This is a genomic window from Acinetobacter sp. MF4642, from assembly GCF_002018925.1.
GTDB classification, from domain to species: Bacteria; Pseudomonadota; Gammaproteobacteria; order Pseudomonadales; family Moraxellaceae; genus Acinetobacter; species Acinetobacter johnsonii.
The window spans coordinates 115344-173014 of sequence record NZ_MVON01000003.1 but is presented as its reverse complement, the minus strand read 5'-3'; the positions used below and the strand labels follow the sequence as shown (position 1 = coordinate 173014).

The window sequence follows — 57671 nt, the reverse complement described above, 5'->3', positions numbered from 1 at the left end:
AGACTGAATATTGTCTTGTTTGCGTGTTTTTGCAAATTCATCCGTGAGCGTGCCTGCCTCACGCATTTTCATGAGTTCATCTTCCATTTCATCACTCATGCTGCTAAAGCGCTGGTCATAGTCGACCAAGAGCGCAATATCGTGTGGATCATTGGCTGTTTTTGCAAAACTTTTGATAGGTTCAGAGCTGAGTTCTTGCAGAATTTTATCATCGCTTGAAAGCGTGTCTTGCTCAGCACGTTCATTGGCTTTGTTACAGCCTGTGAGGATTAAGCTGCCACCTAAAAGAAGCGGCAGTAGAACCTGTTTCAATGAAAGAGTATGTGGGTTCATATCGGTGTCCTATTATTCTGCTATTTTTTGAAAGTGATAGGCATAGGTGATGTAAGGAAAACTGATTTCGTCTTGTGGCTGTTTACCCGTGTACTGCTGCACAATTTGTTCAAACTGATGTTTTAAATCCTGTTGTTGTTCGAGTGGCATTGCGGCAATAAAGCTGGTCGAAAGGAGACGTTTTGAGACCACTTGTTCTACTGTACCTGTTTGCTGCTGTGCAAACTGATGCAGGCTTTTGAGTTGAAATAGGTTTTGATGTTCAAAGGCTTTTTGCCACAGCCCACTATGATAACGCGGGGTATCTCCTTCTAATGGAGTGAGCCGTTCTGCCAGAGCATTGACCCAGTCGACTTGAGTGTCGCGTTGGTTCCAGACCAAGCCCAAATGCCCTTGCGGTTTCAGGACACGGTGAATTTCCTTTAAACTGTCCATGTTGGCAAACCAGTGGAAAGCCTGCGCAGATAAAACTGCATCGATACTTTGCGATGGCAGGGGAATATGGTCACTAAAGGCTTGTAATGTTTCCACCTGTGGGTAAGCCAGTTTGAGCTGAGCTAACATTTCGGTAACAGGTTCGACGGCAGTGAGCTGTCCACTATGTGGAATCAGATAAGGCAGAAACTTTCCTGTACCCGAGGCAAGATCAATCACATGTGAATCTGCGTTTAAATGCAACTGCTCGGTGAGCCAGGCATGGATCTCTTGTGGATAACTTGGACGCACTTGTTGATAAAGTTCAGCAGCTGCGCTAAACCCGTATTGTGCTGCAGGATGGAGTAATTGTGTCATATTTTGCGCTTTTTTATCTGCTCTGCATCTATAAAATAACACATTTGGTTCGATGAAATCGCTTATGCTGTATGGAACGAACATGACCTCACTTTATAGGAATGAAATCTCTCAGCATGGACATGGCGAAACAAATTATTTTTGAAGACGAACAGATTCGTGTCATTTTTTTACAGGGTTCATCGGACGAACTTATTTTCTCTTTTGGCGACCTGATTACCCGTGCCAAGGGAACGTCGATCAATGCAGAAAAGTCGCTAGCCAAGTTTGGCTTTAATGTGGTTGGCATTATGCCAAAACAAAAGTCATGGTTTCCAGAGTCTTCGATGTTAGCGATGTTGGATGCAATTCGCGCTTGGATTGCACCCTTTCAAACCCGTATTGCCTATGCAGGGTCAATGGGTGGTTATGCTGCGATTAAATACTCTAAACTGCTTGGTTTTAAGCGAGTGGTGGCCTTGGTGCCGCAGTATTCGATTGACCCTGAACAGGTCACGGATAACCGCTATAACATGTTCTATCAGCCTGAGCTGAACCATGACATGCAGATACAGGCGAAAGATGTCTCGGCAGAGTGTGAATACATTGTTATTTATGACCCTTACTGCCCTGAAGACCGTGCGCATTATGAAAAATTACAAACGGTCGTACCGAATCTGAATACCCTGAACTTACCTTTTACAGGGCACGATGCGATTGCGGTTTTAGCCAGTTCAGATTTGTTGCACGATTTTTTACGTCATGAGTTTGATGCGCCGTATTTTTATAAAAAAATTCGTGAAGTGAAAAAGAACAGCAAGTTTTACTACCGTAAAGTGATCGAAAACTTGTTGCCGCGTCATCGCTTTTCTTTGGGGCGAATTCTGAAAAATAATGAGCTTGAGTTAGACGGTCAATTTTTTGATGCCAAGCTAAAACAAAGCATTATCCGCGAGTTACTCAGCAATCGACAAGTGAGCCAGACGGATCTGCTGAAATTGGGTATTCAGGTCAACTTGCCGCAAGAAAATAGCTGTCAGTTAATGGATAGTTTTGGACATGGTTTAGTGTTCAATATGATCAGTCAGAAGATTGAAAGCTATGCACCAGATGCTATTGCACTGAATCATAAGTTTCTGTTGCCGATCTTTGCCAAGGGCAACGGACTGGTCCACATTTACTATAATGACATGCGCTATACCGTGGTGATGAATGACCGTCAGATTATGAAGTTGGTGCATGAACAAGCCGAATTGAGCGCTGGGATGCATCCATTATTAATGAAAAAATACAGTGATTATTATCTGATTAGTTATAAGCAGTTTAACTTTAGCTGTGATGAATATGGTGGCTTTGATTTAGTCGAAGAGATTCCTGAAACGGCGCAGTTTTTGGTGCCAAGCGATGCTGAGTCAGATGTGTTTCTATGATATGTTCATTTGATTTATCCCTATAGGGCTTTGGTCTAAAGCCAAGCTCTTGTTTTCCGGCCTATTTGGTTTAATATGAAAGTATTGTTTATCTTTTAAACAATACGGATAAAGATCAAATAGGGTGGAAGCAATGCAAAGACATTGGTCGGCTGTATTTATAACATTACTGTTTATTTCAACATCACAAAGCGTACTGGCACAAAGTTTAGACCCAGCTTATCTGACATTCGGTGGTGGTCTCATTCTCCTGCTGATCCTGACGTTTTATGTGATTAAACAAATCAGTATTTCTATTCGTATTCATCGTAATAAGCCCATTAAATAGCGGGCTTTTTTCTGTATGTGACGGCTATTTTTAGGTGGTCAAGACAGTGTTTACGTTGAAAAATGGAGTTGAGTTGGTTTAAATAAGCGCTCTATCATTATGCAGAACAACTGGACGTGAGCAATGAAAGCCGTATTTTTAGATTGTGCATCCTTAGATAAAAATGATTTGGACTTTCAAGCACTGCATGCTGTTTTTGATGAACTGATCCTTTACCCAAGTACCGATGCTGAGATGCTTGTCGCTCGTGTACAAGATGCAGATGTGATTATTAGCAATAAAGTCATGCTGGATGCTGACACCTTAAAACAATGCCCTCAGTTAAAGTTGATTTTAATCTCTGCCACAGGCACCAATAACATCGATTTGCAGCAAGCCAAAGTACAAGGTGTTGTGGTGTGTAATTGTCAGGGTTATGGCACGGCAGCGGTGGCACAGCACACTTTAATGTTGATGCTCAACCTTGCAACCTCATGCTTGCAATATGACCGTGCGGTGCAGCAGGGCGAATGGAATAGAGCTTCTCAGTTTTGTCTATTGGACTACCCAATTATCGAACTTTCCGGCAAGACATTGGGCATTTTAGGTTATGGCGAATTGGGGCAGGCAGTGGCTAAACTCGCTGAAGCATTTGGCATGCGGGTTTTAGTGGGCAATTTGCCAAACCGTCCACATGCTGACCCAACACGAGTAGGCTTTAATGACTTGCTGGCACAATCAGATTTTATCAGTCTGCATTGTCCATTAACCGATGATACTCGCGACTTGATTGATGCCGAAGCTTTCAAAAAAATGAAAAAAAGTGCCTTTTTAATTAATTGTGCACGTGGCGGAATTGTGAATGAAGCCGCTTTGGCAGATGCGTTAAAACAGGGTGAAATTGCGGGCGCAGCAACTGATGTATTGACCGTTGAGCCACCCAAAGAGGGTAATGTTTTATTGGAGGCTCGTCTGCCGAATTTAATCATCACACCACACAGCGCGTGGGGTAGTGTCGATGCGCGCCAGCGCATGGTGCAGCAGTTGGTCGAAAATGCTCAAGCTTTTCAAGCAGGGCAGCCAATCCGTCGGGTGGATTAAAGCAAATAATGACAACTAAAAAGCCCTTCAATTGATGGGCTTTTTTGCTATTAAAGCTTAGTTACTTTAATTTCTTCTTCTGCTTGAGCAGGTGTAAAGGAAGATGGTGCTTGGGTAATCGTGGGTTCATTCACTGTTTGGGGGGTGACAGGCTGTGCAGATGAGGCTGACGGTGTTTGAACCGCAGGAGCATCTACGGGTGTAGATGACGGTTGACTCAAGCTGCCTTGGTAGATTGGAGCGGGTTGATCGGTTTGACCAGTAATCACTTGCTTGGTTTCATGCAGCTTTTTATTCACATTTTGGGTAACTTGCTGTCCTGTTTCTTTGGCTTGTTCTGCGGTGTTGTTGGTGATGGTTTTTGCACTGTCCAAAGCTTGGTGTGCAGAAGGGCGAATTTTTTGGATGCCTTTTTCTGTTGCTGTCCCGACTTTTTCCGCCGTGTTAATCACACCTTCTTGAGTTTTATAAGCCCAGACATGAAAGATATTGGGGTTTTTACCATAAGGCGTAATTGGCTTTTGCGCTTGCTGAGTGGTGGTTTCTGTTTGTGCCCATACACCTGCTGTTGTCATTAAAAGAGCGCAGAAGAGTGTTGTTTTCATCATATTCATAGAGCAGTGTACCTCTTGGGCTATCGTGCATAAATCAGCGTTTTAGCATAAAGCCTCTTTGTGTGAATTTCATGTGCTTGGTTGTAAACAAGCGTAGTGTGCAAACGTATATAGCTAAAAAAAGAGCCCAGCATGTGGGCTCTCTCAACTCTGGAGGAGTTTAACTTTTACTTCGCGCCAACAGCGGCATCGGTCGATGAACCGACTTTGGCTTTAGCAACAGGTGTATCTAATTCCACTTGAGCCTGCCCATTTACGTCAGCACGTTTAGGTTGACCACTGACAGCCTGCTTAGTTTCCTGCCATTTTTGTTTGGTCGCTTGTTGGCCTTGTTTCGCTTTATCCGCTATATAGTGACCACTTTTTTTGGTGTTATGTTCAACAGACTGTTTAACGTCACCAGCCTTATCTTTTACGACAGCAGATTTTTCAGCTGAAAATTCTTTGGTGTCTTGCCATTTTTCTTTGCTGAATGCTTTGGTTTTGTCGACACCATGTTCAACCGTTTCTCCTGTAGCATGCGCGGCATGTTTGACATCATGTTTTAAGTTTTGCAATACGCTTGGCTGCGAGGTTTGAACTTGAACATTGGCCGATGTATTGGCTGTGGTATTTGCAAATAGGGAAGTGGAAGCTAAAAGTACAGTGGTTAAAGCCGAAGCGGTGAGTGTCTTTGTTAAAACTTTCATCTTTGATTTTCTACCTCTTATGACAGAACCCGATGAGGAGTTCAGAACAGCAGTCATCATAGACAGAAATGAGCTCAAAAATAGCGTTTGATATGAAAGTCGAACAATGCGGCAACAGCGCATGAACAATGGGCTGAAAATTGTGTCGTTCAGTTAATTCATTAAAATTATGTAAGTTTATGCGTGGTCGTTGTTTTAAATGTAACAAGTATGAAGACTGGTGTTGAAATAAAAGATATGAAACAGAAGGTGTTTGGGAGAGAAGTCATCACTGATGTTGCACCAGTGATGACGATTTGCTTAGTTACATTGAGCTAAGGCTTCTTTTGCAAAGTGATTACGTAGTGCGAGGAAGTTTTTCTGTACTTCTGCATCGTGTAATTCAAATTTGGTTGCTGTGCTGGTGCCATCGAGTGCAAAGGTTGCTGAGCCACCTGTGATGAGTGTGTAGTCACGGAATGCCCACTGTTCTACGACTTTGCCTGCTTTGAGGTTGCCAGTAAATTCGATGACGCATTTGTCTTCAAATTTGGTTAGTTTTGCTTTGTTATTGGTTGTGTCTGGATAAACTTCAATGTCTTGGACTTCTTGTAATACACCCGCTGTCAACTGTGGAATCGTTGGTTGAGATGTACATGCTGTAATAGAAAGGGCAGCAAAAGTAGCGAAAAGTACAGTTTTTAATTTCATAAGGTTCGTTCTTGTTGCGAGTTGTTAAGTTGAGTATAGGGAATTGAGGCCTTATTGCAAATATTCATCTCGAAGTATGTGTAAATTAATACAGGTTAAGGAAGAGTGATTTAGGCATAGAAGTTAGGAAATTTTAATTTTGGTGAAAAGTGTTTTAGGGTAGTGTCGTGATTGGGGGGTTAACCAAAACTACATGATTGTGTGAATTAAGAATGAAAACAATATATCTAGATACAAATTATTTAACTCTTTCAAAGCTATTTGTAAATTCAATAAGGCAGTTGTCTTTTCATTTAATCAGAAATGCCAAGTTGTGTTTGGCTCAGTAGAGATATTTTTATGCTGTTCTAAACCACAGGTGCATTGGGATTGGTCGGTGTAGTTGAGCAAGCGGTGAGGATGGAAATTACAACACCTATTGATAGAGTTTTATATAACTTGATATTCATATTGTGCTCATTGGAGTAATCGATGAAAATGGCATTACACACTCTTTCTCAAGTAAAATAGAACAGAGTTGGTAAAGAAATTGGTTTGGTGAAATATTTACAAATTCACTGACTACAGGTCTTAATGTTCCGTGTAGCAACTCATTAGCCTCACTTGGTCTATAGCGAGCAACAGTACCAAGATAAAACATACATAATAAACTGTAAGATAAATGAGGTAATTCTGTTGCTTTTAAATCGACATAATATCGGTAACCCGTATTTGTAAGAATTGGCGTAATCTCAAATTTGCAATATTCTTTTAAAATGTTTTGATAAATTGTGTTTATATTTGCATTTGTATATGGTTTTCTTGATTTTGAACGATAAGTGATTTTTCCTTCACGTGGAAAACCTTTATTGAAATAACTAAGCCTATTCTTTTTAAGAAATTTTGCTACATCAACTTTTGTTTTTTGCTCATTTTCGATAATTACTTCCGTAAATAATTTATTATGCTCAGCATTCGTTAAAATTTCTATTTGTACAGGTAATAATTTTCTTTTAGGTATAAGTCCTAGACCATGGCATAAGCTATGTATTTCAGGAATATTTTGAACAGCATTATTAAATTTTATATCTAAAGTTTGATTGATTTTTTTTCCTAATAGTTCTGAGAATGTTGAAAAAATATTTACAGCATTGTTAATATTAGGTTTAACCTGAACAAGCCCATTCGTTCCTAAAGGCAAGGTTAAACCATGATGCTCATGCACAGTTTCAAGTTCAATTTTTTTATAAGAGAGAAAACATTTAACTAAATTTAGCATTCCGTAATAAAGCAGTGTAGCTCTGGTTGGAAGTAAAATACTATTGGCAGCTTTATAAAATGATTCTGCTAAGGATGAAAAGTATAATGAACGCTCTAAAAATATTTTATTTTCCCCTCTACTTCGAGAAATTTTTTGTTGCAAATGTGAATTGATTAGTGACCATGGATCGCTAGTCAAAATTTGCTGATCACCAGCTTTTAGATTGGCAAAAGAAAATCTTAATTTATTATATTTAAATAATGCTATTTCGCCCTTTTCTATTTGTTTACTCATATTAATTCAAGAATTAAAAAACCCTACTTATTTAAGCAGGGTTCTCATTTTATTTCAATCATTCAGCTTAATGCTGCAACACCGAAATATCAGCAACACTGGTAAACAAATCACGTAACTGAGCCAGTAAACGTAAGCGGTTTGCTTTCAATTCAGCATCATCAGCCATCACCATAACACCTTCAAAGAAAGCATCAATCGGCGCACGAAGTGCAGCTAACTTAGAAAGCGCAGCGGTATAGTCTTTCGCAGCTAAAAGTGGTTGAACTACAGGTAGAACATTTTGAATCTCTGCATAAAGTGCTTTTTCAGCATCTTCAAGCAATTTAGATTCGACAATTTCACCAGTAGGTGCAGCTTCTTTCGCCAAGATATTCGCAACACGCTTATTCGCAGCAGCCAAAGCAGCAGCTTCAGGCAAATTACGGAAATGATTCACCGCAGTTACACGCTTATCAAAATCAAGTGGTGATTTTGGAGAAAGTGCTTGAACCGCTTGAATCACATCAACAGCAACACCTTGGTCTTCATACTTCGCACGATAACGACCTTCAAGGAATGCAACTGCATCTTGAATGACAGTTGGAGATGTCAAAATTGTACAAATTTCTATCTCAGGCTGTGGTAGTTCAGCATTTCCTTTGATTTTACTGGTATCTACATACCATTTACCTTCAAGATTCTCAGGTAATTTTGCATTCGCAGATATGATCTTGTCATCAAGTGATTTTGTAGACGTTTTTAATTTCAGGACTTTACGCTCAAATTTATATTGATCAGCAGCTAACGAAATTAATTCTTCAATCGAAACATCAAGATTGTTTTCAGTCACTAAACGCAAGATACCAATCGCAGAACGACGTAAAGCAAACGGATCTTTAGAACCTGTAGGCGCTTGACCAATACCGAAAATACCTGTCAACGTATCTAAACGATCCGCAAGGGCAATCGTTGTACCTGTCTTGGTTTGAGGTAAAACATCACCAGCAAACTTAGGTAAATATTGCTCACCTAAAGCTTCCGCAACTTCATCATTTTCGCCTTCAATACGTGCATAGTAAGTGCCCGCGATCCCTTGAAGTTCAGGAAATTCTCCGACTAACTCTGAAGTTAAGTCACATTTTGCAAGTAATGCAGCTTTTTCAGCATCCGCAGGGTTTGCACCTGTGATAGCAGATAACGCCACAGCCAATTTAGCAATACGTTCAGATTTATTCCAAAGCGTACCCAACTGTGCTTGGAAAACCATATTGGCTAATTTTTCTTTACGAGATGCAAGCGGTTGCTTTTGGTCTTGTAAGAAAAAGAATTCAGCATCAGACAAACGAGGGCGTACAACTTTCTCATTCCCTTCAATAATTTGAGTTGGATCTTTCGACTCAATATTTGAAACAGTAATGAAATAAGGTTGTAGTTTATTGTCCGCATTCACCAAACAGAAATACTTTTGGTTATCCTGCATTGTTGTGATCAATGCTTCTTGAGGCACAGCAAGGAAACGCTCTTCAAAGCTCGCACGAAGTGCAACAGGCCATTCAACCAATGCGGTCACTTCATCACGTAAATCAGTAGGAACGATGGCAATGGCATTGACTTCATCAGCAAGGGCTTTAACTTGTTGATCTATGATCGCTTGACGCTCTTCAAAATTCGCCACAACTTTCGCAGCACGAAGAGCATCTAAGTAAGCATCGGCATTGGCTAAAGTAATCGCTTCAGGTGCATGGAAACGGTGACCATAAGTCACATTACCTGCTTTATGATCCTGAATGGTTGCATCCACCACAGCATTGTCTTTTAACAATACAACCCATTTTACAGGGCGAACGAATTCAGTACGGCTTGCCGCAGAACGCATACGTTTTGCGATTGGAAGGTTATCCAAAGCAGTTTGTAAAATTTGTGGCAGTAAAGCGTCAAGGCTTTGACCTTGCACATCTTTTAAGTAGCAAACTTTTTCAACTTTACCTGCTTGGAAAGTTGAAACTTGATCCGCGGTAATGCCTTGACCACGCATAAAGCCTTCAAGTGCTTTGGTCGGCTTGCCTTCAGCATCATAAGCCGCTTGTACAGCAGGGCCGTCAAAACGTTTTTGTGTGTCTGCTTGCGCAGCATCTACATTGATAATTTTCAATGCCAAACGGCGAGGCGCTGCATAAGCTTCAATCAAATCAAAAGCCAAGCCTGCATCTTTTAAGCCTTTTACGGTTTCAGCTTGCAATGCATCACGTAAAGTTTTTAAGTTTTTGGGTGGAAGTTCTTCACAGCCAAGTTCAAATAAAACGGTATGTTTAGACATTATTTGTTCTCCGCTGATTTTTCGGCTTGAGCCGCTTCCGCTTCAACCTGAGCTTTCAATTGCGCTAAAACTTCATCACGTAAATGCGGTTCTGCCATTGGGAAGCCAAGCTTCGCACGAGCAGCCACATAACTTTGCGCAATTGAACGTGCCAAAGTACGTACACGTAAAATATAGCGTTGACGCTCAGTCACAGAAATTGCACCACGTGCATCGAGCAAGTTAAAGCTATGTGATGCTTTAATCACTTGTTCGTAGGCAGGCAATGGAAGTTCAGCTTCCATTAAGCGAGTTGCTTCCGCTTCATAGAAATCGAATAATTCAAACATTTTTTCAACATTTGCATATTCAAAGTTATAGGTCGATTGCTCAACTTCATTTTGATGGAATACATCGCCATAAGTGACTGTACCAAACTGACCTTTGGTCCAAACAAGATCGTAAACTGAATCGACACCTTGTAGGTACATTGCCAAACGTTCAAGACCGTAAGTGATTTCACCTGTTACTGGGTAACATTCAACACCACCGACTTGTTGGAAGTACGTAAACTGAGTCACTTCCATACCGTTGAGCCAAACTTCCCAACCTAAGCCCCAAGCGCCGAGTGTTGGAGATTCCCAGTTGTCTTCTACGAAACGAATATCGTGAGTAAGGGTATCGATACCAATGGCTTCTAATGAGTCTAGGTAAAGTTGTTGGATATTGTCTGGGTTTGGTTTCAATACCACTTGGAATTGGTAATAGTGTTGCAAACGGTTTGGGTTTTCACCATAACGACCGTCTTTAGGGCGACGTGAGGGTTGAACGTATGCTGCGTTCCAAGTTTCAGGCCCAAGTGCGCGTAAGAATGTTGCAGTGTGGAATGTCCCTGCTCCCATTTCCATATCGTAAGGTTGTAAAATGACACAACCTTGTTCAGCCCAGTAGTTTTGTAAGGCAAGAATTAAGCCTTGGAATGTATCAATATGCGATATGGCGCGACTCATGCAGCATCCATTATAAATATAAGAAAAAATTGGTTCTAAGTATAAGGATTTTGCAGAGGAGTGGCAAAGGCTCTATTTATTTTTCAGCACTTAATTTTATATTCGCTAAAATGGCTTAGTACGACTTGCACACAGTAAGTCATGATGAATTTCGCATAAACATTCATCATGCCAACCATAATGAATATCTTTGCATATTTGGTGGGAAATATTTTTTTGAGTATCTCAATGTTTCTAAATGAGTATGAAGATCATGGGCTAACATAACAAAATGGGTCTCGGGATAAGGCCACTTGGCATGATTGTCAAAGTGGGAAACTGAATTTCCAAGTGACAATTCAAGTGTTAATAATTCATTTAAGCAGTCGCAGATTTCAAGTTTTTCAGTCATTTTCTATACTTTTCAGAAATTATCCAATAATAAGGTGATGATGTACGGTGCAGTAAGCATCTGTATGCCAATTAGAATGAATATCTCGATTAACCTGTGCTTGAACATTTGGGTGTTGGGGGAAATTAAGATTTTTTAAATGCAGAGATTGTTTTAGACAAATCAAATGACTTTCTTCTTTAGGCCACTGTCCATGAGCATCGTAACCAGAGATATTGTTGCCTTGTTTCACTTCAAATTGAATCAGGGGAATTAAGCATTCACATAAACCTAAAGTTTCAAGGTGATCTTCATATTTGAATTTTCCCAAGACGTGTACCTTTCTTCTTATAAAAATGAAACTCCTGCGCTAAATATAGACTTTGCTGAGAACAATTGAAATAACAAAATTGATATCTCTAAGATGTAAAATAGATGCATCTTATTGCTGAGACCGCGTATAATTTTGCACTGGTTAAGTGCGCAAAAGTAGAAGGGCGGCTGTGTTTCATATGCAACTTGAATGGTTAAATACCTTAAAACCGAATTTTAAAGTGTTACCGCTAAAGGAAAGAATGCTCTGCGGTTTAGGTGCATTGTTGGGATTAGCACTGTCTTCACTCATAAGTTGGTGGCTTTTGGGTGGGATCAATGCATGGTATATCGCCCCGATGGGTGCGTCCTCGGTGTTGCTTTTTGCCGTACCAGCTAGTCCTTTGGCTCAGCCATGGAATATTGTGATTGGGAATACGATTGCAGCCGTAATTGGGGTGACCTGCGCACTCTATATTTCCAACTTAACAGAAGCATTTAGTGTTGCTGTGGCTTTGTCGATTATTTTGATGATGACGACAGATTCTTTGCATCCACCGAGTGGTGCTGTGGCGATTACAGCGGTGCTGGGAGGTGAGACGGTACACGAGTTAGGGTATCAATTTGTGTTTTATCCTGTTCTACTTAACTCGATCTTGCTTCTCGTGATTGCGATTGTGTTCAACCGATTGCTCGGGAAACAATACCCAACTGTGGCGCAAGTCAACACGCGTAGCACCGACCCGACCCCAACCCAGAAGGTCACCATTCAACCTGAAGATATTCATCAAGTTTTAGCCCAAGAAACACAGTTGCTTGACATCAGTGAATATGATTTACAAAAACTGATTTTAAAAGCTCAAGCACAGGCCGATACTCGCTTTCATATAGACTTACGTTGTCAGGACATTATGAGTAAAGATGTCCTGTGTTTATATGAAGATGAAGACATTCAAGTCGCTGTGGAAAAATTTAAACAGATCAATTTGATGAGTTTACCTGTGTTAAATCGAGCTGAACAAGTTTGCGGCACCTTAGCTTTATATGAAGTGGTGGAGTGGTTCCAAAAGGCAACGGATTTACGTACCTCTTGGCAAGATCAAGTCAAGCACATTATGAAGCGTCAGGTGGTGACTGTGCAGCCAGATCAAGAGCTACAGGATCTAATTCCATACTTTGTTGAACGTTCTTTTAACTATATTCCTGTGGTTGAAAATAAGGCTTTGGTCGGCATCATTAGCCGTGCTGATATGATTGCAGCGTTGTATCGTCTGTTACAACATCGTTAAGTCATGTGAGTATCGTAGGCAAAAAAAAGCTACGACACTTTGGGGGAAGTGGTCGTAGCATAAAAAGAAAATTTTTTGAGACGAAAGATGTGCGCCTATGGGTTGCGATGATCTGGATTAACGGTACGCATCGTATTGCTATAACCCGATCGAGTCTGTGGAGAATGCTCAATTTGGTCTTTTTGTTTCGGCATGACCAACCAAAGAATTAGGTAAACCAAAATTCCGGGGAATGCTGCACTTAACAGTGAAATGGTGATGAAAACAATACGAAGTAAATTTGCGTTCCAACCAAAACGTTCAGCAATACCACCCATCACACCAGCAATCATGTTCGAGCGGTTTGAGCGATATAAACCAACATTGGCCATCTAGGTCTCCTTAAAAATTAAAATCTGAGTGGCTTTTTGCACTCATAATTTAAAAATGGAGATGGAATTAAGTTTTTAAAGGTGACGGAGCTAATTAAAAAGTAAAGTTATGTAAAGAGATAAAAGCTGGGGTTTTGATCGGGACTAAAATGTGCTCTATTTGGCGTTGAGCCCGTGGCTTAAAGTCAGCAAGTCATTTGAATCCGAGAAAAAACCAGAGGTAAGGATGGAATATTCGTGATGGTTATGGAGATTAATCACGTGCAGGAAGTGAGTGTGGAATGAAGTTGAAGCGAAAACATCAGGGTTTGATTGGCGCATTACTGCAAGGAGCGGTGGGGCTAATCGGTGTATCGTTAGCTGGCTGTGATGGTGGGCTGTCGGAGGCGTCACAACAACATGAAAATAGCACGGTAGAGGACGCGGCTATTCCGCCTGAGTCGGGGAAGAAGCTGACTGAGGTGGCAGGACGGGCAACCATGCAAGATGATTCGGAGTATGCACCTCGTAAGCTGGATATTGGTGAACAGCAGTTCATTGGGCGTTATCGCACACAAATTCAATGTGATGGTTATTTTTTTCCTTGTGAAACAGGGAAGGCTGATTTTATTCTTAATTTTTTACCTGATGGTACAGTGCATCGTAGCATTGTACGCTTAGGTAAGGTCTTTTCAGAAAAACAACGCCCTGGCTTTTCAAACTTAAGTTATCGCCGTGATACATGGACCATGAATAAAGAGCGAACAGAGTTGATTGTCCATCGTAAAGAGGGGATTAATTTTTATTATCGCGTGGTGGATTCGCAAACGCTGCAAATGGATTTGGATAAAAGTAATAATCTAGATGCCACTAACCAAAAATTGTATGCACGAGGTTTTCCGAAATTAGAGCGTGCGTATACATTAAAGCGTGAGCCTAATTCATAGTTAAAATGGAATTGGGCAAAGCAACAGAATAAGACTGAAGAATAAAAATAGTGAAGAAATGAATAGCGTGCGAATTTTATGACTTAAATAGCATGTCGCTAAATAAATGTCATATCAATGCAATTAAAGAGGATTTAAATAAATGGTGGGTCGTCCGCGATTCGAACGCGGGACCAACGGATTAAAAGTCCGCTGCTCTACCAGCTGAGCTAACGACCCTGAGCAAGGTGTGCGAAAGAGTATTCGCTGAAAGTTTAAAAAAAGAAATTTTTAAAACATTCGAACCTGAGCAGGTTTGTAAAATTAGATTTTACAAAAAGATGGTGGGTCGTCCGCGATTCGAACGCGGGACCAACGGATTAAAAGTCCGCTGCTCTACCAGCTGAGCTAACGACCCATCAAGGGTATCAAAGGAATGGTGGGTCGTCCGCGATTCGAACGCGGGACCAACGGATTAAAAGTCCGCTGCTCTACCAGCTGAGCTAACGACCCATATCATTTGATGGAGCGTATTGTAGCAAGATATGCATCGAGCGCAAGTAAAAAATCGCAAACTTGTTGATGTTTGATTATAAATACAACAAATTTGCGATTAGGTAGCTAAAAAACAAGCAATTCGAGTTTAGAAGCGATATTGATAGGCTTGAATGTTATCAAAGACTTGTTGCGTTAAATTTGCATAGGCACTGCTGTTGGGTAACAGGACCAGCAAACGTTCATCCGTTTTTTTCGGGTCAAAGGCTTGTTCTTTGAGCTTGTTCTTTTGGTATTTAAACGTTCCTGTAGTTTCAACTTGCTTTTGTACGCGTAAGAAAACGGGTACAGCATAGGCAGGCAGACATTTTTTAAAGGTCACGAGCATTTGGGCTAAATCCTGCTCATTCAGTTCAGCACCGTCTGCCAGTGTAATCGCAGCCATCCCTGCACGACCATTGGTGTTCGGAATTTCAACACCATAAACCACGGCTTCGGTGATTTTTTCATATTCACTAACCATGTTTTCAACTTCAGTCGTGGACACATTTTCGCCTTTCCAGCGGAAAGTATCGCCTAAGCGGTCGACGAATTGGGCATGACGAAAGCCAATGTCGCGGACTAGGTCCCCTGTGTTGAAATAAGCATCGCCGGATTTGAAGACATCTTTAAGAATCACTGATTTATTTTTTTCAGGATCGGTATAGCCATCAAAAGGGGAGCGGCGAGTAATTTTACCGATCAATAAACCAACTTCGCCTTTTTTGACCTTGATACAGCCACCTTTGGCATCATAAACAGGCGCATTTTTTTCTTTATCAAACTGGATAATGGCATAAGGCGTGGGTGAAAAACCGACAGTGTTGTCAAAGTTAAATACATTGCTAAAGCCGACATTGCCTTCACTTGATGCATAAAGCTCTAAAATTTCTTCAATACCAAACCGCTGTTTGAATTTGTCCCAAATATTCGGACGCATGCCATTGCCGATCATTTTGGTGACACGGTGGCCTTTTTCTAAATCTGAAGGTGATGCATCCATGAGGTAGCGACATAACTCACCCACATAGCCAATGGCAGAGGCATCGAACTTTTGCACATCTTTCCAAAAAGCAGAAGTGGAGTATTTACGGCGTAAAGCCAAGGTGCCAGCACCTGCAATCACGCCACACCAACACACCACAATGCCTGTTGCATGGTACAGCGGCAAGGTGACATACATCACATCGTCTTTGCCGAGGTTGAGTACGTGCCCGTAGGTTCCATAAGCCAATGTCCAACGGCTATGCGTGAAAATAACGGCTTTAGGTAGACCTGTTGTGCCTGAGGTATAAATATAAAACAAGCCATCTTTACCCAGCACACTGTGTGTGGTTGGGGTGTTGAACTTGGCAAAGGCATCAATTTTTTCAGCAAGATTACTAAAACCTTGTGGTGCAAGGCCTGCATCTTTTTGGGTTTCTTGGTCAGCAAACCAATAGAAACGATCCGCAGAGAGATTTAGATCATGACGGATTTCATCAACTGCGGCACGGCATTCTTCACCGACGATGACTGCAATGGGTTTGACCAGATTAATACTATGCGCCAGCACTTTACCGACTTGAGAGGTGTTGACTAAAGCCGCAGTAACGCCAATTTTGGCAAGTGCAATCACGGTTGCAACCAATTCAGGACGGTTTTCAATCATCACTGTGATGACATCACCCTTTTTTGCCCCAATGGATAAAAAATAATGCCCGATTTGGTTTGCCCATTCGTTGAGGGCTTGGTAACTAAATTTTTGATCTTCAAAAAGCAAGGCCATACCGTGAGGGTTGCGCTTCACTGCTTTTTCAAAAGCAATCCCGAGACCTGCTGGGGTGTTTGGGGTACGTAAATATGCTTGTTTTAATCCATTGAGTAAGTTGGGAACTTTACTGATGAATTGAGGAAGTTTTGCTGCAACGTCAGTAATACCAATGAGGTCATGTGATGGGTGTTGGCTCATATGAATCCTAATTATTTTATGCAATCCAATGCGTTTGAATAGTGCTCAGTTTCTACACTTGTTCTTTTAATCGTTTCGGTCTAGTGCAATCAACCTAATCTGACGAAAATAACAAAAAAACCTAGCCACTGACATGACTAGGTTTTTAAAATTTACAACTCTAGGGCGAATTACGACTCAGTCGGGCTCGCTTTTTTCGGTGGACGACCACGTGGACGACGTGGGCGAACTGGCTTGTCCGAGTCTGATTTGTCTGACTCATCCGCAGCTATTTCCGCTACAGTTTCAGTTACTTCTACTTTTTCAGCTTGCTTTGACGCTCTAGGCGCTTTGGCTTGAACTGGAGCAACAACAACTTCCACTTCTTCAACCGCAGCTACATCAGCCAAGCTTTTCTCTTCACTGCTTTCAACGGCAATAGGCGCTTCGCTTTCCTGTGAAGTTACAGCAGGTGCAGCTTCAGCAGCAGGCGTTTCTGCAACAATCGCTGTTTCAGGCGCAGACGATTCAGCAACAGGTGCTGTTTCACGTGCTTGTTTAGCTTGTTCAGCAGCCAGTTTAGCTAGACGACGACGCTCACGCGGGTCATTTGCAACACGTTGCTCAGACACAGGTGCAGGCGGTGTCAGGTCCAATACTGGAACTGGCTCTGCTTCAGGCTGCGCTTTTGTGATTTCAACATCACGGGTGACCGGTTTTTTCTCTGCTTCAACAGCAGGCGTTGTCACAGTTTTGCTTAACGTTGCTGCATACTCTTCAGTAAATTTCTGAAGGGCACGGTTGAAGGTTGGAATTAAACCAAACTGCTCAATCAGCACTGAACAGTCTTCACCATAGACATGGCGAATCAAGCTGCTGATGGTGTATTGACCTAAAGTTGGCACCTGTGAAGGTGTGAGTTTAGGTGTTTCAGTTTGCTGTGTGTGTGCAGCGCGTTGTTGGCGACGGCGTTGGCGTGGGTCATTGCTGGCACGTTTTACGCTTTCACGTGGTTTTTGCTCTGCGTGTTGTTCAGCAGGTGCTGCTACAACTTCAGTTGCTTTCTCCTGTACCACTTTCTCAGCTTTTACTTCAACTTCTGCTTTCGCAACAGCCGCTTGCTGAGGCTTGGTTTCGGTTGCAGTGTGTGCAGGCGGAGTTAATGCCACGATTTCACTTTGCGCTTGATCGACATTGACCACATGGGCTGTCGTGATCATTTCTTGACGCGGTGCTTCAATCAACTCAACTTTAACTTGAGGTTCTTGAACCACAGCTGGCGCAGCTTCAGTCGCTTGCTCATTCAGTACACTTGGGTCGCGGTGGCGATTTGGGCGTTCTGGACGAGGTTGGTTGCGACGGTCACGACGTGGCATTGCATTTTGCTGTTCGTTTTGAACATCAGTGTTTTGCTGTTGCTCACCGTGTTGGCGACGTGATGAACGCTTGTTTTCACGCGGTTCCTGACGTTGCTGTTCACTGCGCTCTGAGCGGTCTTGACGTTGTTGTTCACTGCGCTCAGAACGTTGTTCATGACGGTCTTGGCGTTGTGGTTCATTGCGTTCAGGACGTTGTTCATAACGATCTTGGCGCTGTTGATCTTGACGAGAGACCTGCACAATTTCTTCATGAACTTGGTTGTCATGTTGCGCATTTTGCTCACGTGACTCTTTGTGCTTATTAGGGCGCTTTTTGTTGTGGCGTGTGCCGCGTTCTTCTTTCTCTACATGCTTATCTTCACGGTGTTCAGATTTTGCATGAACAGGTGCAGAGCTCATGTAGACATTGTTGCTTGGCGCGACAGGTGCCGCAGCAGGCGTACCAACTTGACCAAACTGACCACGGCTCACTGCACCACCATTCACCATTTGCTCAATGGCAGCAGCAGCATTATTTGCTGAACGTGATTGATCGACAGTCGCAGCTTGTTTTTGTACAAACAAGTTTTCTAACCATGCACATGGGCTGCTTGAAGGAGCCGTTTGGGCAGGGGTTTGTTGAGCGACTTGTTGTTGTGGCGCGTTGTTACGAGGTTTTTTGTTGCCTTTTTCTTGTTGTACAGGCGCAGGAGCGGCATGTTGATGCACATGATCTGCGCCATCTAAATGCCATTCTGATGACTCGTAACCCAACTCTTTTTCGCTTGAACGTGTTGCTTCTGTACGTTCATAGCTGGTTGGTGCAAAGCCTTCAGGGTTATACGAAATTTCGTAATGCGGTGTTTCTAAGTGTGGGTGCGGAAGCACAGTCACACGAACACCTGAGGTTTGTTCGAGGTAAACCAACGTGTGACGCTTTTCATTCAATAAGAATGCTGCAATTTCAACAGGAACCTGTACTTGAACTTCACCATGACGTTCACGCAGCGCAATTTCTTCTACTTTACGCATGATTGAAAGCGATAATGAACGTAAGTCACGAACCATACCTGTGCCATGACAGCGCGGGCAGACATAACCTGTTGCTTCTTCAAGCGAAGGGCGTAGACGTTGACGGCTCATTTCCATCAAGCCAAAACGAGACAATTGACCGAATTGGATACGGGCACGGTCGCTTTGTGTTGCTTCGCGAAGTTTCGCCTCAACCATACGTTGGTTGCGGTCTTTGGTCATGTCGATAAAGTCGATCACGACTAAACCACCAATGTCACGTAAACGCAGTTGACGTGCAATTTCTTCTGCCGCTTCAAGGTTGGTATTGAGCGCTGTATCTTCAACGTCACTACCACGGGTCGATTTTGCAGAGTTAATGTCGATAGACACTAATGCTTCGGTTTGGTCAATAACGATTGAACCGCCTGAAGGAAGTTTAACTTCACGTTCATAAGCCGTTTGAATTTGGCTTTCAATACCAAAATGCGCAAATAATGGTTCATTTAGCGTATAAGTTTTTAGCTTGTCGATTTGACGAGGCATGACTGCTTTTACGAAGTTATAGGCTTCGTTATAGGCTTGCTCTGAATCAATTAAGATTTCAGCAACATCATCACGTAAATAATCACGAATCGCTCGCGTCACTACACCCGCTTCTTGGTGAACCAACATTGGTGATGGACCAGAACTTGCTGTGTTTTGGATTTGCGCCCAAAGATCAAGTAAGTGCTGTAGGTCAAGTTGTAACTCTTCTTGAGAACGGCCAATACCCGCAGTACGTACAATTACGCTCATGCCACGAGGTACATTTAACGACGCCAACATTTCTTTCAATTCTTCACGTACTGAACCTGAAATTTGACGGCTAATACCACCACCTTTCGGGTTGTTTGGCATCAACACCAAATAGCGACCAGCTAGCGAAATAAAGGTGGAAAGGGCAGCGCCTTTGTTGCCACGTTCTTCTTTTTCAACTTGAACCAAAAGCTCTGTGCCTTCAGTGATCAATTCGCGAATGTTTGAAGTTTGGCGTGGGTCTGCTTGGTAATATGAATTTGCGATTTCGCGCATAGACAAGAAGCCTTGACGTCCCGCACCATATTCAACAAAGACGGCTTCTAAAGAAGGCTCAACGCGAGTCACGTGACCTTTATAGATATTGGATTTTTTTTGTTCACGGGTACGATTCTCTAAGTCAAAATCGTAAAGACGCTGCCCAGTGACAAGTGCAACGCGAATCTCTTCTGCATGTGTTGCATTAATCAACATACGTTTCATGGGTGTAACACCTAATAGTGATACACAGCAAACTATCGCTAAACACGTAGCGAACATCAAACATCACGGACCAATTTTGCTCAGATCTCAAATAAACCGATTGTGGTCTGAGTTTTATTACCTGCCTTTTTGATCGGCTTCGGTTTTGATTCACATATTGATGATGGCAATACGGCTTCAATCTTTAAACGATTAAAGTCTCCTGCGCGTTTCACTGGCGGACAAGCGGTGCATTGGATGTAAGTAACTTTCACTGTCACATTTGCTCGAAGAGCAACCCTTCTTTTTGGATAGGGTGTCTTGATACGGAATTATCATCGTACCTTTACAACTGAACAGATCCATATGCATCAACGCTGTGGCCTGAATACGACATCAGGGAGCGACTAATCTGATGTATATCAGTTTACGTTTAAAAACCAACCTTCGTTGGTCACATATTTTTTTGGGGCAAACTGATTTATGTGCAGATGCACAATTAAACCTAACAGTTTGCTGTTTTGCCGATATAATAAGCCTTCGGCGTCGGCATAATTCTTTTGGGACCGTTCCAAGCTGAGTTGAGTTATTTTCTTAACTATTCAATTTAAAATTGAAATGATTAAGCTTTTGACTCACTTATGGTGGTATCCGTGCGCTGACTATATCAAACCTTGTACCATCTGCCTATGGGCTAAGCTAGTCTTTCTTGTGTAAAGCATAGCCTAAATGGTCATTTTTTATTCAAATTCCGTATTTTTTAGGTCGCAGTAACTGTATGAATTCTACCCAACAATGGCAAAACGTGACGTGGTTTGAAGTGGACGAGCATCAAGCAGGGCAACGGATTGATAACTTTTTATTTAGCCGTTTAAAAGGTGTGCCTAAAAGTCGTATTTATCGCCTGATTCGTGAAGGTCAGGTTCGCGTGAATAAAAAGCGTATAAAAGCAGAAACTAAGCTGTCTATTGGTGACCAGATTCGTGTGGCGCCGATTCGCTATGAACAAAAAGATGAAAATGCGGCGCCTGTTTCTGACAAAGTAGCACAGAGTTTACTCAGCCGTGTGGTGTATGAAGATGAAGGCTTGATGGTTGTCAATAAGCCATCTGGCATTGCCGTACATGGCGGTAGTGGTGTGGCTTATGGTCTGATTGAAGGCTTACGTGCGGCAACAGGTAAGAAATACTTAGAACTGATTCATCGTATTGACCGTGATACCTCAGGTTTGGTGATGATTTCTAAAAAGCGTAGTGTGTTAAAAAGTTTGCAAGACATGTTGCGTGAACACAAAATTAAGAAAACTTACGCTGCTGTAGTCAAAGGTGTGGTGAGTTTAGACAAGCAGTTAATTGATGCACCTTTACACCGTTATGAACTGGCCAATGGTGAACGTCGTGTGCGTGTGTCGAGTGAAGGTAAAGAGTCTAAAACGCAGTGGAATGTGGCTGAGCGCTTTATGCATGCAACCTTAGTCTACGCATCGCCACTTTCAGGGCGTACCCATCAAATTCGTGTGCATGGTTTAAGCATTGGTCATCCATTGGTCGGTGATGATAAATATGGTCATGAAACAGAATATAAAGGACCGAAACCGCGTCGTTTATGTCTGCATGCAATGCGTTTAGACATCCCAGGTTATGCGCCGATTGAAGCGCCTTTGCCTGAAGATATGCAGAGTATTGTGGCGCAGTTAAGAGCACAGAAGAAGGACTAAGTCTTTTCCCTTCCATTTTGGGAGAAGTGATAAAGCCATGACTTTTGTTGGTTGTGATTAATTTAAAAGGATGCTGTATTGGTCATCTTTGCTTTTCAAAGATGAAAAGTAACAAAAATCTTTTGTTGAGCTGATGGAAGTCCTGAACGCGCTTTAAGCACTGCTTTAAAGCGAAGTGCAAGTCAGCTCAACGGCGACATCCTTTTCGCCATCATGTAGCAAATGCATCGTGTAAATTGACTTTATAAAAGTAAATATTGGAACCCCAGCATGAACAAACCTGTAGAACTGATTATCTTCGATTGGGATGGAACTTTATTTGATTCAGTGGGGCAGATTGTGGCGAGTTTATTGTTTGCCGCGCAGCAATTTGCACAGCCTTTAACTGCTGATGCTGCAAAAAGTATTATTGGTTTAGGTTTGCCAGAAGTCGCGCAGCGATTATTTCCTCAAGTGCCTGAGCTACATACAGAGATTCTGCAATGCTATGCCGAGCATTATGTGGCGAACTCGAAAGGTGATGTCTGGTTCGACGGCGTAGCCGATATGTTGAATGGCTTACGTGAAGCGGGTTTACAGTTGGCAGTGGCGACAGGTAAAAGTCGTAAAGGCTTAGATCGAGTATTGGCGCAAACACAGAGCCAAGCACTATTTGTGACAACACGTGCTGCAAGTGAAACCAAGTCCAAACCGCATCCTTTGATGTTGGAAGAGATTTTAGCTGAAACGGGCGTGTCTGCTGAACGCGCGATTATGGTCGGTGATACCAGTTATGATCTAGAGATGGCGCGTACTATTGCCATGCCGAGAATCGGGGTGAGCTATGGGGTGCATACACCTGAAACGCTCAGACAATATCAACCTTTGGCCATCGCGGATGATGTGCCGAGCTTGCAGCAGCATTTATTGCAATATGTTGACCTTAAACAAGTGATTTAACTTGAGTCGTCTAAATATATAGTCTGTGGAAGATGGTCAGAGTGAGCTTGCCTGTTTTGGGGCGATCATCTTCAAAGCTTTTGTCTTTAGTATGTTTTAAGGCGAATGAACGGTTGATTTAATTGTTGAATTTGTGATTTGAAAAAGCTCTGATTGGGGCTTTTTTTTGTGATGTTGTCGCCTAAAGAGCTTTAATTATTGCCTTTATATTGGATGGTTGTCATTTGTGAAGATGACCAAGAAATGAGAAATAAGATGTTTAAAGCGTGATAAAACCCGCCGCGACATTGATGCTAATGGCGAGAATAGAGGTGTTAAAACCATAAGCTAAAATAATGTGCAGAATATTGAGAATACGCATCGAACGCGAAGTAATAGAAACATCCGCGGTTTGCGCAGAAGTGCCAATCACATAACTAAAATATAAAAAGTCGGGATAGGTCGGTTGAGCCGTTTTGGGAAAGTCTAAGCCTGCATCTTGTTGGTCTGCGAGGGCGAGATAATAGTCATGTGCATAATGAATGGCAAATACGGTATGCATAAAGAACCATGCGCTAATAATGGTGAGTAAGGACAGCGCCAAGTGCCCATATTTGATGGTTGGGTCATTCGGAAGATGAGTCAATTCTAATACAATCGCAATTAAGCACATGAGCAAAGTCAGGATGACCAACAGTAGAATGATCCATTTACTGGCATCTTGCTGTTGTGCATGTTGCAGAATGTGCCGATGGTCAACAGACCACAGGGTGGTCATGGTTTTGAGTAAATAAGTTGAAACGGCAATATTCCAACTGATCAATAAATTGGTCGACCAAGACCAGTCGGTAAATGTATTCAGCAGCGTATAAAAAACAGCAGTCAGCAAAAAACTAATGAAAAAGAAGGGGCGAAATTTCATTGCTGTTTTTAAACGCTGCAAAGTGGGCATCGGCATAATTTTCTCCTTCTTCGTTTTATTTTTTTCGTGCTGCTAAAATTGCAGTGCCTACTTAAGTATCAGTACCTACGTCTTCAGTATCAGTCTGTGTTCGGACTTCAGCTGTAGGGAACCTGACAAAAGTTAGTTTTTATTAGCCTATCCTAGCTTAAAAAGAATACAAAAGGAAAAAGCGAGAAGGCATCGACATCGCTTAAAACAAAAGGGTAAAAATACGCTTTTCATGCAGAGGATTGGTTGATGAGAAAGGCGCGTAGCTATTTATTCAGAAAATAGTGACGCGCCGAATGAGATGAATAATTAGAACCCACTGCAGATTTATGCGCGGTTAATATCCAAATAAAATACCCGAGTCAGTAATTCTATAAATTTAGTCACAGCCAGTGAGCTGTTATTTTTACGGTAGTTCACATACAGATCCAAATACGGCAGCTCAACCTCAAGTGGACGAATTACCGTGTTGTTCATGCTAAGTGGCGCAACATAACCAGGTAAAATTGTACAGCCGAGCCCCAAGCCAATCGCGTTGATATTGAATAGGATGTTGTCAGCTTTTTGCACAATGTTAAATTCAATATTGTGGGCTTTGGCAAATTCTAAAATGGTCTGGTGTAAAGTCTGTGACTGCTCGGCTGCGGGAATAATAAAATCAATGCCATTTAATGCTTCAACAGGGATTCGCTCATATTTGGCCAAAGGATGATCTTTCGGCAACAGGAAAATGAGTGGTTCACGCAGTACAAACTGGCTTTCGATTTCATCACTATGGACATTATTTCGCGTAAAGCTAATGTCCAACTCCCCTTTTTTCAGCAAACGTAGTTGCTCAGTATTGTTCATACTGAACAACTCAATTTTTAACTCTGGGTTTTGTACTCGTAAATTGGGCAGTACATAAGGAAAGATTTTCATTTCCGCCACAGGGACAAAACCAATGCGGAGCATCTGCTGTTTGGCCTGTGACACTTGGCGTGCCATAGCGACCGCTTTGTCTGCCTGAGCCAAGGTGAGACGTGCTTGTTCAAGGAAAACAGCGCCTTCTTCCGTGAGTTCAACTTTTCGCTTGGTTCGATACAATAACTGCACACCGACATCTTCTTCAAGGTCTTTGATTTGCTGACTTAATGAGGGTTGAGCGGTATAAAGTTTCAGTGCTGCTTTACTAAAGTTCAGTTCTTCAGCAACAGTAATGAAATAGCGAAGGTGTCTAAGTTCCATATAAATAACCCACTGACTAATCCAAAAAATGTCTTACCATGACTGCAGTAAAGTATAATCGATAAACAACAATGCCGTGAAGATGATTCAATTATTTAGAAAATAAATGATCTTGGGTTGATTTTTGAGACTTTCGTATATGAAATAACAGGTTTAATAATTGCTAAAAGGTATTAATTAAATACTAAAAATAGTTCATTCCAATCACCTGAAAATCGGGTGAGGTGAACTACATAAAAATACAGTTGCGTTTTGCCGAAATTGGATATGATAAAAACATAAATATAATTTAATTGAACATACGGGCTAAAAATCGATATGGCAGATTCAAATAAACTGGTGGTCTATGCCGCGCTGTTGGGTAATTTAGCCATTGCGCTAGTAAAGTTTATTGCGGCTTATCTGACCAATAGCTCGGCCATGTTGAGTGAAGCCATTCACTCTGTTGTGGATACCTTAAACGAAATTTTATTGTTATATGGACTGAAGAAGTCGAATAAACCTGCCAATTTTAATCATCCTTTTGGCTACGGACGAGAGCTGTATTTCTGGGCCTTCATTGTGTCCCTTATGGTCTTTGCTTTAGGGGCATTGGTGTCTATGTACAATGGGATCATGCACATTTTGCACCCTGAACCCATTTTAAATCCGACCATCAATTATGTTGTGCTTGGCTTTGCATTTGTAAGTGAAGGTATTTCATGGTGTGTTGCTCTGAAAGTGTTTCGTAAAGCGAAAGGTCAGCAGGGTTATTTCGAAGCTTTTCGACGCAGTAAAGACCCAACCACGTTTACCGTTCTGTTTGAAGATTCCGCTGCGTTAATTGGTTTGTTGATTGCCTTTCTGGGTATTTATTTGGCGCATCGTTTAAATATGCCTGCACTGGATGGCGTGGCGTCCATTCTGATTGGGCTGGTTCTGGCGGTATCTGCTTTTCTACTGGCACGAGAAACCAAAGGTTTATTGCTTGGTGAAACCGCAGACCTGCATGTACGGCAAAATATCTTAAAAATTGCCCAAGAGGATGAAGGCGTGCTGTCGGCCAACGGCTTACTGACCGAGCAAATGGGCGCCAAACAGGTTTTGGCCTCGTTGAGTGTGGAGTTTGAAGATCACCTGACTACCGATGAGATAGAAGCATGTGTCAATCGAATTGAAGCAAAAATTAAACAAAAACATCCTGAAATTGTGGCACTCTTTGTGAAGCCGCAATCAAAAAAAGTGTGGTTAGAGCGAATGCAAGGACGCTTGGAATAGGTTAAGGTAGAGGTCAGTTTTCAAAACTGGTCCTGTTACTGGTGTATTGCAATAAAGATAACGACGTTAAATGAAGCCAAAATCAACTGAACTCCATTATCAAATTCCGACTGAAAATACCATGTCCCATACATGGCGACAGCCCGAATTTCAGTTTCTACACTCCGACCATTATAACGGGACTCGCTTTGTCAATTCGGTTCGTCGACCTGAGGGCCGTAGCCGAGGCGACTTGCTGAAATGGTTGATTAAGCGTAAATCTTCGACATGGAATGTAGATTTGGCGCAAGAGTATGCGCACTTTCATGCCGATAAAAAAAGCTTGCCGCAAGATCGGCCCCATGCCGATTTAAAGGATTGGCAGGTGTGGTTTGTGGGTCATGCCACGGTATTACTTCAAATTGGGCCCTATAACTTATTGACCGATCCTGTGTGGGCGGAACATGTCAGTCCGAAGCAAGGGCGGGGACCTCGCCGTGTTATGCCTGCTGGCATTGCCTTGGAAGATTTACCGACCATCCATGCAGTGCTTTTGAGCCACAACCACTATGACCATATGGATATTGCCAGTCTGAACTGGTTGTATGAGCGTTTCGCCATGCCCATTTACACAGGTTTGGGCAATGGATGGTATTTACCCAAGCACTTACAAGTATTGGAAATGGATTGGTGGCAGTCGGCGCGTCTGCATGATTTAAAACTGGTCTATACCCCAGCACAGCATGGTTCTGGCCGTGGGCTGCGTGATCAAAACCGTGCGTTATGGGGTGGGTTTAATATTCACTGTGGCGCTGACTATGCTTATTTTGCGGGCGATACGGGCTATTCACCGCACTTTAAAGAGCTGCATCAGCGTTTTGGCGCACCGCGAATTGCGTTACTGCCTATCGGGGCGTATGAACCGCGTGAGCTGATGCGCTATATGCATATGAATCCGCAAGATGCCTTTCAGGCACATAAAGACCTGCATGCCAAATGCTCGATGGCTATTCACTATCGCACTTTTCAGCTGACTGATGAAAGCCGAGAACAGCCTGAAATTGACTTAAAAGTGGCAATGAAAAATAGCTCGAAGCTGATGAATCCGTTTGTTTGCTTAAGAGAAGGTCGACGTTTAAGCGTGTAATGAACGCTTTAAGTATAAGATCAGGTGATGGCTGGCAAAACAGTCATCACCAAGAGCATAACGACATCACCAAAATATCTTTCAAATAAAATCTAAAAAGCGAAAGTATGCCTCTTTTTTATTTAATTTTTGCTCAATCTGAGCCGCGCACATTGCTGGTAAGGTTTGTCTGAGTTTTGATCGATAAACTCAATTGAAAATGTCCATCAAACTCGTATAAAAATGCTTTCTTTTTGCTGTGTTTTCCTCGGGTCTTATCTTGTTGAAAAATTAAAATTCTTTTTTTTCTTAAATATTTACATGGAAGAATCCGATTATTTTTATTCGTAAAACTCGCTTTAGATTGTCATCAAAAGAGGCTATGTTAGAACAGTAATAATTACTTTAAACGGTTCATGATAATCATAATTTGATGATCAAATTTGGAGCTCAACATGACACAGAATATGCAAGCATCAGGCTGTCCATTTCACCAGAAAGATGGTGGACAAACGAGTTTAGCCAGCACCAATAATTCTGATTGGTGGCCGAATGCGCTCAATCTCGACATCCTGTCGCAACACGATAAAAAAACCAACCCGATGGATCCTGATTTTGACTATGCAGCTGCATTCAAATCATTGGATTTAGAAGCGGTGAAACAAGATCTCCGTGAACTCATCAACAGCAGCCAAGAATGGTGGCCATCTGACTATGGTAGTTACATTGGGATGGCTTTGTTGCACAAAGATTTCATAACTATATGATTTTAAAAATTTTGATTATTTTTTGATCCAAAATTAAATTTATTTAAATCAGATGCTTACATATTTATGCAACAAAGCCCATTTAGGGCAAAAATGAGTCATACCATCAAGATGTACTGCCTTACCTTCGACTAAAAAAGATGAGTCACCTAAAATAATGATTCCACCATGATCTGTTTTACAACCTACTGTGATTAATGCTTTCATTTATTTTTTATAATTTTTTAACGATATTGTTATTAAACCATAAGAATTAAATGATACAAAATTCCAAGGAATACCCTGAAATATTGATTCCATTTTAGATTATAGGGCTTACACGATCCTAATTTTAATATTATTATATATATCAATTATTTAAAACTTAAATGTAAGCGCGAAAATGAATAGAACGCCTATTTTTATTCAAACTTAAGTTTTCCTAAACTTTGAACAATATCCTTTTCAAGTTCCTTCCACTCCTCAAACTCCGGCTCTACCAATAAAGTCTGCGACACAAAGCCATAACACACCCGCTGTACATTTAAACTGATTCGCTTGAGTTGCACTTCATTTTCAATATAAGGCTCAAGGATACTGCGCCACATTTGCACCATCATTTCATAACTCTTTCGATAGCTTTCAATATTCGACACCTGCCGTTCCAGTAGAAAAGTCTGTGCCCATAGAAACTGTCGAGCCTGAATTTGCTCAAGCTGAAAGTGAATAATCTGCTGTAAATAGTCCTCAAAACTTAATTTTGTGGATAACTCTATCAGGCTTTGTGCATAACTTTTTAGCTGCTCCGCATTAGTTTTCACATGCTGATGAATGGTCAACGCAACCAAATCTTCCTTCTTCGAAAAGTACTCATAAAAAGTGCCTAAACCGACTCCCGCCACATCGGTAATTTCTCGAATGGTAATTTCATGTGCATGACGCTCATGCAAAAGCCGAACAAAACTTTCTTGCAAAGCTTCTTGGGTGAGCTTGGCTCGCGACTGGCGCGGTCTACGGCGGACTTGGATCTCAGGATTCTTCATAGCACAAAGCTGAACATGGCAGACTCAATTTTTCTCTATACTGAAATGAAAAGCACAGCATAACAAGAGCAAAGTGATATGAATACCGCATGGATGACCCATCAAATCAGTAATCAGTTTGATGAACTGGAAAATTACAACTTGTTTGAAACCGATACCGTTTTAAAAGAAATTCTTAATCGTTATGGCAGTCAGGATCAGGCAAGACTCACAGAGATGGGCAAAACCGTTGGTTCAGCGGAATATTATGATTATGCCGAGCTCGCCAATAGGCATACGCCCATATTACATGCCTTTGATGCCCGTGGACGCCGTAAAGACTCTATCGAGTTTCATCCCGCATGGCATAAATGGATGGGATTAAATCGTCAGTTCGATACCCACGCACATCCGTTTAATCAGCCCAATTCACCCTCAAAATGGGTCGAATGGGCAGCGCGTTTTTATTTGGCAGGGCAGGTGGAGTGTGGGAATTTGTGCCCAAATTCGATGACCTTAGGCAGTATTCCACTGATTCAACGCGAACCTGAACTGTGGGCTAAAATCGGCGATAAGTTACTTTCGACAGAATACGATGAACGTGATGTACCGATTAGCCAGAAAAAATCGATTTGGCTAGGCATGGGCATGACTGAAAAGCAAGGTGGTTCAGATGTCCGTGCCAATGAAACCATTGCTGTACCAGTCGCTGAGTCGGGACGCGGTCAAGGCTATTTGCTCACAGGGCATAAATGGTTTTTCTCTGCACCGATGTGTGATGCGCATTTGGTGGTGGCAAAGACGGAACAAGATGGTTTGGCCTGTTTCTTTGTACCGCGCTGGCTGGAGGATGGCACCAAGAATCCGATCCATATCCAACGGCTAAAAGACAAAGTCGGCAACCGAAGTAACTCCAGCTCCGAAGTCGAATTTAAAGAGGCGTGGGGCATTATGATTGGGGAGGCGGGACGCGGTATTCCAACCATCATTGAAATGGCGAACTATACCCGTTTGACCTGTTCGGTGGGCAGTACTGCCATGCTTAGACAGGCCTTGGTGCAATGTATTGCCTATACCCGTCAGCGCAAAGCTTTTGGCAAACATTTAACGCAGCAACCTTTGATGCAAGCGGTACTGGCAGATTTAGCCTTAGAAACGGAAGCGGCGATGCAGTTGAGTTTCCATTTGGCCCATTGCTATGAGGTAGATGATGCGCTGTCTGTGGCGTGGAAACGCATTATGACCCCAGCTTCGAAGTTCTGGATATGTAAACGTACTGTGGAACTCACAGGGGAGATGATGGAAGTCTTTGGTGGCAATGGCTATGTCGACAACGGCATGATGGCGCGTATTTTCAAAGAAGCCCCAGTCAATACCATTTGGGAAGGTTCGGGCAATGTCATGTGTTTGGATGTATTACGAGCCATCAGCCGTGATGTAGAGTCGATTGAAATCCTGTTTCAAGATTTGGCTGCCACGGCTATGCAAGATGAACATTTAAAGCAAGAGCTGCAAAATCTATTTCAGTTGTTCCAGCAGGCACCTGAAGAACTACAATTTATGGGGCGCAGTTTGGTCAGCCGTTTGGTGATTTTGGCACAAGCAGTCCTACTGAAACGGCATGCACCCAACTATGTGGCGGATGGCTTTATTCAAAGCCGTTATAGTCCATTTCATGGTCGGGTTGTCGGGATGCTTGAGATGAAACAACCCGACGTAGAACGACTACTGCATAGAGCATTTTCAGCTTAAAGAACGTTATTGTACTGAAAGCTTTTGCGCCTCATCTTGTTCGAGTTTGACGTTGGGGCTGTCTTCAGCCTGAATAATATCAATCGGAATAAAGCGGACTTGAACAATGCTTGGGTTATCGTTCAAGTCTGGCAATAGCTTTTGATTGAGTGCTGCAATTTGCGCTGGGCTAGGCGGAATATCTCCACGGATAGAGACACGAACTAAAGTGAAACCCTCTTTTTTATCGTATTGGATGGTATCAATAATATTATTGGCATGGTTCAGCTCAGTGCTAATGGTCGCCTCGGTATTGCTTTCGTACAGCCGCGCATTGAGCATAGAATAAAAGTTAAACGATAAATAAATACCCAAAAGTGCCAAGAACATTAAGCTGACAGTATTACGTTTGAGGAATTCTTTGACTGTGCTTTGCACTTCTTCGCTGGAACCGCGTCTAAAGCCTGCGATCCAAAGGACTAAAGATGAGCTAATCTGAATGGCGAAGATATTGGTCACCGCCAGTAAAAACGCATTGGCTGAGTTTTTCCATTCCATATGCGCAAATAAAATTCCGCTGGCCACCAAGGGTGGAACTAAGGCCGTCGCAACGGCGACGCCCACCACCGCCACAGACAGGCGAGGCGATACCGAAGCAAAAGCACCTGCTGCACCACCCGCTAAAGCAATCATCAAATCCAAAATGGTTGGCTGTGTGCGCGATAAAATTTCATTGGTCATAGGTAGGTCATAGTTCACCAGCCCTAAAATGATCCCAATGCTATAAATCATTGCAACGCCAAGTAACAAGGTCGACAACGCGGTTTTAAACAGCAGCCATCGGTTATCAATTAAAGCCAAGGCAATGCCTGAAATCGGCCCCAGCATCATGGCAACCAACATCGCGCCAATCACCACCGCAGCAGAGTTGGACAGCAGTCCATAGCCTGCAATAACGGCAGCCAAGGCATTCATAATAAAAAAGGTTTTGCTTGGCAGTGCATCCGCTTGGATGTTTAATCGGACTTTTTGGTGGTCAATTTTTTTGGAGTTTTCGCGCAAGGCCTGCTTATAACGAATTTTTTCTTTTAGAAACTCATACTTTTCTTGGTCTGGCGTATCTTTGACCACAATGGTTGCATCTTTGTCTTTTCCGAGTGGCATGGCGATGCTCTTATTTTGTCTGTGATTAAGATTTAATCTAGCGCTTTTATCAAGGGAAGCAAACAAAAAAATGGTGAGAAATAATATGATTCACGCTTCAATTTAAAATATGTTCTAGCCACTTTCTTTTTATTGAAGCGAGGCTTCTCGATTTTGTTGAACATCATTCATTAACAAGGACTTTTTAGCACCGAGCAGGACAGATTTTCTTGAAATCGCGAGGCCATTCAGAAAAAGACAGATCAATTACAGGTATTTAGCTGACCCTAGAGCATATTCTTGTTAGAACAAGACGCTACGATTGGAAATAATATTTTTCATCACCATGGTAGAGATGAGACGTTGCACATTTGGCAGTGCTGACAAGTGCTCATCATAGAGTTTTTGATAACTTTCTAAGTCATAGGTCACGACATGCAGCAAATAGTCGGGGTCACCAAAAAGTCGCTGCGCTTTCACAATTTGAGGAACCTTAAGAATCGCGTCTTCAAGACTTTGTACCGAATCTTTATCGCCATTTTTGAGCGTCACAAAAACAATGGTGGAGAAATTCAAGCCGAGTTGGGAGATATCCAACTGTGCGCGATAGCCTTTAATTATGCCAGCATCTTCTAAGGCTTTGACTCTGCGGTGACAGGGGGAGAGACTAAGCCCGACTTTATGGGCCAACTCCGTAACAGACAAACGACCATCGGCTTGCAGTTCAGCAAGAATCTTCTTATCAATTTTATCCATGTGGAAGAATCTCCCCTTTTTAGGCGTTATTGCACAAATATTTGAAAGCACATTTTAGAGCCTAAAGGATATCCTTTCAAAATTATTTGATACAGATCATGTTTTGATTGGATTAAACCTCAAAACGGTGATGGATAAGAGAGGAAAGGGATGTCATTGAATATTTTGATTGCATTTTGGGGTGTTTCGATCCTGTTTGTGATGACACCAGGTATAGATTGGGCTTATGCCATTTCATCGGGGATACAGGGCAAAAGAGTCTTGCCTGCAGTGACCGGTTTATTAACAGGGCATTTGATGGCGGCACTGATTGTTGCTGCGGGTGTGGGCACATTGGTGACCAGTCAGCCCGTATTGCTTCAAGTACTCACGGGTGTTGGGGCTGTTTATTTGCTGTGGATGGGACTGAGTCTGTCGATGCGTCCTGCAAGTATTAGCAGTGGTCAGGTTGCCATTGCATCTTCAAAGTCATGGTACATTCGAGGCGTATACTTGAGTGGATTAAACCCGAAAGTCCTGCTGTTATTTTTGGCTTTATTGCCACCCTTTATCGACCCGCAAGCGGCTTTGTCGCCCACCTCTCAAATTGTTTTATTGGCGGGGATTCACCTCATGAGTTGTGCGGCTGTTTATTTTTTGGTTGGATTTAGTGCGCAAAAAGTTTTGGGCACACGTCCACAGGCAGCTAGAGTGGTCAGTCGAGTGTCAGGGGCATTGATGATGTTGATGGCGATGATTTTATTGTTAGAACAGTTTTATGTCTAAGCGATATTTTAAGCATATGGATCAAAGGCAGTGCAAAATAAAGCATTGCCATAACCTGTAATTGAATTGAAAAATAGCGCATGAGTGAGGGATATAGGTTCAGCCAAAATCGCTTGTAATACGTTCAAAAAGGCGTAAAATTTCTACCGCATCATCAGCGAGATGATCACATCAACAAGGTGAAAAAAATGGCAAAGAAGAAAGCTGAGCCAAAAGTTGTGATTCACAACTTCGTGGCTAAACACATGCATGAGGTCAACCAAAGCCAAGTCTTTGTAGACCGAAAGAAAAATGCAAAACGAGGCTATGACAAGCACAAAAAAGGGAGATATTCAGATGATTATCTCCCTTTTTTAATGTCCGTTCCTTGGGTTTAAAGACCTTTAAGCTGTCACAATACGTGTTGCGGATTTGACCATGTCGGCCAAACCATGTGTTTTAAAATAATATTCCATCTGACTTTTCACAATGAGTGGATTACTCATTTTCAAGGCACGCTCTAACAATTCGACCGCATCTGGCATTGGGACATGACAAATGGCTTTGCGTACACGCAGAATGTTACTTGAGCTCATTGATAGGGTATTGAAGCCCATCGCCATCAGTAAGATCGCAGACAAAGGATCGCCCGCCATTTCCCCACAAATACTGACCGGTTTGTTGTACTTATGACACTCTTTGACTAAGCGGGTGAGCGCACGTAAAACCGCAGGGTGGAAATGTGAGTAGACATTGGCGACACGTGGATTATTACGGTCAACGGCCAGTAAGTATTGTGTCAAGTCGTTTGAACCTACCGAGAAAAAGTCAACCAACTCGGCAAACTCTTCAATCTGCAATAAGACACTTGGTACTTCGACCATGATCCCGATTTTCGGTTTGGTGATTTTGACCTGTTCTTCTTCTTGTACCGCGACCCAGTCACGCTCCAGTAAATACAACGCTTCTTCTACTTCGCTGACACTGGTTACCATCGGCAGTAGAATGTGTAGGTTATTGAGACCAATACTGGCTTTGAGCATAGCACGAATTTGCGAAGAAAAAATTTCAGGGTGGTCGAGCGTAAAGCGAATACCGCGCCAGCCGAGAGCTGAGTTTTCTTCCTCAATTGAGAAATAAGGCAAGTCTTTATCGGCACCGATATCGAGGGTACGCATCACCACAGGTTTGTTGGCAAAGTGGCTCAACTGTTGACGATAAATCGCACGCTGTTCTTCTTCACCCGGGAAGCGATCACGCAGCATGAACGGAATTTCAGAGCGATATAGACCAACGCCTTTGGCGCCGCGTTGTACACCACGGACTACATCAATCATCAGGCCAGTATTGACGAACAGTTTGACTGCCACACCATCAGGAGTGATGGCGTCTTTGGTTTCATACTGTTTTAAATCTTTGGCTATTTGTTCTTCTTCTTTTTGAATTTCTTTATAGCGACTACGTAAACGGCGAGGTGGATTAATAAACACACGCCCTTGGTGCGCATCGACGATCATTTCCACATCATCAAGGGTATTAATTGGCAGTTCAGTCACGCCGACCACGGTTGGAATACCGAGTGCGCGAGCCACAATCACCATATGCGAGTTCATGGCGCCTTCGGTGGTTACGATGGCTGCAATTTTATCGACTGGCAGTTCAACCAAGGCTGCGGTTGAGATTTCCTCACCAATCAGAATACTTTCATCGGTAAGTTCACGGTGGCTGGAGTCGGCTTCTTGCAAATAAGCCAAAATCCGTCGTCCGAGATCTTTTAAGTCCGCGGCACGTTCACGGAGATAGTCATCTTCCATCTGTTCAAACAGATCGATGTGATTATCGATGACGATACGCACCGCACCTTGTGCCCAGTTACCATCACGAATTTGTTCTTTAATTTCCGCGGGTAGTGCATTTTCATCCAACATGCGTAAGAACACGCTAAACAAGGCGCGCTCCTCCGCCATGAGGGCATCTTGCATTTTGTCATCAAGCGATTTGATTTCATCACGCACTGAGGTGAGGGCACGATCCAGCAGTTCTAATTCTTCACTGATGTCATCGGCTTCACGGTCAGGGACAGCCGCCAAATCCGCAGGGGGATAGAGAATGACAGCACGACCTAAGGCAATTCCGCCTGAACCTGGGACACCTTGGAAAGTTTTGTAGGCAGGTAGATTGCTGGGTTTACGAAATACATCGATATTGCCCACCGCATGCGCATGCGCAATGACCCCTGAAAGCTGAGCACAGAGCGTGACGAGGAAGGATTCCGCAGCTTCACTAAAGTCTTGCGATTCTTTGTTTTGCACCACGAGCACGCCCATGACTTTACGGCGGTACATGACGGGTACACCGAGGAACGAGTTATAAATTTCCTCACCTGTTTCAGGTAAGTACATAAAACGTTCATGTTTCGGTGCATTGTCAAGGTTGACGATTTCTTCACGCTGACCCACCAGACCGACCAAGCCTTCACTGGTATGCAGTGAAACATGGCCGACCGAATCGGGGTTCAAACCTTTCGATGCCATCAACAAATAACGTTGATTGCGTTCGTCGAGTAAATAGATGGAGCAAACGTCAACATGCATGGCTTCCGCCACATGGTTGACCATAATGTCGAGTGATTCATGCAAACTGGTGGACGCATTGATTTCTTGTACAATGCGTCGAAGGGTATCCAGTTGCATATTCGACATCGCGTCTACTCCAAAAATAATGTGCGTCCAACTTATTTATAACAAGAGATCCTTAAAAAATCTGTAGGACGTCTAGATTTTTTAAGGCTTTTTTTGAGGGAGCTGATTGCACAGCTCCACCATCGCTTTGCGGTATACATCGCGTTTAAAATTCACAACTTGCCCCAGCGGGTACCAATAACTGACCCACTGCCATTGGTCAAACTCAGGCGGATCAGACAAATTCAAACGAATATTCTGAGCGGGAGCAGTGAGTTTGAGTAAAAACCACTTTTGTTTTTGTCCAATACATACGGGATCGGAATCTGTACGAATGTATCGGTGAGGCAAACGATAACGCAGCCAACCTTTAGTTTGCGCTACAATTTGGACGTGTTCGGGCAGTAAGCCAACTTCTTCTCTCAGCTCACGATAAAGTGCCTGTTCAGGGGTTTCTCCATATTGGATACCTCCTTGTGGAAATTGCCAAGCATTGTGTCCAATGCGTTTTGCCCATAAAACTTGTCCAAACTCGTTTGCCAAAATGATCCCGACATTGGGTCGGAAACCTTCCGAATCGATCATTTGGCTACCTAAATATTGTGTAATTTATGACTTTGCGATCGGGGATTTTTATTTCTGTATCCAACTCGAAAAAAGCAAAGTTTAAAAATGTTAAAATTGCTATGATCTTAACGAATTTCTATCGACTAGCGGAGATAGATTTACAAATTTTTTCTTAAATTTCAGTTTTTACGAGTATTTTCATGAAATTGGCGCTATTTGATCTCGATCACACCTTGTTAAACACCGATTCAGATCATTCTTGGGGAGAGTTTTTGGTGAATGAAGGCTTGGTCGACCCAGTTCGCCATCGCGCCATGAACGATAAATTTTATGAAGACTACAAAGCAGGGCAGCTCGACCCGATTGCCTATAATGAATTTGTGTTTGAATTTTTAACTCAACATGACAATGCCTACCTTACTGAACTGCATGAGCTGTTCATGCACAAAGTGATTCACCCGCAAATGCGTCCCGAAGGTTTTGCTGCTATTGAAAAACACCGCGATGCTGGACATGCTTTGGTTGGCATTACCGCAACCTCTGATTTTATTACCGCACCGATTTTCCGTGAGTTTGGGATTAGTGAAATTATTGCGACCAATGCTGAAGTGGTTGAGGGTAAATACACGGGCAAAGTGATCAACACGCCGTGCTACCAAAAAGGCAAATTGACGCGTTTAGATCAATGGCTTGCAGGGCGTGATGTTAGCGAGTCTTGGGCTTATTCAGATTCCATCAATGATCGCTTTTTACTGGAATACGCTGACCATGCCATTGCCGTCAATCCAGATGACCGCCTAGAAGCATTGGCTAAAGAGCAGGCATGGGAAATTCAAGACTGGTCGATTTAAGTATCTGTCTTTAGTTGTTTAAAAAGGCTGCTTTCGGGCAGTCTTTTTTATTTGAAAGAGATAAAATAGTGGGGCTATAGGTGGGCTGATCTTGGAAAATTAACCAAATATGCTATGTTGAACCTTGGCTAAAACTATTTTGACTATGAAAAATTAGAACATAAGCGTGGAGAAAAATATGAGTGTACGACCAAGAATGACCCACCTGTTTGAGCAACTCGGTTTAGATGCGAGTGAAGAGGCCATCGCGTTGTTTATTGTAACGCATCAGCTCAACGCACAAACCAAGATTGTTGATGCAGAGTATTGGACTGAAGCACAACGTCAGTTTTTGGCAGAAAAAATTAAATCGGACGGTGAGTGGGCCATTATTGTAGATCAGCTGAATGAATCCCTGCATGAAGATTCACTGATTCAAAAATAAACTGAGCTTAAAGAGGCTGAGCGTCGAAGCTTTGCCTCTCTTTATAAAAATAAGATAAAAGTAGAAATTTATGTCTCTCGATCATCAAGCTTTTCCTGACTCTACGTCTTTAGAACATGTCGCTTCAGTTAATCAACTAGAACAAGATCGTGCCCTGTTTGTCGGTGCGAAATATGAGTCTTACTATCAAGCTCAATTTGAAAAAATCACGCCAAAGAAACAATATGCAGGCTTTAATATTGCCGCCTTTTTCTTAGGTGTGGTCTGGTTATTTTATCGAAAAATGTACAGTTATGGCTTTATGGCCATTGGTTTGATTGTGGTCATAGGGATGGTTGAAATACTTTTGGGGATTGAAAGTTCTGGTGCAAATATTGGCTTGGCCGTAGCATTTGGAATGTTTGGGAATACCTTGTATAAGCATCATGTCGATCAGCAGATTGCCAAAATTCGCCAATTTGGAAATAGCAACGTCAATACGGAATTAGAAAATCGTGGGGGTACAAATCTCGTAGCAGGTTCGATCTTGCTGGTGATTTGGTTTGGGCTGGTTGCATTGGCTATAAGTGCTTCTTAATTCGCTCGCGCAAAATAAAAAAACCATCCTTGTGGATGGTTTTTTTATTTTGCAAAGCTTAGTTCATCATTGCAATCAGCTCTTGTACCGCACGAGATTGGGTTCTGCCCGGATGCCAAACCATACCGAGTTGACGGTTCATTTCGAACTTCACATTCAACTGCTGTAGGTCTTGGTTAATCATCGTTTTTGGAAGCACTGACCAACCCAGTCCAATCGAGGCCAACATACGAATCGACTCGAGTGGATTATTGCTCATGGTGATTTTAGGTTTCAGCCCTTGTTTTTCAAACTCTGCTAGTGTGATTTGGCTGGTATAGGTTTGTGATGCAGGCAATAAACTTGGGTATTGAATCAGGTCTTCGAGTTGTAGGTTTTGCATTTGTGCTAGCGGATGAAACGGCGCTGCTACAAAAACTAAAGGATCTTCCCAAATGGTGACGTACTGCAAACGTTCATCGAGTTTGGGTGGAAGCGTCAAAAAAGCCAATTCTAAGTCGCCAGCCAGTACTTTTTCATGCGCTTGCTCGGAGTCAACAAAGTGCACATCTAAGGTGACATTTGGAAAGCTTTGCACATAGCTACGCAAATGGCTCGGCAAGTGATGTAAACCAATATGGTGACTGGTGCCAATTTTGAGTTTGCCTTGGACCATGCCTTGTTCATGACTCAAGGTATGGTGAATGTCACCCAGTTCATTGAGCCAGTTTTTAACTTTAGGCAGCAGTGAATGTGCGGCATGCGTGGCTTGTACACCACGACCCGCAGACTCAAACAGTTTCACACCAAAATATTCTTCTAAACTATGAATACGTTTGGTTACAGCAGGTTGCGTAATGAAGAGCTGATCTGCGGCTAAAGAAATAGAGCCGGTTTCCATGACTTTTACAAAAGCTTCGAAGGCTGCAAGATTCATAAGGATAATCTAGTTATGAAAGTATAATTAAATTATAAAATAATTTTATATGAATTGCGATCTTTAAAATGAACGGGAGCTTATTGGATTTGGACTAAAATAAAAAAAGATCACTTGATGTGATCTTTTGGAGAGTTGAGAGGGCGCTTGATATAAAGGCTTAAGCGGGAATATTTTCTTCGGTGGTACGGTTCTTTTTCTCCCAAATACGTTCATGGAAAAAGAATGCGAAGGCTTGTACGGTTGGTTCTAATAAGCTGAGTGTGACCGCCATCCATAAGTTACCTGTGACAAAGTAAGCCACAATCATGGCCACGGTAATGTGCATGATGTAATAGCTTAGGGTTTTTTTGAATATGCGCTGATTGTTCGCTACAAATTTCTGAATGTTCGCCATGATAAATACCCTCTCAATAATGCCTTTCATTTGTAAATAGTAATTATTATCATTAATAAAGTCAAAATGAAATTTTGATTGCTCGTGATTGGGTTTTTGAATGCAAGGCGATGCAGTCGACTGTTTGGAATGTTTGACGTGAGAAAACAAGCTTCTGTAGATTTTATTCTTTTGTCTAGGAATAGGTCGCTGTCTTTCTATTCACATCAACGAAGCGAGCCTTAAAAAGTATTGGTCTAAATAGGGGAGATAAACCTTGCATGGCTGAGCAGGGAAATATACTGTGAGGCCTACAACAGGTTGATAAATAGGCGTATAGGGCTTGAATTAAAACCAGCGGTGAGGGCTTGTAATCAAAGGGATTGAAACAAAGAGGTATAAATTTAAAATAATTCCAAAAAGTTTTCAAATTAATAAAAATGATAAATTAGATTTATGTGAAATCGTCGCTATAATCGATTTTAATGAAAGAATTACCCAGTCCAGTGGAGTCAATCGACATGGCAGGCGAAAACCAACAAGCAAAAACATTGTATGACAAATTGTGGGATGACCACCTAGTAAAACAACGCGATGATGGCTCGGCTTTATTGTATATCGACCGTCATTTATTACATGAAGTGACTTCTCCGCAAGCCTTTGAAGGTTTACAACTTGCGGGTCGTAAACCATGGCGTTTAAGTGCGAATGTGGCAACCCCTGATCATAACGTTCCAACATCGACCAAAGAGCGTTCAGAGGGAATTGCAGGTATTGAAGATGATACTTCACGTATCCAAGTTCAGACCTTAGACGACAACTGTAAAGCTTTTAATGTGGTGCAGTTCGACATTAATGATGTGCGTCAAGGCATTGCACACGTGGTTGGGCCTGAGCAAGGTTTGACTTTACCAGGTATGACGGTGGTGTGTGGAGACTCTCATACGGCAACACATGGTGCATTTGGCTGTTTGGCGCACGGGATTGGTACATCTGAAGTGGAGCATGTATTGGCAACCCAATGCTTGGTTCAAAAGAAGATGAAAAACATGTTGGTGCGTGTTGATGGTCAATTGGGTCAGGGCGTAACACCGAAAGACGTGGTTTTAGCCATCATCGGTAAAATTGGTACTGCAGGCGGTACAGGTCATGCCATCGAGTTTGGTGGTCAAGTGTTCCGTGATATGTCGATTGAAGGTCGTATGACGGTGTGTAATATGGCGATTGAAGGCGGTGCACGTGTAGGTATGGTTGCTGTCGATGACAAAACCATTGCCTATGTCAAAGACCGTCCATATGCACCACAGGGCGCACAGTGGGATGCAGCAGTGGCTTACTGGAACACTTTACATTCGGACGCAGACGCACATTTTGACACCGTGGTGGTGTTGCAAGGTGAAGAGATTGAGCCGCAAGTGTCTTGGGGCACATCGCCTGAAATGGTGATTCCAGTTTCTCAAGCGGTACCGACTTTAGAACAAGCCAAAGATGAAGTGCAACGCAATGATTGGACGCGTGCTTATAACTACATGGGTTTAACCGCAGGTCAGGCGTTGGCAGATATTCAGTTAGACCGTGTCTTTATTGGTTCATGTACCAACTCTCGCATTGAAGATATTCGTGCCGCAGCAGAAGTGGCCAAAGGCAAAAAAGTGGCAAGTACCATTAAACAGGCGATGGTGGTCCCGGGTTCTGGTTTAGTCAAAGCGCAAGCAGAAGCTGAAGGCTTAGACAAAGTTTTGATTGAAGCGGGCTTTGAATGGCGTGAGCCAGGTTGTTCAATGTGTTTAGCCATGAATGCAGACAAATTACAACCCGGTGAGCACTGTGCATCGACCTCTAACCGTAACTTTGAAGGTCGCCAGGGCAATGGCGGGCGTACGCATTTGGTGAGCCCAGCAATGGCAGCCGCAGCAGCGATTGCAGGTCACTTTGTCGATGTGCGTTCATTTTAATTCGGGCTTGGGAGCATAGACATGAAAAAATATACCGTTGAACAGGGTATCGTTGCACCTTTAGACCGTGCCAATGTCGATACAGACTTGATCATTCCAAAACAGTTTTTGAAATCCATTAAGCGCACGGGTTTTGGTGAAAACTTATTTGATGAGTTGCGTTATTTAGATGAAGGTTTTTTGGGACAAGACAATTCCAAACGTCCTAAAAACCCTGATTTTGCATTGAATCAGCCACGTTACCAAGGTGCAAGCATCTTAATTTCTCGTGCGAACTTTGGTTGTGGTTCAAGCCGCGAACATGCGCCGTGGGCATTGGAAGAATATGGTTTCCGTACTGTGATTGCGCCCAGCTATGCCGACATTTTCTTTAATAATAGTTTCAAAAATGGCATGTTGCCTGTGATTTTGTCTGAAGAAATTGTTGATCAACTTTTCAAAGAATGTGCAGCAACAGAAGGTTATCAGCTAACGATTGATTTGGACGTGCAAGAAGTGCGTACACCATCGGGTGAAGCCTTCACATTTGAAGTTGATCCGTTTCGTAAGCACTGTTTGTTAAATGGTTTGGATGATATTGGGTTAACTTTACAGGTTGCAGATGACATCAAAGCCTATGAAGAAAAGACCAAAGCATCACGTCCGTGGGTGTTTGCTGAAATTCATGCTTAATTGAAAATTCGATGCATCTAGTGCTTGGGGCCATCTCTTGTTAATATCGAGCAAAAGAATTTCAAACGTTTTGCTACTGGTAAAGGTTGGGCTTGAACAATGGTGACGAGTTACAGTCGTATCGCTCTACTGGCGTTGGTGGGAACATTAACTGCCTGCCAAAGCATGAATACGGCAAGCATAAAGCGGATTCAGGATACCCCAGCGAGTAAAAATAATGCACAGCTTTACTGTACTGGTACAGTGAACTGCGAATTTGAACGATGGAATCAGATCAAAATTGTGAATGCCGACAATCATCGTGTCAGCCGTGAGGCCATTCGAGAGAAGGTCGTGCGTCTAAAACGAGATGATTTGAATGAAGCGAATGCCTTGTTTCTGTCAGTGCCAGCGGGGCAACATGAACTGGTGATTCGCTTCTATCCCGTTTCGGTCGATCGCGCTGAAACGCTGCATGTCATTCATCGTTTTAAGCCTGCGGAACGCTACACCTTTAGGATGTTCCGTGCGCGCAGTCGACATCAGGGAAGTTTGTTGAATATGTCTGCACCTGACCCTTTATGTGTCGATTTAAAGCAAAACCAAAGAACAATTCGTCGTTTTTGCAAACCTTACAATGTCTTAAATGGCTTGGGCGAGTTTGTAGAACAAAAACTTTAATCGTGTGAGTCAGAACTCACCAACAATGGAATATTTCATGTCTAAACATATTTTGATTTTGGCTGGTGACGGCATTGGTCCTGAAATTGTAAAAGCCGCAGAACAGGTACTTACACGAGTCAATGATCAATTCAATTTAGGTTTAACGTGGGAACAGGGCCTACTCGGTGGGGCTGCCATAGATGCACACGGTTCACCTTATCCAGATGTGACCGCAGCACAAGCTAAAAATGCAGATGCAATTTTACTTGGTGCGGTAGGTGGTCCGAAGTGGGACAACATTGAGCGTTCGATCCGTCCAGAGCGTGGTTTGTTAAAAATTCGTAGTGAATTGAATTTATTCGCGAACTTACGTCCAGCTATTTTGTATCCGCAATTGGCAGATGCATCAAGCTTAAAGCCTGAAATTGTAGCAGGTCTTGATATTCTTATCGTTCGTGAATTAACTGGCGGGATTTATTTCGGTCAGCCACGGGGGATTCGTGAACTTGAGAATGGTGAAAAACAAGGTTTTAACACCGACGTTTATGCTGAGTCTGAAATTAAGCGTATTGCGAAAGTGGCTTTTGAAATGGCCAGTTTACGTGGTGGTAAAGTTTGTTCTGTTGATAAAGCCAACGTCCTTGAAGTGACGGAGCTTTGGAAGCAAACCGTAACGGCGATGAAAGAAGCTGACTATCCAAACATTAACTTATCGCATATGTATGTCGATAATGCTGCAATGCAATTGGTGCGCGCGCCTAAACAGTTTGACGTGATTGTGACAGGTAACTTATTTGGTGACATCTTGTCTGATGAAGCCGCGATGTTGACAGGTTCAATTGGGATGTTGCCATCAGCATCCTTAGATGAAAATGCGAAAGGGATGTATGAGCCATGCCATGGTTCGGCGCCTGATATCGCAGGACAAAATATTGCCAACCCATTAGCCACTATTCTTTCAGTGGCTATGATGTTGCGTTATACCTTCCGTGAAGAAGCTGCTGCTCAAGCGATTGAAGATGCAGTAGGCAATGTCCTAGATCAAGGCTTGCGTACCGCTGATATCATGTCTGAAGGCATGAGCAAAGTAGGTACTGCGGAAATGGGGCAGGCGGTTGTGGCTGCACTGAACTAAGCCAAAAATAATTTGAAAACGCAGCCATCCGCTGCGTTTTTTTATGCTCAAGATTTAATAACCTTTGCAAGCTTTACCCCGATATTGAATTGATTGCGCAATATTATCTTTTAACCAGAAGTGGACTTGGCACTCTAACTGAACATCATAAAAAGGTGTATGTGTGGGAATAGGAATTGCACCGACACTGCTGTCGCTACGCATAGTGGGCATAGGGGTTGGAATTTGAATCCGTCTGACAATGGTATAACTCAGTTGGTTTGGTGTTTGAATCGGCGCACCTAAGGTTTCATAACCGAGTTTACGTAAGTTGAGTTCGCGCCGAATGCTCGATACATCTTGGCCGATATATTGTTCTAAATAGTCAGGGAGCGCAATTTTAGTGGGTGAAACGACGGTCTGGTGTTGCGCTGGAGAGCTGCTGCAAGCTTGAAGGAGTAGAAAGCAGATGGAAATAAAGAAACTGACAATAAAGGGCTTCATGATCATCCCCTAAGCAGAGAAAGACCCTTTTAGTATTGTATATCTGAACGTTCGTTTGAGTATGTTTCGAGTAATTTGAGATAAACGGTATATAGGCGGCTTACCATAACGCAGCCGTTAACACGCTTTGCCGATGTAGTGAATAGATTCCACAAGATCATCATGCAGTCTGAACTCAATTTTGCATTTCATTTCAATATTCAGGCTACCGCTGGAAGGTGTCGGAATGGGCGCCCCCATACTGACACTGGTTCCAAGGTTGGGGTTCTCATCGGAATAGGCATATTACGTAACAGAGTGTAGGTCAGTTTCTCAGGGGGATGTACAGGAGCACCGAGCACTTTATAGCCCATGCTATTGAGGTTGAGTTGATTTTGAACTTGATCTGACGATTGTCCGATATAGTGTTGTAAGGTTTGCTTGAGCTGAGTTTGGCTTGTTGTGGCGCAAGCAACACAGAGTATTGGGAACAGTAAAATTGCTCGCTTCATTGAAGTCATTTTCATTATTGTTTAGGCGTATTAAGTTGTTATCGCATTGAATTATAGTTTGATTATTGGTTTAAATATAGTCGATTTATAATATTTAGTCTGAGCACAGATATTAAAAAAGCCACTTAAAAAGTGGCTTTTTCGCTTCGCTAAAACTTAGCGCGCACGATAAGTGATACGACCCTTAGACAAATCATAAGGTGTCATTTCTACTTTAACACTGTCGCCAGTCAAAATACGAATATAGTGTTTACGCATTTTACCAGAGATGTGAGCAATCACTTCATGACCGTTTTCTAAACGTACACGAAACATAGTATTAGGAAGCGTCTCGGTGACAACGCCTTCGAACTCGATGAGTTCCTCTTTATTGGCCATAGCCTACCTGAATGAATAAATTGGAAAGGCGCAAATTATAGTCAATTTTTTTGCATAAAACAAGGCGGAATGGGCGGTTGCCTGATCATCTGTCAGTAAAATAAGCGAACAAGAGGAATAAATATTTTCAACAAAAAAACTGTATAAGTTGTTGTCAGTTCGGTCAATCGCAGTTAATCTAATTTTAATGTTTTATGTATAAATGAAGAACATACAAGGAAGGTTCTAGCGTGGGTCAGCTAACGGATGCATCGGTTGTATTGCGATTAGGCTACCAAGCGATTCGTCGTTCAGGGTTGCCAACAGAAGAAATTTTAACAAAGGCTGGTGTTGCATTAAATCAGATGGAAACCAATGAGCGTACGCCTTTGAGCGCACAATACGCTTTTTGGGTGGCGGCAGAAGAGGTGAGCCGAGATCCAGACATCGGTCTACATTTGGGTGAAAATCTGCCTTTATACCGTGGCCAAGTGATTGAGCATTTGTTTATTTCATCGGAAAACTTTGGTGAGGGTTTGAAACGCGCTTTGGCTTATCAGCGATTGATCAGTGATGCCTTTCATGCCAAGTTGGTGGTTGAAGATGACCGTTGTTATTTGACCAATGGGGAACAACCTTGGGCTGAAAATTTAGTCAATCGACATTTTTCTGAATGTGCGATGTCCGGTATTTTGCGGTTCTTTAAATTTATTACTGAAGGGCGCTTTGAACCGATCTATATTGATTTTAACTTCAGTAAAGGCGCGTTTGATGATGAGTATTTCCGCGTATATGAGTGCCCTGTTAGTCTAGGGCAAAAAGAAACTCGCTTATATTTTGACCCAAGTATTTTGGCTTATCCGTTGTGGCAGGCGGAACCTGAATTATTGCAACTGCATGAGCAGTTAGCGATTGAAAAACTTCAAGAATTAGCCCGCTATGATTTGGTGGGTGAAGTGCGTCGCGCGATAGGTTCAACCCTAGAAAGTGGCGAAACCACACTTGAAACAGTGGCTTCACAGCTCAGTATTACCCCAAGGCGTTTACGTACACAACTTAGTGAGGCGAATACCAGCTTCCAGCAAATTTTGTCCGATTATCGCTGCCGTTTGGCGAAAAAACTTTTGGCCAATACTGCTGAAAGTGTAGAGCGTATCGTGTATTTGACCGGCTTTTCTGAGCCAAGTACCTTCTATCGTGCATTTAAACGCTGGACCAATGAAACCCCAGTGGAATATCGCAAGCGTAAGCAGCGTTAAGAAATCCCTCCTAACCTCCCTTTATAAAAGGGAGGAATTTCTCCCCCTCCTTTGAAAAAGCCGGCTAGGTGGAGGATCCAAAAATAAATTATTCAGGCATATTTAGCCAGTGCGGCCCAAGCGGCTGCTTAGGTAGCTCAAACTGCGCTGGATAGTCGGCATGAATGAAATACAACCCATCAGGAGGGGCAGTAATACCTGCGGCTTTACGGTCTTCTGCTGCGAAAATAGCCTCAATATGCTCGACTTCATACATACCTTGACCAATTTCCAGTAAGCAGCCCATGATATTACGGACCATATGGTGCAAGAAGCCATCAGCCTGAATGTCGAGGACCAAATATGGACCATGTTGAATCAAGCGACAATGGCTGACATGGCGCACAGGTTGATTGGATTGGCATGCGGCTGCACGGAAGCTTTCAAAGTTATGCGTGCCTTCGAACTTTTGCGCAGCTTGCATCATCTTCGGTACATCTAGCGCATAATAAGCGTGTGTGACTTGTTTATGCATAAGAGCAGGACGTTGCGGGTGGTTATAAACGACATAGCGATAACGACGTGCCTGCGCTTTGAAGCGTGCATGAAAGTCTTGATCCATCGCTTTGATCCACTGGATCGAAATATCTTTTGGCAGTTGGCTGTTGCTGCCCATTAACCAACCGCGCTCTGAACGAAGTGCCGAGCTATCAAAATGCGCCACCATATTGGTGGCATGGACGCCCGCATCGGTACGACCTGCACCATGTAAGCTAATCGGTTCATTGGCAATTTTAGAGAGTACTTTTTCAATCGTCTCTTGTACGCTGATCACACCTGTTTGCTGGGTTTGCCAACCACGATAGTGTGTTCCACAAAACTCAATGCCGATCGCAAAACGTTGCATATGTACCTCAAATTAACCCAAATCATGCCAATGGCTGAAGCGTGCTTCAGCGCTGGGGTATTGTAAATACATTTTGAGGGCTTTGGCATACAGATCTGCATGCCCAAGGCAATCACTGACAATTATTTTGGCTTGGGTTGTCCACGCGGCAACTGCATAGCGTTGATCAGTACGGCCGAAAGGGACTTGGGTGCTTAAGATAACAATACAGCCTTGCGCGTAAAATTCATCGAAAAGTGCTATCAACTCGGCATTCACAGCTAAATTACCCGTTCCAAAACCTTGCAAAATGAGGAAATGTGGTGGGGCTGTAAGCAGGTTTTTCAAATTCTGCAATTGTTGAGCTAAGGCAACAGGTTGCATCATCAGATTGAGGCAATTGAACTGGCGAGATTGTTCTACATCACCTGTTTGTACTATGTGTTTTTTTAAGCTATGTGGAATCGGCTGTTCAGCCATGACGCCTGTAAAAGCATCCAGTTCTGTGGTATGTCGTTTTAACGCGGTTTGCGCATGCAATACCTGTTGATGAAAAGCCAGATACACGCCAACAGGATGTTTCACCACGGCATCTAAGGCAAAATTCAAATTACTGATCGCATCGCTAAATTCACGCGTATCTGTGCCTTGTACATTAAGCAATGGATATTGGCTACCTGTGAAAACCACACGTGCGGAATCTGCAATAAAGTGTGCCGCGACAGCACTGGCATAGCTTAAGGTATCTGTGCCATGAATCACGACAAAATGCTGGAATTGTTGCAGTTGCAATTGTTGAATCTGCTGAATCAGCAATAACCAGTCTGCAGCCGTACAGGCGCTACTGTCTTTAATGACAGGTGCAATAAAACATTCTATGTCGAGATGAATGGGCAACACATGTGTGAGCTTGGGAATAAAGTCTTCGGCAGGCATTGGTTGTAAGGGTTCGCCAATACAGCCAAAGGTTCCACCCATATAGATAAGCGCAATTTTTTTCATTATAAAAAAAGCAGTCGGTGATGACTGCTTTAGTTTAAAACGAAATGGCTTAGGATGCTATGCGACTCAGTAACTGTTCTACTTGCTGACGTTGTTCCGTAGAGTAATTTGGTTCTTGTTCAACCAAAATTTCGCGTGCAGCTTCGAAAGCGCCAAGTTGAATGTATTGCTCAGCCAATTCAAGGTTTAAGTGTATTTCATTGACTTCGTTCAGTTGAGGGAAAGACTGCACCAGAGGATCGCTTTGATCTGTCGTATTGGCAGGTGCAGTAGACTCTAGACTAAAACTGAGGTTTGGCGTAATAACTGCTGGTGTTTCTTCTACTATCGCTTCACTTGGACTAACCGTATCGAAAGAAAAAGCAGGGATATCTTTTGCAGCTTCGGCTGTGGATTCGCTTGAAAAATCAAATGTAAATTCAGGACGCTCATCTACGGCAGGCGGCGAAATTTCTGCTTCTGGCGTTGTTGTCGGCGCTGTGTCGAGATTGAATGAAAAATCTAAAGGTTGGATGTCGGCTGCAGCAGTTTCTGCTGGTTGAGCCGGCGTGCTTTCTAAAGAGAGTGAACCGAAATCGAGCGGTTTAAGTTCTTCAGCAGGTTTGGCTGGTTCTGCCGTTGGCGTATTTAAACTAGAAATATCAAAATCTAAGCTTTGAACTTCGATGCTCGGTTCAGGTTGAGCTGTTGTTGTGGTGGTAAATGCTGAGGTATCAAAATCAAGCGGTTTAATGTCTTGAACCGGTTCAACAACAGAAGCCTGCACAGGAGCGGGCGCAGGATTATTTGATGACATCAGGGCATCAAAGTCCGCAGTATTGGTTGCTTCTACAGGTTTTGGTGCAGATGGCGTAATTTCAGTTGGTTTAAACTCAATCGTGTCACGGCTATTTTGATGTAATTGATCGTAATCCGATTTTTTGGCTTCTGCTTGCGCCAAAATATCATCCAGTTCTAAAGAACGTAAATGATTCAGCAATTGGCTAATGGCAAACTCATCTTTTTGGAGCAAGTGAATATTGAGCAGCAGTAAATATAATTCGTGTTGTGAATTGTCTTTATTTAGGGCTTGGTTGATTTGTGCTTCAGCTGAGAAGAAATTGCGGTCGCGAATTTGACCTTCAATTCTATTACGTAGATCTGTGGCGAGTGGTGTCGTGGCTTTTTTAGCAACAACATCTTCAATGACTTGAGTTTGTTGCGGGGATTTTTTAGACGAACTGGTTTTTTTGGCTTTGTTTTTTGCAACAACCGCTTTTTGAGTTTTTGGTTCTGCTTCTTTACTCGCCTCACGCTTTTTTAAGACTATGGCAACAACCAATAGTAAGATAAATGGAATCACATAAATAAGCATGTTTTACCCCTTTTGAACTTGTCTTTGTGCAAGTTCATCCAAAATCAAATAATCAAAATAACACTTTAGTGTGTTGGCTTTTTCTCAGTTTGTTGTGCTTTCAATTGTTGTTGCAATTGTGCAAGACGAGCGTTTAGTAATTGAATTCTCTGATCTTTCTGATTAAGTGCCACTTCTAATTGTGTTACGTTTCTCTGTAATTTAACGGTTTTTTCACGGGATGTCATAACTTTTAATGACAACTCGTTTGATGTTTGATTCTTTTGTGTCGACTTCTTGGCAGAACCGTGGCTTGAATCTTGCTCTTTCTCTGCCACCAAACTCATCTCGGCTTGATTGAGGCGGTATTTCGCCTTGCCAGATTGCTGTGAGCTCTGTTTTGGAAGTGATGAAACGGAGACTTTTTGTTCTGATTTTGCTGTTTGTAGACCTGTTAAATTGAGGTTGGCACCACGACGTAAGCGATTTACGTCACCTTGAATAAAGGCATGTTCATTCTTGGCTTTAATTTGTTGCATGACTTCACCGACAGGACGGTTTTCATCAGCAGCAATGCGCGATGCAATGCCCCAGAGAGATTCATTTGACCGAACTACATGGGCACTTTGAGGTGCGGCTTGGCGTGCAGTAGTTGCAGGGGCAGCAGGTATTGTTTTTGCTGTCGATGGACTAGCTTGAGGGCTAGCCTGTGCTGAAATTGGCGCATCTGATTTTTGAACTGAATCGGCATACTTTTGCACTAACGGATCTGCCGATTTTTTCGCTTGAGTAATCGGTTCAGCACGTGGAGTTGATGTTTGAGCAGCTGCTGCAATTTGTGTAGACGCTACTGAAATAACTTGCGTTGGCGCTGTAATAGCGGTCGCACTCATGCTTGGTGGGGTATGGTTATTGAGTTTGAGTGGTGTCGTGTTTGTCGTCGGCGCAGCTGTTGTTTTTAAGCTATTGAATTGTGTGCTAACAGGTAAGTTCAGCGCAATATCTTTTTCGTTGACAATCACCACCGGTTTTAAGGCTTTTTCATTATTATTCGTACGGGCTTGAAGTGCTGCCGAGCGTTTATTGGCTGTTTTAATATGTTGTAGCCGTGCCGCATTGCCTTCTTTGATTTTGACGACAATGTTCAGTTCCGCTTCAGTTAAAGGGCGTGAAGAAGTAATCGTAATCACACCTGTACTGGCGCTGGTACGACGGGTAAAAAAGTTCAGATTACTGGGCGGCTGATGCATGACACCAAGAGACATTAAATCTTCTGCGCTGGCTAGACTGGCTTGAATCGGAGCATTCGGATCGGCATCGTGAAAGTTCAATTCTGCATACAATAGCTCCCCAGGTGCAGATTGAATTTGAATAGGATCGACAATGATCGCATTCACATTTTGCGAAGCAATAATGGCTAAAATGGCTATCTTTAATTTGTTATTTACGGTCATCTTAATCTTTAGCTCGGTCACAGATCGCAAAGCGAAAATTATAGATTAGCGAGTTGTGTGTTATTTGTAAAACGTTAACATCAGGGTTACAAAAAAAAGCCGATCAAGTGTGATCGGCTTAATACTTTAGCGGGTAAATGCTTAAGTATTTTTGTAGTCAATCAGGATACGGAGCATACGACGTAAGGGTTCCGCAGCACCCCAAAGCAATTGATCACCGACAGTGAAAGCACCTAAGTACTCTTTGCCCATATTTAATTTGCGTAGACGACCAACAGGAACAGTTAACGTGCCCGTTACAGCCACAGGTGTTAAGTCAGTCATAGACGCTTCACGGGTATTTGGAACCACTTTTGCCCATTGGTTTGCGCTACGTAACATATCTTCGATTTCATCGAGAGGCACGTCTTTCTTCAGCTTTAATGTTAAAGCTTGAGAGTGACAACGCATCGCACCAATACGCACACAATGACCGTCAATCGGAACGATTTGCTGGTTGCCCAAGATCTTGTTGGTTTCAACTTGACCTTTCCATTCTTCTTTCGACTGACCGCTGTCTAATTGTTTGTCGATATAAGGAATGAGTGAGCCTGCTAATGGCACGCCAAAGTTTGCTGAAGGGAAACCTTCGCCACGTTGTAATTCCGCAATTTTAGAGTCGATATCTAGAATTGGAGAGCGTGGGTCATCTAACAAATCTTTGGTGTTGTTGTACAAATAGCCCATACCAGAGATGAGTTCACGCATATTTTGCGCACCAGCACCCGATGCTGCTTGATAAGTCATCGAGGTTGCCCATTCCACTAAATTGTTTTGGAATAAACCACCTAAGCCCATCAGCATCAGTGAAACTGTACAGTTACCGCCCACGAATGTTTTGGTGCCATTCACTAAACCATCTTTAATCACGTTCATGTTGACAGGGTCAAGCACGATAATGGCTTCATCTTCCATACGAAGTGTAGATGCCGCATCAATCCAATAGCCTGTCCAGTTTTCTGCTTTGAGCTTCGGGAAAACTTCTGAGGTATAGTCGCCACCTTGGCAGGTAATAATGACATCCATTTGCTTCAGACTGTTAATGTCTGATGCATCCATAAGTGCTGGGGCAGTTTTACCGCCAAACGCAGGCGCTTCACCGCCTGCATTACTGGTAGAGAAATAAAATGGCTCAAAATGAGCAAAATCATTCTCTTCAACCATACGTTGCATAAGGACGGAACCAACCATCCCGCGCCAACCGACCAGACCTACTTTCATGTCACTTTGCCTCGGTGCGTTAAAAATTAAAAGGGGATTCGAGTGTATCAAAAGAGCGCTTAACTGCAAGCACTACACAATGAAAACAGCAATTATATTGTGCAATATATCTTGTTTATGTTACATGCAAAATTGATATTAATTTATGAATCTACAAAAAATTAAGAATATAAGAGTGGGTATCTATGATTTGGGTTGAGTTGCTGGCATGTGTTGTGATTTGGTTGAGCTTCTGGTCACTGATTCCACGAGATGAATGGTGGTTTCGAGGCGCAGATTTTCCACGCTTGCAGATTTTGGCATTGGGATTGATTGCATTTAGCTTGATGTTGTTTTGGGATGCACATTGGGATTGGGGGCGTGAAGTCATTTTTCTGGGGTTAATTGCGGCAGTAGCCTATCAACTCAAAATGGTGTTGCCTTATACTTTTATGTGGAAAAAGCAGGTTAAAACGGTTGCCAAAACAGAGTTACAGCCAGAACGTCAGATTTCTTTAATTGTGTCGAATGTACTAACGCCCAATACTCAATATCACTTATTACTGCAACAGATTCGTCAGCATCAACCGGATTTGATTTTGACTTTAGAGTCGGATGCACATTGGGAACAAGCCTTGAGTGTACTGGAAGATGACTATCCCTATCGGGTTGCAGTGCCTTTGGATAATCTGTATGGCATGCATTTGTATAGTCGTTTAGCGCTTGAAGATATTGAAGTTAAGTTTATTTTGAGCGATGAAATTCCTTCGATTCATGCCACAGTCATCTTAAGGTCAGGACAGCCAGTGCAACTGTACTGCTTACACCCGAAACCACCAAGTCCGACCGAAGCCAAAGACTCTACTTTACGTGATGCTGAATTATTAATAGTTGGTGATCAGATTAAAGATTTGGATGAAAGTTGCATTGTGATGGGGGATTTGAATGATGTGGCGTGGTCGCGTACGACACGACTTTTTCAACGGATCAGTGGGCTGCTAGACCCCCGAGTCGGACGACATTTTGTCAATACTTTTCATGCCGACTATCCCTTACTGCGCTGGTCATTGGATCATGTCTTTCACAGTACGGATTTTGCCTTAGTGCAGATGCAGCGTTTAGCACATATTGGTTCAGATCATTTCCCTGTATATGTGGTGCTTCAAACTGGTCGGGTGTTTGAGCAAGTACAAGAAGAGCTGGAACAAACCGAAGCCGATGAGCAAGAAGCGCAGGAGGCGATTGAAGATGGAATTGAGAAGGCGGAACGAGAAGGTAAGCAGGTTACAGATAAAATTGCCAAAGATTACCAGTAAACATACGGGGTGCTCGGATTTCATCAGTGTAGGATATGGCTTACAGGGATTTGGGAATCTGACGAATGGTTAGTCATTTGGTATCCCCGTATTCTAGTCTCATCAGCAAATGGAGTGGGAATGGATCATCCCAGTATGGAAGTTGAAGCTGATGGAAATCATCATGGATATGATGTAGGTATGGAATGCCACCGAATAAAACAAGAATAACGTTGAAAGCACAACCTCATGTACCCGAGTTTTGCAGGACGCAGAACTCGGGTTCTACTTTTTAAGCAGCTCTTTTTTGTTAAGAATAAATCTTGTCATAGCCTGCAGGGCGAGTTTTGAAGCGACGGTGGAACCACATATATTGAGTCGGAGCAATGCGGAGTTGATTTTCAATAATTTGATTTACTCGTGTCGCATCATCGACTTCATCTTCACTGGGTAAGTTTTCGACCGCAGGTTCAATCAATACTTTGTATTGTGGGTTTTTAATGTCCCCATCTCGATAAAAATACAGAGGGATGGCAGCAGCCTTGGTCATTTTCAATAAACGACGGTGTGCTGTAACTGTCGCTGCGGGAACGCCAAAAAATGGTGCCATAACACCTTGTTTTAAACCAAAGTCTTGATCTGGACTATACCAAATGGCATGGCCATTTTTTAAGTTGCGAACCAAACCACGCATGTCATCATGATCAATTTGATGTGCATAAATGGTGGCGCGGCAGCGGTAGATGAGCATATCCAGCAGTGGATTATTTTGTGGGCGATACACTACATCCGGTTCAAAATACTGTGCGCATAGATAACCACCCGCATCGAGCAAAGTAGAGTGGGTTCCTAAAAGCAGTGCACCTTTACCTTCTGCTTGTGCTTTTTGAATATGTTCTAAGCCTTCAATACTGACACGGCCAGTAAACCACTTTGGGCTATACCACGCATTCAGCGTTTCAAATACGCCCAGCATTTGATCGACAAAAACCAGACGCGCATTTTCAAGGACTTCTTGGGCCGACCATTCAGGGAAACACACTTCCAGATTACGAACGGTAGTTTTACGCCGCGACTTCAGATATTTAAAACTGAGATTGCCTAAGAGGGTTGCCAGTCGGTGTTGAATTGTCCATGGAAGAATCGCCAATATCATGAGAAAGACGATACCAATCCAAATGCCCCAATATTTGGGATGTAGAAAAGACCACTGAAATTCACCGGGTTGATAGTCTGGCTTCGAACTCATAAATTGCGATAAAGGCTAAAAAAGAATGTTTCGAGTTTAGCATGAAGCAAGAATGAAGGGTCAATGTTCAGAATCAACCCGATGTCGGCACTCTTCAAATGTGATGTTATACAGGCTTGGATGATGTAGACGAACGCACCCAAATGCAAATGGAAGCGATGGACATCTTCTCGATGGTGGTGGGCACCCTCAGCTGAGCTCCATAAAAAAACTCCGCGTGATGCGGAGTTTTTTTATGGAGCTCATGGAAAATTATTTGGTTAAATTTTCCAGTTCTTCCCAACGTTCCAGTTTTTCCAGCAATAGCTCATCAATTTCAGTCAAACGATTTGACAACGTCATAGCCTTGTCTGCATCTGAAATAAATAATGAACCATCTGCGAGTAATGCATTGATTTCAGCTTGCTCTTTTTCCAGCGCTTCCATTTCGGCAGGTAGTTGTTCAAGCGCACGCTGATCTTTATAGCTTAATTTGGCTTTTTTAGGCGCAGCATCTGCTTTTGCAAGTGCTTTTTTCACATCACTTTTTTGATCGACGACTTTGTCATCTGGACGCTGTTCAAGATAATCTTGATAACCACCAATGTATTCATCAATATGCCCTTTACCATCAAACACCCAAGTTGATGTGACGACATTGTCCATAAAGGCACGGTCATGCGAGATCAACAACAATGTACCTTTGTAGCCACCGAGCATTTCTTCAAGAAGCTCTAAAGTCACCATATCTAAGTCATTGGTCGGCTCATCCATCACGATTAAGTTGGATGGCTTAAGCAATAATTTTGCAAGTAAGATACGGTTACGCTCACCACCTGAAAGGGCTTTGACTGGTGTGCGCGCACGTTCTGGTGAGAACAAGAAATCTTGTAAATAGCTGTAGATGTGGCGACGGTTACCATTGACATCGACAAAATCTGAACCTTCAGAGACGTTATCTTTCACTGATTTTTCAAGATCAAGTGCATTACGTAATTGGTCAAAATAAGCCACTTCAAGCTGTGTACCTGTTTTGACTGATCCGCGATGCTCAATCTCACCCAAAATAGCTTTGATGAGCGTAGTTTTACCGACACCGTTGTCACCGACGAGACCAATACGATCGCCACGAAGCACCAATGCAGAGAAGTCTTTGATAATAGGTTCTTGATTGCCAAAAGCCACACTGAGATGTTCAATATCGAAGACCAATTTACCTGAGCGATTGGCATCTTGCGTTGCCATGCTGACTTTGCCTTGTTGTGAACGGCGTGCTTTAGATTGTTCACGTAATTCTTTTAGGGCGCGAACACGACCTTCGTTACGGGTACGACGAGCTTTAATCCCTTGGCGAATCCATACTTCTTCTTCAGCTAAGCGCTTATCAAAAAGAGCATTTTGCTTTTCTTCTGCTTCCATCTGCATTGCTTTTAGTTCGAGGTAGCGTGAATAGTTACCCTCGTAACTGCGCAAAGTGCCACGGTCGAGCTCTACAATACGAGTTGCAATACTGTCAACAAATGAACGGTCATGCGAGATGAACAGTAAAGTTAAATTATTTTGATCGAGTAGAAATTTTTCTAACCATTCAATACTTTCAACGTCCAAATGGTTGGTTGGTTCGTCCAGTAATAGTACATCGGGTTGGGTGAGGAGTGCACGAGCAAGCAGCACACGACGCTTACGACCACCCGATAAATCAGCCAAATCAGCATCTGGGTCTAGGCCCATTTTGCTTAAAATGGAATTGACTTTGGTTTCTAAAGCCCAGCCATCTAACATATCCATTTTATGTTGCAAGTTACCCATACGGTCGCATGCATCCATATCACCCAATACACAAGCATCACTGGCTTCATGATAGGCTCTGAGCACATCTGCGGCTTCACCCGCGCCGTCTGCCACGATATCCGCCACTTTACCCGAGTCCATCGGGACGTCTTGCGCCAACATGGAAATGGTGATGCCATTTTGTAGAGAAACTTCACCAGAATCGGGTAATAAACTTCCCTCGATCAGTTTAAGTAAAGTAGACTTACCTTCACCATTACGACCAATTAAACACACTCGTTCACCGCGCTCCAATGAAAAGTTCGCGCCGTCGAGCAAGGCAGGTCCACCAAACGCAAGTTGGACATCCCTTAAAGTAATATAGGCCATAATGTTTCCTGAAAAATCTCAAATGAGGACTTGAAGTGTCTAAACAACAAAATATTGATAATCAAGCGCCATTGTCCGCACCCATTGAAGATTTGCAAGTCCGAATTGCATTTTTAGATGATTTAGTTGAACAACTCAATGAACAATTAGTGATTCAAGGGCTGGAAATTGCTGATTTAAAAAAACAAATGCAAATTTTGTATCAACGTGTTGAATCTTCAGATTTGTCTGATGGAATTGCGACATTTGACCCGATGGCCGATCGTCCACCACATTATTAAGTTCATTTGCTGT

The 57671-nt window shown here is 42.7% G+C and carries 53 protein-coding genes, 3 tRNA genes and 2 pseudogenes (1 of these 58 only partly in view); 23 read left to right on the top strand and 35 right to left on the bottom strand.

The genetic code is table 11. From position 1 onward, the window contains the following. Together MF4642_RS03050 and MF4642_RS03045 are read right to left on the bottom strand one after the other, a co-directional pair. Positions 1 to 333 carry the 5' portion of a hypothetical protein gene (locus MF4642_RS03050; RefSeq protein WP_078425269.1) on the bottom strand. 228 nt of this gene lie to the left of the window's left edge, so the window shows 333 of its 561 coding nt (coding positions 1-333); its start codon is at positions 331 to 333; its stop codon lies off the left edge, out of view. A gap of 12 nt (positions 334 to 345) precedes the next feature. After that, positions 346 to 1125, bottom strand: coding sequence for a class I SAM-dependent methyltransferase (locus MF4642_RS03045; RefSeq protein WP_078425268.1), 780 nt, complete (start codon positions 1123 to 1125; stop codon positions 346 to 348). A 122-nt stretch (positions 1126 to 1247) separates the two neighbouring features. Between MF4642_RS03045 and MF4642_RS03040 the strand changes: the two genes are divergently transcribed. The 3 genes from MF4642_RS03040 (at position 1248) to MF4642_RS03030 (ending at position 3942) form a co-directional block, all read left to right on the top strand. Further along, positions 1248 to 2534, top strand: a complete 1287-nt coding sequence (locus MF4642_RS03040; protein ID WP_162841297.1) for a hypothetical protein — start codon at positions 1248 to 1250, stop codon at positions 2532 to 2534. A 133-nt stretch (positions 2535 to 2667) separates the two neighbouring features. Beyond that, complete coding sequence (locus MF4642_RS03035; RefSeq protein WP_078425266.1) at positions 2668 to 2862, top strand: hypothetical protein; 195 nt, start codon at positions 2668 to 2670, stop codon at positions 2860 to 2862. 123 nt (positions 2863 to 2985) lie between these two features. Further along, positions 2986 to 3942, top strand: coding sequence for a 2-hydroxyacid dehydrogenase (locus MF4642_RS03030; protein WP_078425265.1), 957 nt, complete (start codon positions 2986 to 2988; stop codon positions 3940 to 3942). A 50-nt stretch (positions 3943 to 3992) separates the two neighbouring features. Here MF4642_RS03030 and MF4642_RS03025 read toward each other — a convergent pair whose 3' ends face one another. The 7 genes from MF4642_RS03025 to MF4642_RS02990 all read right to left on the bottom strand — a co-directional run bounded on the left by MF4642_RS03025 (position 3993) and on the right by MF4642_RS02990 (position 11458). After that, on the bottom strand, positions 3993 to 4556 hold the full coding sequence (locus MF4642_RS03025) for a hypothetical protein (RefSeq protein ID WP_078425264.1): 564 nt from the start codon (positions 4554 to 4556) through the stop codon (positions 3993 to 3995). Positions 4557 to 4723: 167 nt separating this feature from the next. Further along, a complete protein-coding gene (locus MF4642_RS03020; RefSeq protein ID WP_078425263.1) occupies positions 4724 to 5245 on the bottom strand; it encodes a hypothetical protein in 522 nt (173 codons plus the stop codon). Positions 5246 to 5545: 300 nt separating this feature from the next. Then, positions 5546 to 5935 carry a hypothetical protein gene (locus tag MF4642_RS03015; protein ID WP_004978867.1) on the bottom strand — a complete coding sequence of 130 codons (390 nt, stop codon included), beginning with the start codon at positions 5933 to 5935 and terminating at the stop codon, positions 5546 to 5548. Between the two features lie 445 nt (positions 5936 to 6380). Continuing rightward, positions 6381 to 7469 carry a YaaC family protein gene (locus tag MF4642_RS03010; RefSeq protein WP_078425262.1) on the bottom strand — a complete coding sequence of 363 codons (1089 nt, stop codon included), beginning with the start codon at positions 7467 to 7469 and terminating at the stop codon, positions 6381 to 6383. Between the two features lie 67 nt (positions 7470 to 7536). Then, positions 7537 to 9768 carry a glycine--tRNA ligase subunit beta gene (glyS, locus tag MF4642_RS03005; RefSeq protein WP_078425261.1) on the bottom strand — a complete coding sequence of 744 codons (2232 nt, stop codon included), beginning with the start codon at positions 9766 to 9768 and terminating at the stop codon, positions 7537 to 7539. Beyond that, complete coding sequence (gene glyQ, locus MF4642_RS03000) at positions 9768 to 10757, bottom strand: glycine--tRNA ligase subunit alpha (RefSeq protein ID WP_004978878.1); 990 nt, start codon at positions 10755 to 10757, stop codon at positions 9768 to 9770. The genes glyS and glyQ overlap by 1 nt, the downstream gene beginning before the upstream one ends. Positions 10758 to 11167: 410 nt before the next feature. Beyond that, positions 11168 to 11458 (bottom strand): hypothetical protein, encoded by a 291-nt coding sequence (locus tag MF4642_RS02990; RefSeq protein WP_078425260.1) that lies wholly within the window; start codon positions 11456 to 11458, stop codon positions 11168 to 11170. A 172-nt stretch (positions 11459 to 11630) separates the two neighbouring features. Between MF4642_RS02990 and MF4642_RS02985 the strand changes: the two genes are divergently transcribed. Next, positions 11631 to 12728, top strand: coding sequence for an HPP family protein (locus MF4642_RS02985; protein ID WP_078425259.1), 1098 nt, complete (start codon positions 11631 to 11633; stop codon positions 12726 to 12728). Positions 12729 to 12823: 95 nt separating this feature from the next. On the opposite strand, the gene MF4642_RS02980 is transcribed toward MF4642_RS02985, so the two are convergent. Then, positions 12824 to 13099, bottom strand: a complete 276-nt coding sequence (locus MF4642_RS02980) for a PspC domain-containing protein (protein ID WP_078425258.1) — start codon at positions 13097 to 13099, stop codon at positions 12824 to 12826. 281 nt (positions 13100 to 13380) lie between these two features. Here MF4642_RS02980 and MF4642_RS02975 point away from each other — a divergent pair, with 281 nt between their 5' ends. Next, positions 13381 to 14025, top strand: a complete 645-nt coding sequence (locus MF4642_RS02975; protein ID WP_078425257.1) for a hypothetical protein — start codon at positions 13381 to 13383, stop codon at positions 14023 to 14025. A 143-nt stretch (positions 14026 to 14168) separates the two neighbouring features. Here the strand turns inward: MF4642_RS02975 and MF4642_RS02970 are convergent. The 5 genes from MF4642_RS02970 to MF4642_RS02950 all read right to left on the bottom strand — a co-directional run bounded on the left by MF4642_RS02970 (position 14169) and on the right by MF4642_RS02950 (position 20118). Then, positions 14169 to 14244: transfer RNA gene (locus MF4642_RS02970), tRNA-Lys, on the bottom strand. Positions 14245 to 14346: 102 nt separating this feature from the next. Then, positions 14347 to 14422, bottom strand: a tRNA-Lys gene (locus tag MF4642_RS02965). Positions 14423 to 14441: 19 nt separating this feature from the next. Continuing rightward, positions 14442 to 14517 (bottom strand) — tRNA-Lys (locus tag MF4642_RS02960). A 130-nt stretch (positions 14518 to 14647) separates the two neighbouring features. Next, on the bottom strand, positions 14648 to 16489 hold the full coding sequence (locus tag MF4642_RS02955) for a long-chain-acyl-CoA synthetase (protein ID WP_078425256.1): 1842 nt from the start codon (positions 16487 to 16489) through the stop codon (positions 14648 to 14650). A gap of 170 nt (positions 16490 to 16659) precedes the next feature. Then, the gene (locus MF4642_RS02950; RefSeq protein ID WP_078425255.1) at positions 16660 to 20118 is read right to left on the bottom strand and encodes an Rne/Rng family ribonuclease; all 3459 of its coding nucleotides are present in this window, start codon (positions 20116 to 20118) and stop codon (positions 16660 to 16662) included. Positions 20119 to 20875: 757 nt separating this feature from the next. On the opposite strand from MF4642_RS02950, the gene MF4642_RS02940 reads away from it, so the two are divergent. Further along, entirely contained in the window at positions 20876 to 21814 is a 939-nt protein-coding gene (locus tag MF4642_RS02940) for an RluA family pseudouridine synthase (RefSeq protein WP_004692575.1), read from the top strand. 270 nt (positions 21815 to 22084) lie between these two features. After that, a complete protein-coding gene (locus tag MF4642_RS02935; RefSeq protein WP_078425254.1) occupies positions 22085 to 22753 on the top strand; it encodes an HAD-IA family hydrolase in 669 nt (222 codons plus the stop codon). A gap of 259 nt (positions 22754 to 23012) precedes the next feature. Here the strand turns inward: MF4642_RS02935 and MF4642_RS02930 are convergent, their stop codons facing one another. Both MF4642_RS02930 and hcaR read right to left on the bottom strand, forming a co-directional pair. Then, entirely contained in the window at positions 23013 to 23690 is a 678-nt protein-coding gene (locus MF4642_RS02930) for a DUF1345 domain-containing protein (RefSeq protein WP_078425253.1), read from the bottom strand. Positions 23691 to 24011: 321 nt separating this feature from the next. Further along, a complete protein-coding gene (gene hcaR, locus MF4642_RS02925) occupies positions 24012 to 24911 on the bottom strand; it encodes a DNA-binding transcriptional regulator HcaR (protein ID WP_078425252.1) in 900 nt (299 codons plus the stop codon). Between the two features lie 318 nt (positions 24912 to 25229). Here hcaR and MF4642_RS02920 point away from each other — a divergent pair, with 318 nt between their 5' ends. The 3 genes and pseudogenes from MF4642_RS02920 to MF4642_RS02910 all read left to right on the top strand — a co-directional run. Next, positions 25230 to 26168 (top strand): cation diffusion facilitator family transporter, encoded by a 939-nt coding sequence (locus tag MF4642_RS02920; protein ID WP_078425251.1) that lies wholly within the window; start codon positions 25230 to 25232, stop codon positions 26166 to 26168. A gap of 70 nt (positions 26169 to 26238) precedes the next feature. Continuing rightward, positions 26239 to 27294, top strand: coding sequence for an MBL fold metallo-hydrolase (locus tag MF4642_RS02915; protein WP_078425250.1), 1056 nt, complete (start codon positions 26239 to 26241; stop codon positions 27292 to 27294). 434 nt (positions 27295 to 27728) lie between these two features. Further along, a pseudogene (locus tag MF4642_RS02910) lies at positions 27729 to 28007 on the top strand (catalase-peroxidase); the annotation flags it as partial. A gap of 114 nt (positions 28008 to 28121) precedes the next feature. On the opposite strand, the pseudogene MF4642_RS16630 reads toward MF4642_RS02910, so the two are convergent. Then, positions 28122 to 28247, bottom strand: a pseudogene (locus tag MF4642_RS16630) (PAAR domain-containing protein); the annotation flags it as partial. 194 nt (positions 28248 to 28441) lie between these two features. Then, positions 28442 to 29062 (bottom strand): TetR/AcrR family transcriptional regulator, encoded by a 621-nt coding sequence (locus tag MF4642_RS02905; RefSeq protein ID WP_078425249.1) that lies wholly within the window; start codon positions 29060 to 29062, stop codon positions 28442 to 28444. A gap of 78 nt (positions 29063 to 29140) precedes the next feature. On the opposite strand from MF4642_RS02905, the gene MF4642_RS02900 reads away from it, so the two are divergent. After that, the gene (locus tag MF4642_RS02900; RefSeq protein WP_078425248.1) at positions 29141 to 30793 is read left to right on the top strand and encodes an acyl-CoA dehydrogenase family protein; all 1653 of its coding nucleotides are present in this window, start codon (positions 29141 to 29143) and stop codon (positions 30791 to 30793) included. 6 nt (positions 30794 to 30799) lie between these two features. On the opposite strand, the gene MF4642_RS02895 is transcribed toward MF4642_RS02900, so the two are convergent. Both MF4642_RS02895 and MF4642_RS02890 read right to left on the bottom strand, forming a co-directional pair. Continuing rightward, positions 30800 to 31936 (bottom strand): DUF389 domain-containing protein, encoded by a 1137-nt coding sequence (locus MF4642_RS02895; protein ID WP_078425247.1) that lies wholly within the window; start codon positions 31934 to 31936, stop codon positions 30800 to 30802. 282 nt (positions 31937 to 32218) lie between these two features. Beyond that, complete coding sequence (locus tag MF4642_RS02890; protein WP_004692552.1) at positions 32219 to 32671, bottom strand: Lrp/AsnC family transcriptional regulator; 453 nt, start codon at positions 32669 to 32671, stop codon at positions 32219 to 32221. Between the two features lie 150 nt (positions 32672 to 32821). Between MF4642_RS02890 and MF4642_RS02885 the strand changes: the two genes are divergently transcribed. Both MF4642_RS02885 and MF4642_RS02880 read left to right on the top strand, forming a co-directional pair. Beyond that, positions 32822 to 33436: a LysE family translocator gene (locus tag MF4642_RS02885; protein WP_078425246.1), complete on the top strand. Its 615-nt coding sequence runs from the start codon at positions 32822 to 32824 to the stop codon at positions 33434 to 33436. A 188-nt stretch (positions 33437 to 33624) separates the two neighbouring features. Beyond that, entirely contained in the window at positions 33625 to 33813 is a 189-nt protein-coding gene (locus tag MF4642_RS02880; RefSeq protein WP_010325835.1) for a hypothetical protein, read from the top strand. A 6-nt stretch (positions 33814 to 33819) separates the two neighbouring features. On the opposite strand, the gene ptsP is transcribed toward MF4642_RS02880, so the two are convergent. Both ptsP and MF4642_RS02870 read right to left on the bottom strand, forming a co-directional pair. Further along, a complete protein-coding gene (gene ptsP / locus MF4642_RS02875; RefSeq protein ID WP_078389544.1) occupies positions 33820 to 36117 on the bottom strand; it encodes a phosphoenolpyruvate--protein phosphotransferase in 2298 nt (765 codons plus the stop codon). A gap of 81 nt (positions 36118 to 36198) precedes the next feature. Next, positions 36199 to 36681: an RNA pyrophosphohydrolase gene (locus tag MF4642_RS02870; RefSeq protein WP_004692547.1), complete on the bottom strand. Its 483-nt coding sequence runs from the start codon at positions 36679 to 36681 to the stop codon at positions 36199 to 36201. A 182-nt stretch (positions 36682 to 36863) separates the two neighbouring features. Between MF4642_RS02870 and MF4642_RS02865 the strand changes: the two genes are divergently transcribed. The 3 genes from MF4642_RS02865 (at position 36864) to MF4642_RS02855 (ending at position 38515) form a co-directional block, all read left to right on the top strand. Next, positions 36864 to 37514 carry an HAD family hydrolase gene (locus MF4642_RS02865; protein ID WP_078425245.1) on the top strand — a complete coding sequence of 217 codons (651 nt, stop codon included), beginning with the start codon at positions 36864 to 36866 and terminating at the stop codon, positions 37512 to 37514. A gap of 178 nt (positions 37515 to 37692) precedes the next feature. Further along, a complete protein-coding gene (locus MF4642_RS02860) occupies positions 37693 to 37938 on the top strand; it encodes a DUF2789 family protein (RefSeq protein WP_058868869.1) in 246 nt (81 codons plus the stop codon). A 70-nt stretch (positions 37939 to 38008) separates the two neighbouring features. Beyond that, a complete protein-coding gene (locus tag MF4642_RS02855) occupies positions 38009 to 38515 on the top strand; it encodes a DUF2628 domain-containing protein (protein WP_078425244.1) in 507 nt (168 codons plus the stop codon). A 58-nt stretch (positions 38516 to 38573) separates the two neighbouring features. Here the strand turns inward: MF4642_RS02855 and MF4642_RS02850 are convergent, their stop codons facing one another. Beyond that, entirely contained in the window at positions 38574 to 39431 is an 858-nt protein-coding gene (locus tag MF4642_RS02850) for a LysR family transcriptional regulator (protein WP_004692542.1), read from the bottom strand. 160 nt (positions 39432 to 39591) lie between these two features. Then, entirely contained in the window at positions 39592 to 39828 is a 237-nt protein-coding gene (locus tag MF4642_RS02845; protein WP_004692541.1) for a DUF2061 domain-containing protein, read from the bottom strand. A 500-nt stretch (positions 39829 to 40328) separates the two neighbouring features. On the opposite strand from MF4642_RS02845, the gene leuC reads away from it, so the two are divergent. The 4 genes from leuC to leuB all read left to right on the top strand — a co-directional run bounded on the left by leuC (position 40329) and on the right by leuB (position 44211). Beyond that, positions 40329 to 41762, top strand: a complete 1434-nt coding sequence (leuC, locus tag MF4642_RS02840) for a 3-isopropylmalate dehydratase large subunit (protein ID WP_078425243.1) — start codon at positions 40329 to 40331, stop codon at positions 41760 to 41762. 21 nt (positions 41763 to 41783) lie between these two features. Beyond that, positions 41784 to 42434 carry a 3-isopropylmalate dehydratase small subunit gene (gene leuD / locus MF4642_RS02835; protein ID WP_010325843.1) on the top strand — a complete coding sequence of 217 codons (651 nt, stop codon included), beginning with the start codon at positions 41784 to 41786 and terminating at the stop codon, positions 42432 to 42434. A 99-nt stretch (positions 42435 to 42533) separates the two neighbouring features. After that, complete coding sequence (locus MF4642_RS02830) at positions 42534 to 43094, top strand: hypothetical protein (protein ID WP_005400864.1); 561 nt, start codon at positions 42534 to 42536, stop codon at positions 43092 to 43094. A gap of 37 nt (positions 43095 to 43131) precedes the next feature. Then, positions 43132 to 44211 carry a 3-isopropylmalate dehydrogenase gene (gene leuB, locus MF4642_RS02825; RefSeq protein ID WP_078425242.1) on the top strand — a complete coding sequence of 360 codons (1080 nt, stop codon included), beginning with the start codon at positions 43132 to 43134 and terminating at the stop codon, positions 44209 to 44211. Positions 44212 to 44265: 54 nt separating this feature from the next. On the opposite strand, the gene MF4642_RS02820 is transcribed toward leuB, so the two are convergent. The 3 genes from MF4642_RS02820 to infA form a co-directional block, all read right to left on the bottom strand. Beyond that, on the bottom strand, positions 44266 to 44694 hold the full coding sequence (locus MF4642_RS02820) for a hypothetical protein (RefSeq protein WP_078425241.1): 429 nt from the start codon (positions 44692 to 44694) through the stop codon (positions 44266 to 44268). 200 nt (positions 44695 to 44894) lie between these two features. Next, positions 44895 to 45185 (bottom strand): hypothetical protein, encoded by a 291-nt coding sequence (locus MF4642_RS02815; protein ID WP_227518502.1) that lies wholly within the window; start codon positions 45183 to 45185, stop codon positions 44895 to 44897. 156 nt (positions 45186 to 45341) lie between these two features. Beyond that, positions 45342 to 45563: a translation initiation factor IF-1 gene (infA, locus tag MF4642_RS02810; protein ID WP_004692529.1), complete on the bottom strand. Its 222-nt coding sequence runs from the start codon at positions 45561 to 45563 to the stop codon at positions 45342 to 45344. A 230-nt stretch (positions 45564 to 45793) separates the two neighbouring features. Here infA and MF4642_RS02805 point away from each other — a divergent pair, with 230 nt between their 5' ends. Continuing rightward, positions 45794 to 46801, top strand: a complete 1008-nt coding sequence (locus MF4642_RS02805) for an AraC family transcriptional regulator (protein ID WP_004692528.1) — start codon at positions 45794 to 45796, stop codon at positions 46799 to 46801. A gap of 88 nt (positions 46802 to 46889) precedes the next feature. Here the strand turns inward: MF4642_RS02805 and truA are convergent, their stop codons facing one another. The 5 genes from truA to asd form a co-directional block, all read right to left on the bottom strand. Then, a complete protein-coding gene (gene truA, locus MF4642_RS02800; protein WP_078425240.1) occupies positions 46890 to 47687 on the bottom strand; it encodes a tRNA pseudouridine(38-40) synthase TruA in 798 nt (265 codons plus the stop codon). 12 nt (positions 47688 to 47699) lie between these two features. Beyond that, entirely contained in the window at positions 47700 to 48668 is a 969-nt protein-coding gene (locus tag MF4642_RS02795) for an asparaginase (RefSeq protein ID WP_078425239.1), read from the bottom strand. 49 nt (positions 48669 to 48717) lie between these two features. Then, a complete protein-coding gene (locus tag MF4642_RS02790; protein ID WP_078425238.1) occupies positions 48718 to 50022 on the bottom strand; it encodes a hypothetical protein in 1305 nt (434 codons plus the stop codon). Positions 50023 to 50087: 65 nt separating this feature from the next. Then, the gene (locus tag MF4642_RS02785; RefSeq protein ID WP_078425237.1) at positions 50088 to 51455 is read right to left on the bottom strand and encodes a FimV family protein; all 1368 of its coding nucleotides are present in this window, start codon (positions 51453 to 51455) and stop codon (positions 50088 to 50090) included. A 141-nt stretch (positions 51456 to 51596) separates the two neighbouring features. Then, complete coding sequence (gene asd, locus MF4642_RS02780; RefSeq protein WP_004692521.1) at positions 51597 to 52715, bottom strand: aspartate-semialdehyde dehydrogenase; 1119 nt, start codon at positions 52713 to 52715, stop codon at positions 51597 to 51599. Positions 52716 to 52900: 185 nt separating this feature from the next. Here asd and MF4642_RS02775 point away from each other — a divergent pair, with 185 nt between their 5' ends. Further along, the gene (locus tag MF4642_RS02775) at positions 52901 to 54010 is read left to right on the top strand and encodes an endonuclease/exonuclease/phosphatase family protein (protein ID WP_078425236.1); all 1110 of its coding nucleotides are present in this window, start codon (positions 52901 to 52903) and stop codon (positions 54008 to 54010) included. 289 nt (positions 54011 to 54299) lie between these two features. Here MF4642_RS02775 and MF4642_RS02770 read toward each other — a convergent pair whose 3' ends face one another. Together MF4642_RS02770 and MF4642_RS02765 are read right to left on the bottom strand one after the other, a co-directional pair. Beyond that, positions 54300 to 55238 carry a lauroyl acyltransferase gene (locus MF4642_RS02770; protein WP_078425235.1) on the bottom strand — a complete coding sequence of 313 codons (939 nt, stop codon included), beginning with the start codon at positions 55236 to 55238 and terminating at the stop codon, positions 54300 to 54302. A gap of 252 nt (positions 55239 to 55490) precedes the next feature. Next, complete coding sequence (locus tag MF4642_RS02765; protein ID WP_078425234.1) at positions 55491 to 57377, bottom strand: ATP-binding cassette domain-containing protein; 1887 nt, start codon at positions 57375 to 57377, stop codon at positions 55491 to 55493. A gap of 35 nt (positions 57378 to 57412) precedes the next feature. Here MF4642_RS02765 and MF4642_RS02760 point away from each other — a divergent pair, with 35 nt between their 5' ends. Then, complete coding sequence (locus MF4642_RS02760) at positions 57413 to 57658, top strand: SlyX family protein (RefSeq protein WP_004692513.1); 246 nt, start codon at positions 57413 to 57415, stop codon at positions 57656 to 57658. Positions 57659 to 57671: the final 13 nt, after the last annotated feature.

Bases quoted from the DNA above. Each gene is read 5' to 3' on its own strand.
- MF4642_RS02820 (WP_078425241.1), bottom strand. From the start codon at position 44,694: ATGAAGCCCTTTATTGTCAGTTTCTTTATTTCCATCTGCTTTCTACTC.
- MF4642_RS02845 (WP_004692541.1), bottom strand. From the start codon at position 39,828: ATGGCGAACATTCAGAAATTTGTAGCGAACAATCAGCGCATATTCAAA.
- leuD (WP_010325843.1), top strand. From the start codon at position 41,784: ATGAAAAAATATACCGTTGAACAGGGTATCGTTGCACCTTTAGACCGT.
- MF4642_RS03015 (WP_004978867.1), bottom strand. From the start codon at position 5,935: ATGAAATTAAAAACTGTACTTTTCGCTACTTTTGCTGCCCTTTCTATT.
- MF4642_RS02890 (WP_004692552.1), bottom strand. From the start codon at position 32,671: ATGGATAAAATTGATAAGAAGATTCTTGCTGAACTGCAAGCCGATGGT.
- MF4642_RS02870 (WP_004692547.1), bottom strand. From the start codon at position 36,681: ATGATCGATTCGGAAGGTTTCCGACCCAATGTCGGGATCATTTTGGCA.
- MF4642_RS02930 (WP_078425253.1), bottom strand. From the start codon at position 23,690: ATGCCGATGCCCACTTTGCAGCGTTTAAAAACAGCAATGAAATTTCGC.
- MF4642_RS03025 (WP_078425264.1), bottom strand. From the start codon at position 4,556: ATGAATATGATGAAAACAACACTCTTCTGCGCTCTTTTAATGACAACA.
- MF4642_RS02785 (WP_078425237.1), bottom strand. From the start codon at position 51,455: ATGACCGTAAATAACAAATTAAAGATAGCCATTTTAGCCATTATTGCT.
- MF4642_RS02855 (WP_078425244.1), top strand. From the start codon at position 38,009: ATGTCTCTCGATCATCAAGCTTTTCCTGACTCTACGTCTTTAGAACAT.
- MF4642_RS02900 (WP_078425248.1), top strand. From the start codon at position 29,141: ATGAATACCGCATGGATGACCCATCAAATCAGTAATCAGTTTGATGAA.
- MF4642_RS02950 (WP_078425255.1), bottom strand. From the start codon at position 20,118: ATGAAACGTATGTTGATTAATGCAACACATGCAGAAGAGATTCGCGTT.
- MF4642_RS02815 (WP_227518502.1), bottom strand. From the start codon at position 45,185: ATGAAGCGAGCAATTTTACTGTTCCCAATACTCTGTGTTGCTTGCGCC.
- MF4642_RS02980 (WP_078425258.1), bottom strand. From the start codon at position 13,099: ATGGCCAATGTTGGTTTATATCGCTCAAACCGCTCGAACATGATTGCT.
- MF4642_RS02880 (WP_010325835.1), top strand. From the start codon at position 33,625: ATGGCAAAGAAGAAAGCTGAGCCAAAAGTTGTGATTCACAACTTCGTG.
- MF4642_RS03030 (WP_078425265.1), top strand. From the start codon at position 2,986: ATGAAAGCCGTATTTTTAGATTGTGCATCCTTAGATAAAAATGATTTG.
- asd (WP_004692521.1), bottom strand. From the start codon at position 52,715: ATGAAAGTAGGTCTGGTCGGTTGGCGCGGGATGGTTGGTTCCGTCCTT.
- MF4642_RS03040 (WP_162841297.1), top strand. From the start codon at position 1,248: ATGGCGAAACAAATTATTTTTGAAGACGAACAGATTCGTGTCATTTTT.
- MF4642_RS03010 (WP_078425262.1), bottom strand. From the start codon at position 7,469: ATGAGTAAACAAATAGAAAAGGGCGAAATAGCATTATTTAAATATAAT.
- MF4642_RS03045 (WP_078425268.1), bottom strand. From the start codon at position 1,125: ATGACACAATTACTCCATCCTGCAGCACAATACGGGTTTAGCGCAGCT.
- MF4642_RS02850 (WP_004692542.1), bottom strand. From the start codon at position 39,431: ATGAATCTTGCAGCCTTCGAAGCTTTTGTAAAAGTCATGGAAACCGGC.
- MF4642_RS02885 (WP_078425246.1), top strand. From the start codon at position 32,822: ATGTCATTGAATATTTTGATTGCATTTTGGGGTGTTTCGATCCTGTTT.
- MF4642_RS02915 (WP_078425250.1), top strand. From the start codon at position 26,239: ATGAAGCCAAAATCAACTGAACTCCATTATCAAATTCCGACTGAAAAT.
- MF4642_RS02770 (WP_078425235.1), bottom strand. From the start codon at position 55,238: ATGAGTTCGAAGCCAGACTATCAACCCGGTGAATTTCAGTGGTCTTTT.
- MF4642_RS02765 (WP_078425234.1), bottom strand. From the start codon at position 57,377: ATGGCCTATATTACTTTAAGGGATGTCCAACTTGCGTTTGGTGGACCT.
- MF4642_RS02975 (WP_078425257.1), top strand. From the start codon at position 13,381: ATGAAGTTGAAGCGAAAACATCAGGGTTTGATTGGCGCATTACTGCAA.
- MF4642_RS03020 (WP_078425263.1), bottom strand. From the start codon at position 5,245: ATGAAAGTTTTAACAAAGACACTCACCGCTTCGGCTTTAACCACTGTA.
- MF4642_RS02775 (WP_078425236.1), top strand. From the start codon at position 52,901: ATGATTTGGGTTGAGTTGCTGGCATGTGTTGTGATTTGGTTGAGCTTC.
- leuC (WP_078425243.1), top strand. From the start codon at position 40,329: ATGGCAGGCGAAAACCAACAAGCAAAAACATTGTATGACAAATTGTGG.
- MF4642_RS02935 (WP_078425254.1), top strand. From the start codon at position 22,085: ATGAACAAACCTGTAGAACTGATTATCTTCGATTGGGATGGAACTTTA.
- MF4642_RS02905 (WP_078425249.1), bottom strand. From the start codon at position 29,062: ATGAAGAATCCTGAGATCCAAGTCCGCCGTAGACCGCGCCAGTCGCGA.
- MF4642_RS03035 (WP_078425266.1), top strand. From the start codon at position 2,668: ATGCAAAGACATTGGTCGGCTGTATTTATAACATTACTGTTTATTTCA.
- hcaR (WP_078425252.1), bottom strand. From the start codon at position 24,911: ATGGAACTTAGACACCTTCGCTATTTCATTACTGTTGCTGAAGAACTG.
- leuB (WP_078425242.1), top strand. From the start codon at position 43,132: ATGTCTAAACATATTTTGATTTTGGCTGGTGACGGCATTGGTCCTGAA.
- MF4642_RS02940 (WP_004692575.1), top strand. From the start codon at position 20,876: ATGAATTCTACCCAACAATGGCAAAACGTGACGTGGTTTGAAGTGGAC.
- truA (WP_078425240.1), bottom strand. From the start codon at position 47,687: ATGCAACGTTTTGCGATCGGCATTGAGTTTTGTGGAACACACTATCGT.
- MF4642_RS02795 (WP_078425239.1), bottom strand. From the start codon at position 48,668: ATGAAAAAAATTGCGCTTATCTATATGGGTGGAACCTTTGGCTGTATT.
- MF4642_RS02860 (WP_058868869.1), top strand. From the start codon at position 37,693: ATGAGTGTACGACCAAGAATGACCCACCTGTTTGAGCAACTCGGTTTA.
- MF4642_RS02895 (WP_078425247.1), bottom strand. From the start codon at position 31,936: ATGCCACTCGGAAAAGACAAAGATGCAACCATTGTGGTCAAAGATACG.
- ptsP (WP_078389544.1), bottom strand. From the start codon at position 36,117: ATGTCGAATATGCAACTGGATACCCTTCGACGCATTGTACAAGAAATC.
- MF4642_RS02955 (WP_078425256.1), bottom strand. From the start codon at position 16,489: ATGAGCCAACACCCATCACATGACCTCATTGGTATTACTGACGTTGCA.
- MF4642_RS02920 (WP_078425251.1), top strand. From the start codon at position 25,230: ATGGCAGATTCAAATAAACTGGTGGTCTATGCCGCGCTGTTGGGTAAT.
- MF4642_RS02790 (WP_078425238.1), bottom strand. From the start codon at position 50,022: ATGCTTATTTATGTGATTCCATTTATCTTACTATTGGTTGTTGCCATA.
- infA (WP_004692529.1), bottom strand. From the start codon at position 45,563: ATGGCCAATAAAGAGGAACTCATCGAGTTCGAAGGCGTTGTCACCGAG.
- MF4642_RS02830 (WP_005400864.1), top strand. From the start codon at position 42,534: ATGGTGACGAGTTACAGTCGTATCGCTCTACTGGCGTTGGTGGGAACA.
- glyQ (WP_004978878.1), bottom strand. From the start codon at position 10,757: ATGAGTCGCGCCATATCGCATATTGATACATTCCAAGGCTTAATTCTT.
- MF4642_RS02865 (WP_078425245.1), top strand. From the start codon at position 36,864: ATGAAATTGGCGCTATTTGATCTCGATCACACCTTGTTAAACACCGAT.
- glyS (WP_078425261.1), bottom strand. From the start codon at position 9,768: ATGTCTAAACATACCGTTTTATTTGAACTTGGCTGTGAAGAACTTCCA.